This window comes from Streptomyces altiplanensis (assembly GCF_053591575.1).
In genome coordinates, this window is sequence record NZ_JBSFUB010000037.1 from 1 (window position 1) to 56,857 (window position 56,857).

Sequence of the window (56,857 nt, forward strand, 5' to 3'; positions counted from 1 at the left end):
CCGGCGAAGTACAGGGCGTCGCGCCCGTGCCCCGCCCCCAGCTCCAGCACGTCCTGCGCGCCGGCCACACGGAACACCGCGGCGGCATGGACCGCGGCTGCGGAGGGGGCGTCCCCGTACATCCGCGGGTGGTCGGCGTACGTCCGCTGCCACTGCCCGCGCTGCGCGTCGGCCGGCTCGCGGCCCTGCTCCGGCATCGTTTCTCCCGTGGGTCCACCGGCGCCCCGCACCGGGGCCGGGCCCAGCGTAGGACCGGACACCGGTCCCGCCCCGCCCCAGCGCGCCCGCGACCCTCCGGCGCCACTCCGAACGGCCCACGACCAGCCGCTTCGCCCCCGGGTCACGGACCCGGGGGCGAAGCGTGGAGCGGTGACGCGGCAGGCCGTGCGGGCCCGCGGTCCGAGGCCCGCGCGAAGGTCAGTCCGCGTGGCCGAGCTGCAGGTCGCGTTCGGTCCGTCCGCCGCCGGCGACCTGGAGCACGGTGGCGACCGGCGGGTAGCCCGCGGCGATCACCGTGTACTCGCCGGACGACAGGTCGATGAAGCGGAACGTGCCGTCGGGCCCCGTGGTGAGCGTGTCCACCACGTTGCCCCCGGCGTCGAGCAGCGTCACCCGGGCGTCCTCGACGGGCCGGCCACCGGTCGCGCGTACGGTGCCGCGCAGCATCGCGCCGCCCGCCAGTTCGATGTCCTGCCTGGTCTCCCGCGAGGCCTGCACGCTCACCGGCAGCGCGGCGGGCCGGAACGCCGGGGCGCTCCCCGCCAGGGTGTACTCCCCCGCCACCAGCTCCGTGATCACATAACCGCCTTCGCGGCCGCTGCGCGTCGACGCGACGACCTCTCCGCGTACGTCGGTGAGCGTCACGGCGGCGCCGGGCACCGGTGTCCCGTCCGCGGTGCGCACGGTCCCGGCGAGGCGGCCCGCACCGCCGAGCACCACGTCGAGTTCGACGGGTCGTTCGCCGACGGTGACGGTGACGGCCTGCGGCTGGTGCCCGCCGGCCGCCGCGATCATCACGTACGACCCCGATCCGGCCACGCTCAGCGCGTACCGCCCGTCGTCACCGCTCGCGCCGCGCCCGACCTGGCGCCCCGACCCGTCGATGAGGGTGAGGGCGGCGCGCGGCACGACGCTGCCGTCGTGGTGCTGGACGGTGCCGCAGACGGGCACGCCCGCCGGGCAGGGGGCGGCAGGGTACGGGGCGGCGGCCCGGGCCGTGGGGATCGTGGAGGGCTCGGCTGCGGGGGCGTTGTGGGACACCAGCGGTTTCTCCTTGAGGAAGCAGGCGATGAGCAGGCCGAGGACGAGCACCGGCACGAGGTAGAGGAAGATCCGCGGCATCGCCTCGGCGTACGCCCCGATGTAGGCGTCGCGCAGCGCGGGCTCCATGGCGTGCACGAGCTGGGGCGTGATGCCCGCCGGATCGGGGAGGCCGGTGCCCGCGGGCAGCCGCTCGGCGAGGGCGTCGCCGAGCCGGTTCGCGAAGAGGGTGCCGAAGACCGCGGCGCCGACGCTGCCGCCGATCTGCCGGAAGTAGTTGTTGGCGCTGGTGGCGGTGCCCAGGTCGGCCGGGGGCACGGAGTTCTGCACGGCGAGGATGAGCACCGGCATGACCAGGCCGATGCCCGTGCCCAGTACGGCCATCCAGACGCTGTAGTGCAGCCGCGAGGTGTCGGCCTCCAGCCGGGACAGCAGCCACATGCCGAGCACCGAGCAGGCGCTGCCGGCGACCGGGTAGACGCGGTAGCGGCCGGTGCGGCTGATGAGGAGTCCCGAGACGATCGAGGCGACGACCACACCGCCCATCATCGGCAGCATCAGCAGTCCGGACTCCGTCGCGCTGGCGCCGTCGACCATCTGGAGGAACGTCGGCAGGTAGCTGGCGGCGCCGAAGAGCGCGATGCCGACGACCGCGCCGACGAGTCCGGTGACCGTGAAGACCGAGTCGCGGAACAGCCGCAGCGGCATGAGGGGTTCGGGCGCGTAGTGCTCGGCGACGACGAACAGCAGGGTCGTTCCGGCGGCCCCCGCGGCGAGGCCGAGGATGACCCGCGAGTCCCAGGCGTACTCCGTACCGCCCCAGCTGGTGAGCAGGACCAGACAGGTGGACGCGGCGGCGAGCAGCAGCGCGCCGAGTACGTCGAGGCGCGGCCGTACGCCCGGCTTCGGGAGCTTCAGTACGACGGCGATGACGGCCATGGTCACCAGCCCGAACGGGACGTTGATGTAGAAGCACCAGCGCCAGGACGCGTGGTCGGTGAAGAACCCGCCGAGCAGCGGCCCCGCCACCGACGCGAGGCCGAAGGCGGCGCCGATGAGCCCCATGAAGCGGCCGCGGTCCCGGGGCGGCACGATGTCGGCGATGATCGCCTGGACACCGATCATGAGACCGCCGGCGCCGATGCCCTGGATGGCGCGGAAGGCGATGAGCTGGTCCATGGTGCGCGACCAGCCGGCCAGCGCCGAACCGACGACGAAGATGACGATGGCGAACTGGAAGACGCCTTTGCGGCCGAACAGATCGCCCAGTTTTCCGTAGACCGGGAGACCGATCGTGGCGGTGAGCAGGTAGGCGGTGATCGCCCACGACATCCGGTCCAGGCCCTGGAGTTCGCCGACGATCTTCGGCAGGGCGGTGGCCACGATCATCTGCTCCAGCGCCGCGAGGAGCAGCGCGAGCATCAGCCCGAAGAAGACCAGCCGGACGCGGCGCGGGCTGAGGGGCCGGTCCTCGGCCCTTTCCGCGGGGGCGAGTTGGACCGGGGGTGGCGGCGGCTCAACGGCCCCGGCCGCCGCCGTCTTCGCCAGAGTGATCCCGCCCACGTACTGCTCCCCTCGTCGCACTGCGCCGCCCTTTTCTCGCATTACGCGACAACTGGGAGCAAGCGGGGCGATTGAGGAGGGAGGCGTACGCGGGCGGCTTCACCCCCGGTGGGAGCCCCTGCGGCGCACAACCGGCGCGCGGGGAAGACCACTCGAACCGGTGACGGGCTACTTCTCGACCTCGGCGGCGAGGTTGGCGAGCAGGACGTCGTAGATCCGGCCGAGGCCCTTGGGCGCGAAAGTCCTCTCGAAGAAGCCGCCGATGCCGCCGGCGCCGTCCCAGACGGTGGTGACGACGGCCTTCGACCTGCCCTCGCCGGCCGGGGTGACGGTCCAGGTGGTGACCATGGACGAGTTGCGGTCCTTCTCGACGAGCTGCCCGTCGGTCGGCTCGGTCACTTCGAGCAGGCAGTCGCGGACGCGCTTGCTGGTGGCCTGGAGCTTCCAGTGCACGAGGGTGCCCTCGCCGTCGCCGCCCTCGCGCACCTCGTACTCGGAGAAGTGCTCGGGCAGGAGCTTTCCGCGCGAGCCGCTGTAGTCGGCCAGCGTGTCGAACACCGTCTCCGCATCCGCCGCGATGATCCGCTCCGTGGTGGCCTCGACCTGCGCCATGCCTGTTCCTCCAGCACTTGGGTTTTCAAGGGTGCGGCTTACCCAACCACCTCCGGTGGGGCCGCCCAAAATCGGGGCCGCGGCAGAGACCCGTCAGCGGCCCCCCGGCCGGCCTTTCCGCGCCCGCGGGCCGGGGGTACGGCGGCAAAATGAGTCGACACACCACCTGCTGAACGGTGGTATGAACACCGGCCGCCGCGTGAAGCAGCCGTCGCGCGGTGGCCCCGCCCCGAGTCCGGAAGGTGCTCATGTCCGCTGTCCGGATGCATGCCGACGAGGCAGACATCGACGTATCTCTCGTACGGCGCCTGGTCGACGGGCAGTTCCCGCAGTGGGCGGACCTTCCCGTGGAGCCCGTCGTCTCCTCCGGCACGGAGAACGCCATGTACCGGCTCGGCGAGGACATGGCCGTCCGGCTCCCCCGCAGGGAAGGGGCCGCCGGCGACGTGGAGGGGGAACAGCGGTGGCTGCCGCGGCTCGCTCCGCACCTTCCGGTCGCCGTTCCGGCCCCGCTCGGGAAGGGCGGGCCCGCCGAGGGCTATCCCTGGAGCTGGTCCGTCTACCGCTGGCTGGAGGGCGGGAACCCCGTCGCCGGCCGCGTCGCGGAACCCGGCCTGCTCGCCGGGGACCTGGGGAAGTTCGTCACCGCGCTGCGGGAGATCGACCCCGTGGGCGGGCCACCGTCGAGCCGGGGGGTTCCGCTGGCGGCGCGGGACGCCCCGACGCGCGCGGCGATCGGGGAGCTGCACGGAATCATCGACACCGAAGCGGCGACCGCCGCGTGGGAGGAGGCCCTGCGGATCCCCGAGTGGTCCGGGCCGGCCGCCTGGTCCCACGGTGACCTGTCGCCCGGGAACGTACTGGTCGACCGTGGACGGCTCAGCGCCGTCATCGACTTCGGGGCCGCGGGCGTCGGCGACCCCTCCGTCGACCTGATCGTGGCGTGGAACCTGCTGCCCGCCGAAGCGCGCGGCGTCTTCCGCGAGGCCCTGCGGGCCGATGACGCGACCTGGGCGCGCGGCCGCGGATGGGCCCTGTCGATCGCGCTCATCCAGCTTCCGTACTACCGGAACACGAACCCGGTGCTCGCGGCCGGCGCGCGGCACGTGATCCGTGAAGTCTTCGCCGATCACGGCTGCGCGGCACGGGCCGGCCGGGGAACCGGCGGCTGACGCGGACTGCCGCCGGCGGGCGAGGGACGCCGCCGCCGCACGTCGGCAGCGCCCTGGGCACGCCAGTACCCGGGGAACGCTCCCAACGGCCTTTCCCACGGCGGCGGTTGCCGCCGCGCCGTCCGGGGCTCCGGCCGGTTCGTGGCGATAACCGGCTGCTTTGCCCGTCCGGCCCTGGATACAGTGCGGCCCCATGAGCAGCGGCGGCACACACCTGCGGGACATGACCATCGGCGACTGCGAGGCCGTCGCCCGCGTGCGGGTGCGGGGATGGCAGTCGGCGTACGCCGGGATGATCCCCCAGGCCCACCTCGACGCGATGAGCGTCGAGGAGGACGCCGCGCGGCGCCGCGCGCATCTCGCCGAAGCCGAGGCCGCGGGCACGGGTGCGGGCGCGGGCGCGGGCCGCAATGTGGTCGCCGAGCGCGACGGTCAGGTGATCGGCTGGGGCTGCTACGGGCCGTACCGCGACGAGGGGAAGCCGGCCACCGGCGCCGAGCTGTACGCCCTCTACGTCCTGCCGGAGCACCGCTCGACCGGCGCCGGCCGCGCCCTGACGGCCGAGCTGCTCGCCCGCGCCGCCACCGACGGCCACCCGCGCATGCTGCTGTGGGTCCTCACGGAGAACGCCCTCGCCCGCCGCTTCTACGAGAAGGCGGGCTTCGTGCCCGACGGCGCCGAGGCGTCCTTCGACGTGCGGGGCGTCGCCGTCCCCGAGACGCGTTACGCGAGGCGGCTGAGCGCGGCGGACGCGGCGGCCGTCAGACGCGGGTGACCCAGCGCCGCTTCGAGCACCGGCCGCGCCCGCGCGTCCCGCAGTTTCCCCAGGCCCTCGACGCAGGCGAGCGCCACCCGCCAGTGCGGGTTGCCCGGCGCGAGCAGCCCGCGCAGGGTGGTGATCAGCGCGGGTACGGTCTCGGGCGCCCGGAGCTCGGTGAGCAGCCGCACCGGGTGCAGCGCGTACGCGGTGCGCAGCGGGTTGGTGGCGAGCGCGGCGGCGGCGCGGGCGGTGCGCGGGTCGCCGAGGCGCGCCAGCGCGTACGCGGCGGTGACGCACCGCTCGGGATCGCGGTGGTTGAGGAGCAGTACCAGCGTCTCGAAGGCCCGCCGGTCACCGGCGCAGCCGAGGCGGAAGGCGGCGGTCTCGCGGGCCCACAGGGGCCGTTCGGCCTCGGTGAGCACCAGGGCGAGCTCGTCCAGGTCCTCGGTGGCGAACAGCCGCTCGTACGCCGCGAAACCGTCCGCCCCGGCCTCCGTCCCCGCGTCCGCCCCGCCCCGTGCCTCGCCCCGCACCCGGTCCATGAGCGACCGCAGCTCCTCGTCCATGGCGTCAGCGTATAAGCGCACCGGGCGTCCCAGATCACATCCCGCCAGGTCTCTCCAGGGCTGGCGCGCTCGTTACTGGCCGGTTACCCTCAAGTGAGCGGGCCACCCCCCGCTGATTGACCACCTCGTGGCGGCCTGGTGACGCAGCCGCCCGAGTGCTTTGTCGGTTCGGTGTTTTTCTCCGCGACGTGACTCCGGGACAGGGTCCGTCGGCCCTCGCACTACGACCTGCGCTTTCCGCACGCGATTCGCGACTCTTCCGCACCGTGCGCCCCTCAGTCGTCACTCATTCTCTGGAGTCCCCTGATGGACATCCCTCTCCGTACTGTCGCCGTGGTCGGTCTCGGCACCATGGGCACCGGCATCGCCGAGGTCCTCGCCCGCGCCGGCCGTGAAGTCATCGGCATCGACATCAGCGAAGCAGCCGCCCGGCAGGCCGTCTCCTCGCTCGAAGCCTCCACCGCCCGCGCGGTGGAGCGCGGGCGCATGACCGACGAGGAGCGGCGGGACGCCCTCGCCCGTTTCCGTACCTTCTCCGACCTCCAGGCCGTCGCGGACGCCGATCTCGTGATCGAGGTCGTGCCCGAGTCGTACGAGGCCAAGCAGCAGGTCTTCCGCGCCCTCGACTCCATCGTGCGCCCCACGACGGTCCTGGCCACCGGCACGAACGCGCTGTCCGTGACCCGTCTCGCCGCCGATTCGGCGCGTCCCGAGCGCGTGCTGGGCCTGCACTTCTTCAACCCGGCGCCCGCGATGAAGCTGGTCGAGATCGTCTCCTCGGTGCTCACCGCGCCGCAGGCGGTCGAGGCCGTCACCGCGCTCGCCCGGGATCTGGGCAAGGAACCGGTCGCGATCGGCGACCGGCCCGGTTTCGTCGCCGACGGCCTGCTCTTCGGCTACCTCAACCAGGCCGCCGCGATGTACGAGGCCAAGTACGCGTCCCGCGAGGACATCGACGCCGCGATGCGGCTGGGCTGCGGCCTGCCGATGGGCCCCCTCGCCCTGCTCGACCTGATCGGCGTCGACACGGCCCGCACGGTCCTGGAAGCGATGTACTCCGAGTCCCACGACCGGCTGCACGCGCCCGCCCCCGTCCTGAAGCAGCTCAGCGAGGCGGGGCTGCACGGGCGCAAGTCGGGCCGCGGCTTCTACACGTACGCGGCGGCCGGCAGCCAGGAAGTGGTGCCCGACGCGCTCACCCCCCGGGAGTCCGCGGACGCCGCCGTCGGCCGGCCGGTGCGGTCGGTGGGGGTCGCCGGCTCCGGGACCATGGCGTCCGGCATCGCGGAGGTGTTCGCGAAGGCCGGGTACGAGGTGGTGCTCGCGGCCCGGAGCCAGGAGAAGGCGGACAAGGCGAAGGCCCGTATCGCCAAGTCCCTTGCCCGCTCTGTCGACAAGGGCCGGATGACGGCCGAGGCGCGCGAGGAGGCCCTGGGCAGGGTCGCTCCCGCCGACTCGCTCGACGCGTTCGCCGACGTCGACCTGGCGGTGGAGGCGGTCGCGGAGGACCTGGAGGTCAAGCAGCAGCTCTTCGCGACGCTCGACAAGGTCTGCAAGCCGGGCGCGGTGCTCGCCACGACCACGTCCTCGCTGCCCGTCGTCGCCTGCGCCCGCGCGACCTCGCGCCCGCAGGACGTCGTCGGGATGCACTTCTTCAACCCGGCGCCCGCGATGAAGCTGGTCGAGGTGGTCCGTACGGTCCTCACCTCGGACGAGGTCCACGCGACCGTCCGCGAGGTGTGCGGGAAGGTCCGCAAGCACCCCGTGGACTGCGGCGACCGGGCCGGGTTCATCGTGAACGCGCTGCTCTTCCCGTACCTGAACAACGCGGTCAAGATGGTGGAGCAGCACTACGCGTCGCTGGACGACATCGACGCCGCGATGAAGCTGGGCGGCGGCTACCCGATGGGCCCCTTCGAGCTCCTCGACGTGGTCGGCCTCGACGTCTCCCTCGCCATCGAGCAGGTCCTGCACCGCGAGTTCCGCGACCCGGGCCTGGCGCCGGCGCCGCTGCTCGAACACCTGGTGGCGGCGGGGTGCCTCGGCCGCAAGACGGGGCGCGGCTTCCGGGAGTATGCCGGGCGCTGAGCGGGAGGGTGTGACCGGATGGGGCGGGCTGCTGGAGCCGGCCGGCAGTCCGCACCCACAGGCGCGCTCTCCTGCGCAGATGCAGTACGTTCGGAGCATGTCCCAGCCCGCTGACTCCCCCCGACGGCCGTCCCGTACGAGCTCCGCGTCCGACGCGCCCGAAAGCGCCGCGGGCAGCCGCGCGGCGGCGCAGCGGCTCAAGATGCGCCGCGAGCTGTCGGCGGCGGCGATGGAGCTGTTCGCGACGAAGGGGTACGAGGCGACGACCGTCGACGAGATCGCCGCCGCCGGCGGGGTCGCCCGCCGGACCTTCTTCCGGCACTTCCGCTCCAAGGAAGAGGCGATCTTCCCGGACCACGACGACACGCTGGTGCGCGCCGAGGCGGTCCTCAACGCGGCGTCCCCGCACGAGCACCCGCTCGACACCGTCTGCCGGGGCATCAAGGAAGTCATGCGGATGTACGCGGCGTCCCCCGCGGTCTCCGTCGCCCGCTACAAGCTCACCCGTGAGGTCCCCACGCTCCGCGAGGCGGAGATCGCCTCGGTGGCCCGCTACGAGCGGCTGTTCACGCGTTACCTGCTGGGCCACTTCGACGAACACGACCACCACGACGACAACGACGACCCGCTGCTGGCGGAGGTGGCCGCCTCCGCCGTGGTGACGGCCCACAACCACGTGCTGCGGCGGTGGCTGCGGGCGGGCGGCCAGGGCGACGTGGAGGCGCAGCTGGACCACGCGTTCTCGATCGTCCGCGACACCTTCGGCACCGGCATCGGCGCGGGCCGCTCGGCGGCCCGTCCGAAGCAGGCTCAGCCGGCGTCGGCCTCGGTGAGCGGCGACGTGCTGGTGACGGTGGCCCGCACGGACGCGCCCCTGGACGAGGTCATGCGCACGATCGAGCGAGCGCTCAAACAGAACTGACCGGACAGGTCCACCACCGGACGAAGACGCCGTCCGCCCCCGGAAGCCGGGAGGCGGGCGGCGTCTTCACGTGCTCTGATGAATCCAAATCGATCGATCATCGCTCACATGTGACGGCGAGGTGACAAGTGAGAGAAATTGTTGGCACTCAGTGTCTTGTCACGTGGCACGGGGTGTCATACGTTGATGTTGTCCGGGCGGCCGGCGTGCAGTGATCTCCCGTACGCCGGCTGTCCCCGCAAGCCATGTGCCTGCGCGCCCGGACGCCTGCGTCACAGGCAACCTCCCGCGCTACCCGCGCTGCCGAAAACCCGCACCACCGCCGAACCGACGGCACACCTCCACAGCAGCACCCCGACGTTCCCCCTCATAGCGTTCCCCCGAGGACGCGCTTCGCCGGAGGCACCCCGTGAAGGAAATCCTGGACGCGATCCAGTCGCAGGACAGTTCCGCCGCAGACTTCGCGGCCCTGTCCGTCCCCGAGTCGTACCGCGCGGTGACCGTGCACAAGGACGAGGCCGAGATGTTCGCCGGCGTCGCCAGCCGCGACAAGGACCCCCGCAAGTCCCTCCACGTGGAGGACGTGCCGGTGCCCGAGCTCGGTCCGGGCGAGGCCCTGGTGGCGGTCATGGCCAGCTCGGTCAACTACAACTCCGTCTGGACCTCGATCTTCGAGCCGGTCTCGACCTTCGGCTTCCTGGAGCGGTACGGCAAGCTCAGCGACCTGAGCAAGCGCCACGACCTCCCGTACCACGTCATCGGCTCCGACCTCGCGGGCGTCGTCCTGCGCACCGGCCCCGGCGTGAACGCCTGGAAGCCCGGCGACGAGGTCGTCGCGCACTGCCTGTCCGTCGAGCTGGAGTCGTCCGACGGCCACAACGACACGATGCTCGACCCCGAGCAGCGCATCTGGGGCTTCGAGACCAACTTCGGCGGCCTGGCGGAGATCGCACTCGTCAAGTCCAACCAGCTGATGCCCAAGCCGGGCCACCTCAGCTGGGAGGAGGCGGCGGCCCCCGGCCTGGTCAACTCGACGGCGTACCGCCAGCTCGTCTCGCGCAACGGCGCCGGCATGAAGCAGGGCGACAACGTGCTGATCTGGGGCGCGAGCGGCGGACTCGGTTCGTACGCCACCCAGTTCGCGCTGGCCGGCGGCGCCAACCCGATCTGTGTCGTCTCCAGCGACCAGAAAGCGGACATCTGCCGCGCGATGGGCGCCGAGGCGATCATCGACCGCAACGCCGAGGGCTACAAGTTCTGGAAGGACGAGCGCACCCAGGACCCCAAGGAGTGGAAGCGCTTCGGCAAGCGCATCCGCGAGCTCACCGGCGGCGAGGACATCGACATCGTCTTCGAGCACCCCGGCCGCGAGACCTTCGGCGCGTCCGTGTACGTCACCCGCAAGGGCGGCACGATCACCACCTGCGCCTCGACCTCGGGCTACATGCACGAGTACGACAACCGCTACCTGTGGATGTCGCTGAAGCGCATCATCGGCTCGCACTTCGCGAACTACCGCGAGGCGTGGGAGGCCAACCGCCTGATCGCCAAGGGCAAGATCCACCCCACCCTGTCGAAGGTGTACTCCCTGGAGGACACCGGCCAGGCGGCGTACGACGTCCACCGCAACCTGCACCAGGGCAAGGTCGGTGTGCTGGCCCTGGCGCCCCGCGAGGGTCTCGGCGTCCGCGACCACGAGCTGCGCGAGCAGCACATCGACGCGATCAACCGCTTCCGGGACGTCTGATGAGTGAGCGTCGGAAGGACCGGCCCTGGCTCATGCGGACGTACGCAGGCCACTCGACCGCCGAGGCGTCCAACGAGCTGTACCGCAACAACCTCGCCAAGGGCCAGACCGGCCTGTCGGTCGCGTTCGACCTTCCGACGCAGACCGGCTACGACCCCGACCACATCCTCGCCCGCGGCGAGGTCGGCCGGGTCGGGGTCCCGGTGTCCCACCTCGGTGACATGCGCCGGCTGTTCCAGGACATCCCCCTGGAGCAGATGAACACCTCCATGACCATCAACGCCACCGCCATGTGGCTGCTGGCGATGTACCAGGTGGTCGCGGAGGAGCAGGGCGCCGACATCACCAGGCTCCAGGGGACGACGCAGAACGACATCGTCAAGGAGTACCTGTCGCGCGGGACGCACGTCTTCCCGCCGGTGCCGAGCCTGCGCCTGACGACGGACATGATCACCTACACGGTGAACCACATCCCCAAGTGGAACCCGATCAACATCTGCAGCTACCACCTCCAGGAGGCCGGCGCCACGCCGGTCCAGGAGATCGCGTACGCGATGAGCACGGCCATCGCCGTCCTCGACGCCGTACGGGACAGCGGTCAGGTGGAGCCGGAGAAGTTCGGGGACGTCGTCGCCCGCATCTCCTTCTTCGTCAACGCGGGCGTCCGCTTCGTCGAGGAGATGTGCAAGATGCGCGCCTTCGGCCGCATCTGGGACAAGGTCACGCGCGAGCGGTACGGCATCGAGGACGCCAAGCAGCGCCGCTTCCGCTACGGCGTGCAGGTCAACTCCCTCGGTCTGACCGAGGCACAGCCGGAGAACAACGTCCAGCGCATCGTCCTGGAGATGCTGGCCGTCACCCTCTCCAAGGACGCCCGGGCCCGCGCCGTGCAGCTCCCCGCCTGGAACGAGGCGCTCGGGCTCCCCCGCCCCTGGGACCAGCAGTGGTCGCTGCGCATCCAGCAGGTGCTCGCCCTGGAGAGCGACCTGCTGGAGTACGAGGACATCTTCGCCGGGTCGCACGTCGTCGAGGCCAAGGTGGAGGCGCTCGTCGCCGAGTCCTTCGCCGAGATGGACCGCATCGCGGAGATGGGCGGCGCGATGGCGGCCGTCGAGTCCGGCTACCTCAAGTCGCAGCTGGTCTCCTCGCACGCGGAGCGCCGCGCCCGCATCGAGTCGGGCGAGGAGAAGATCGTCGGCGTCAACTGCTACGAGTCGACCGCGCCCAGCCCGCTCACCGCGGACCTGGACGGCGCGATCATGACGGTCGACCCGGCCAACGAGGCCCGCGTCGTCGCCAAGCTCCACGAGTGGCGCGACAACCGCGACGAGGCGCGCGCGTCCGAGGCCCTGGCGGCCCTCAAGAAGGCCGCGGCCGGTACCGAGAACCTGATGGGCCCCACAGTCGAGTGCGCCCGCGCGGGCGTCACCACCGGCGAGTGGTCGTGGGCACTGCGGGACGTCTTCGGCGAGTTCCGCGCGCCGACCGGTGTGAGCAGCGCCCCGGTCGCGGTCACCGCCGAGGCGGGCACCCCGCTCGCGTATGTACGGGAGAAGGTGGCCCGTACGGCCGACGAGCTCGGCTCGGGAAGGCTGCGCCTGCTGGTCGGCAAGCCCGGCCTGGACGGCCACTCCAACGGCGCCGAGCAGATCGCCGTACGGGCCCGCGACGCGGGCTTCGAGGTGGTCTACCAGGGCATCCGGCTCACCCCCGAGCAGATCGTGAGCGCCGCCCTCGCCGAGGACGTGCACTGCGTCGGTCTGTCCATCCTGTCCGGCTCGCACGCCGAGCTGGTGCCCGACGTGCTGGTACGGCTCCGGGAGGCCGGCGCCACCGACATTCCGGTGATCGCCGGCGGGATCATCCCGCCGGCGGACGCCGAGGCACTGCGCGCTGCCGGAGTGGCCGCGGTTTTCACCCCGAAGGACTTCGGGATCACGGAGATCATCGGCCGTATCGTCGACGAGATCCGCACAGCGAACAAGCTCGACCCCCTGGAGGTCTCCGCATGACCACGCCCACGCCCGCCGTCGACCGCCTGCGCCCGCGCCGCTCCTGTCTCGCCGTGCCCGGCTCGAACCCGCGCTTCCTGGAGAAGGCCCAGGGCCTGCCGGCCGACCAGGTCTTCCTCGACCTGGAGGACGCGTGCGCGCCGCTCGCCAAGGAGGGCGCCCGGCACACCATCGTCGACGCGCTGAACAACGGCGACTGGACGGGCAAGACCCGGGTCGTGCGGGTCAACGACTGGACGACCCACTGGACGTACCGCGATGTCATCACGGTCGTCGAGGGCGCGGGCCCGAACCTCGACTGCATCATGCTGCCGAAGGTCCAGGACGCCCAGCAGGTCGTCGCGCTCGACCTCCTCCTCACCCAGATCGAGAAGACGATGGGCTTCGAGGTCGGCAGGATCGGCATCGAGGCGCAGATCGAGAACGCCAAGGGCCTGGTGAACGTCGACGAGATCGCCGCCGCCTCGCCGCGCCTGGAGACGATCATCTTCGGCCCGGCCGACTTCATGGCGTCGATCAACATGAAGACGCTGGTCGTCGGCATGCAGCCGCCCGGCTACGGCGCCGACGCCTACCACTACATCCTGATGCGCATCCTGATGGCGGCCCGTACGCACGACCTCCAGGCGATCGACGGCCCGTTCCTCCAGATCCGCGACGTGGACGCGTACCGCGAGGTCGCGGGCCGTGCGGCGGCGCTGGGCTTCGACGGCAAGTGGGTGCTGCACCCCGGTCAGGTCGACGCGGCCAACGAGGTGTTCTCGCCCTCGCAGGAGGACTACGACCACGCCGAGATGATTCTCGACGCGTACGAGTGGTGCACGTCCGAGGCGGGCGGCAAGAAGGGCTCCGCGATGCTCGGCGACGAGATGATCGACGAGGCCAGCCGCAAGATGGCGCTGGTCATCTCCGGCAAGGGACGCGCGGCCGGCATGCGGCGCACCTCCAAGTTCGAAGCCCCGGAGGCCTGATCATGCAGTTCGGACGCACGTACGAGGAGTTCGAGGTCGGTGCCGTCTACAAGCACTGGCCCGGGAAGACGGTCACGGAGTACGACGACCACCTCTTCTGCCTCCTCACCATGAACCACCACCCGCTGCACATGGACAGCAATTACGCCGGGAAGACGACCGACTTCGGCAAGAACGTCGTCGTCGGCAACTACGTCTACTCGCTGCTGCTCGGCATGTCGGTGCCGGACGTCTCCGGGAAGGCCATCGCCAACCTGGAGGTCGAGTCGCTCAGGCACATCGCGCCGACCTTCCACGGCGACACGATCTACGGCGAGACGACCGTCCTCGACAAGACGCCGTCGAAGTCCAAGAGCGACCGCGGGATCGTCTACGTCGAGACGAAGGGCTACAAGCAGGACGGCACCGTCGTCTGCGTGTTCCGGCGCAAGGTGATGGTCCCGACCGAGACGTACATCAAGGAGCGCGGCGGCGAGCAGCCCGGCCGCCCGACGGCATCCAACTGACCACGTGAAGACGCAGGAGAAGTAGCCATGGCCCGTCTCGCCCAGACCGCCGGTCTGACCGACATCCAGCAGGAGATCCTGGCCACCGTCAGGAACTTCGTCGACAAGGAGATCATCCCTGTCGCGACCGAACTGGAGCACCGCGACGAGTACCCGACGGAGATCGTCGAGGGTCTCAAGGAGCTCGGCCTGTTCGGGCTGATGATCCCCGAGGAGTACGGGGGTCTGGGCGAGTCCCTTCTCACCTACGCGCTGTGCGTGGAGGAGATAGCCCGTGGCTGGATGAGCGTCTCCGGGATCATCAACACGCACTTCATCGTGGCGTACATGCTCAAGCAGCACGGCACCCAGGAGCAGAAGGACACGTTCCTGCCGCGCATGGCGCTGGGCGAGGTGCGCGGCGCGTTCTCGATGTCGGAGCCGGCGCTCGGCTCCGACGTGTCGGCCATCACGTCGAAGGGCGTGAAGGACGGTGACGAGTACGTCCTGAACGGCCAGAAGATGTGGCTGACGAACGGCGGCTCGTCCACGCTCGTCGCGGTGCTGTGCCGCAGTGACGAGGGTCTCCCCGAGGGCACGGCCCCGCACAAGCAGATGACGACCTTCCTGGTGGAGAAGGAACCGGGCTTCGGTGAGGTCCGTCCGGGCCTGACCATCCCCGGGAAGATCGACAAGATGGGCTACAAGGGCGTCGACACCACCGAACTGATCATGGACGGACTGCGCATTCCGGCCAATCGTGTACTCGGTGGGACAACCGGCCGAGGGTTTTACCAAATGATGGACGGCGTCGAGGTCGGCCGCGTCAATGTGGCGGCGCGTGGTTGCGGCGTCGCGCACCGTGCGTTCGAGCTGGGTGTCTCGTATGCCCAGCAACGTCAGACTTTCGGCAAGCCGATCGCCCAGCACCAGGCGATTCAGTTCAAGCTGGCCGAGATGGCTACCAAGGTCGAGGCCGCCCATGCCATGATGGTGAATGCAGCACGCAAAAAGGACTCCGGGGAACGAAACGACCTAGAGGCAGGGATGGCGAAGTACCTCGCCTCCGAGTACTGCAAGGAAGTCGTCGAGGACGCCTTCCGTATCCACGGTGGCTACGGGTTCTCGAAGGAGTACGAGATCGAGCGCCTCTACCGCGAGGCGCCGATGCTGCTCATCGGTGAAGGTACCGCCGAGATCCAGAAAATGATCATCGGTCGGCGACTCCTCGAAGAGTACCGATTCCAGGGCTGATTGCCCCTTTCGGGGGGAAATTGCCGCGAAAAAGATCACACCCTGTCATCGTCTTCAGGCCTCCGACTCGTCTTCTGGCTTGCCCAGTTGCGCCCCGCAACCGCTACCATCGCCGGTAAGCCGCCGTCCCCCTGTTGCCAGCGCGGCATCATCCGCTACGAAGGTCATCCATGCCCCACAGCCAAACCTCTGCATCACGCGACGGCCTCCTCCAGGGACGCCTTGCTCGCGGAGCATCGCCGTGGCTTCTGCCGACCGTCGCCACCGCGGCGCTCAGCCTCGCCCGGGCCCGCAAGTCCGGCCGCTGGGCCGCCGTCGCCGTGCCCACCACCGCGCTCGCGGCGGGCATGCTGTGGTTCTTCCGCGATCCCGAGCGCGAGATCACTCAGGGCCGGGTCATCTCCCCGGCCGACGGAGTGGTGCAGAGCATCATGCCGTGGAAGGACGGACGTACCCGCGTCGCGATCTTCATGAGCCCGCTCAACGTCCACGTGAACCGCGCGCCCCTCGCGGGCACGGTGACGTCGGTCGAGCACATCCCCGGCGGGTTCGTGCCGGCGTTCAACAAGGAGAGCGAGAACAACGAGCGCGTTGTCTGGCACTTCGACACCGAGCTCGGTGACATCGAGATGGTGCAGATCGCCGGCGCGGTCGCGCGTCGCATCGTCCCGTACGTGCCGCAGGGCACGAAGGTCGAGCAGGGCCAGCGCATCGGCCTGATCCGCTTCGGTTCGCGCGTCGACATCTACCTTCCCGAAGGTGTCGAGGCCGATGTCGAGGTCGGTCAGGTCACCACCGCGGGGGTGACTCGCATTGACCGTGACTGATTCCGAGACACAGGCCGGCTGGGTGCCCGAGGCCGAGGAGGAGACCGACGCCGAGGACATGCCGCTCTCCCTGCGGCTGTCGATAGCGGACACGCTCACCCTCGGCAACGCGACCTGCGGATTCATGGCGGTGTACTTCACCACCACCGGAATCCTCATCCCGCACCTCCAGGGCAGCCAGGAGACCGGCATGGCGCGGCACAGCGCCGCGACCGCCGTGATCCTGATGCTCCTCGCGGCGATCTTCGACCTCTGCGACGGGCTCGTGGCGCGCAAGCTGCGCAGCTCGCCGATGGGCGCGGAGCTGGACAACCTCTCCGACCTGATCAGCTTCGGACTCGCCCCGGCCTATTTCGTGCTGGTGTACGGAATGGTCGCGGACGACGCCCACCAGCGGGTTTCGGCGCTGGCGGCGATCGTGGTGCTGCTGGCGGTGGTCCTGCGGCTCGCCAGATTCTCCTGCGTGACGATGAAGGACGGCATGTTCCAGGGCATGCCGAGCCCCTTCGGCGCGCTGACGGTCGTCTCGATCGTGCTGCTGGAGCTCCCCTTCATCCCCACGCTGCTCGCCATCGTCGGCGTCGCGTGGCTGATGGTGAGCCGGGTCGAGTACCCGAAGCCGCGGGGCGTCCTCGCGGTGGCGATGCTCGCCTGGATCGTGGGCGCGATGGGTCTGCTGGCGGCCTGGGCGTTCGACGCCCCGGGCGGCCAGGTCCTGCTGGCGACCGGCTGCGCGCTCCAGGTGGTCCTGGGCGCGGTGATCCCGCTCTTCGCGACGGCGCGGCGTGTGAACACGTTCCGCGACAACCGCCGCGTGGCGCGTGCGGCGCAGCTGCCGTAGGCGTGACCGTACGTACGGCCGAGGGCCCCGGAGCACATGCTCCGGGGCCCTCGGCCGTTTCCCGCCGGCGGGACCGTCAGCCGCCCGTGGTGTAGCTCCGGGCGGCCTGGGACGCCTCGGCCTCGCGGACCACCTTCGTGCCGCCGGTCACGTTCTTGTCCGGCTGGAGGATGACCGTCTCGCGCGAGGAGGGCGCCTTCGGGTCGGTGAAGTCGTGGGTGGTGCCGAAGCCGGAGTCGTAGGCGTCGATCGTCAGCAGGGCCTTGCCGACGCCCTCCCGGGTCAGGTCCTTGGACGCGCACGCTTTCTTCAGCGCCTCGCCGAAGGCCGAGACCGCCGTCCAGCCGGCCACCACGCCGTTGTCCAGGGCGTCGGACGGGTACGCCGCCTTGTAGTCCGCCACGAGCTCCTCGGCGTCCGGCGTGTCCGTGCCGATCGGCTCGCTGGGCGAGGCCACGTAGTAGCTCTTCTCCAGCGCGGGGCCGGCCTGGGTGGCGAGCAGCTGCGGGGAGAACGCCGAGTTGTTGCCGATGATCGGCGCCCGGAGCCCGACCGCCGCCGCGACCCCGACGAACGAGGCGGCCTGGCGCGGTCCCGCACTGATGACGACGCCCTTGACCCCGGCCTTCTTGAGCGCCGCGACCTGGGCCGTCATGTCGTTGTCGGTCGGCTTGATCTTCTGCTCGACGATCGTGAGCCCGGCCTGTTCCGCCGCGTACTGCGACCCGGCGAGCGCGTTCTCGCCGTAGTCGCCCTCGAAGTAGACGTGGCCGATCCGGTCGCCCTTCCTGACGCCCTTGTCCCGCATCAGGAAGTCGATCGCGTTGATCGTCTCGACGTCGTACGTGTTGCCGATGACGCGGACGTACGGACTGCCGAGCAGCGAGGCGGACCAGGCCTGCGGGATGACGAGGCCCTTGTCCTGGCCGTCGATGCGCTGTTTGACCGCGGCGACGAAGGGCGAGCCGATGAACTGGGCGAAGCCGAGGACCTGCGGCGACAGCTCGGTGTAGCCGGAGACGGCCTTCTGCGGGTCGTAACCGTGGTCGCGGACCGTGAGCTCGATCTTCCGGCCGCAGATGCCGCCGTCGGCGTTGGTCTTCTTCACGTACAGCTGCTGGGCCTGGGTGACGCTCTTGCCGAGCGAGGCGTAGACGCCGGTCATGTCGGTCAGCGCACCGAGCTTGATCGTCTTGTCCGTGACGCCCTGGCCGGTCCTGACCCCGCCGGCGTCCGCCTTGTCGCCGCCCTTGCCGCCTTCCTTCGCCTTCGAGCTGCACCCGGCCGCCGTCAGCGCGAGCAGCGCGGCGAGCGTGGCGGCAGTGGTCCTGGTGACCTGCTTGCGCGTGGTCATCGTTACTCCCCTGGGGTTGTTGTCTTGCGCCGGAGGGCCGGCCGCACCAGGCCGCCCGGCAGGAAGAGCACCACCGCGACAACGGCGGCGCCGTAGAGGTACCGGGACGCCTCGCCCGGAGCGACCCCGCCCGTACCGGGGGCGGAGACCAGGGGCAGGGCGTCGCTGTACCGGGTGAGGAGCTGGGGCAGCAGGGAGACGAAGACGGCTCCCACCACCGCTCCCGCGACCGAGCCGAGACCGCCGATGACGATCATGGCCAGATATTCGAGGGACAGGATCATGCCGAAGTACTCCGGCACGGTCCGCTGGAAGACCAGCGCGAGCAGGACGCCCGCCAGGCCCGCGTACATGGAGGAGAGGACGAAGACCCCGGCCCGGTAGCGGGCGACGGGCACCCCCATGACCCCCGCGGCGATGCGGTGGTCGCGGATGGCGTTCATGGCCCGTCCGGGGCGCCCGCGCAGCACGCCGCGGGCGAAGAGGGCGCAGCCCGCCAGGGCGAGCAGCGCGACGTACCAGAGCTTCTCGGCGCTGCCGAAGGGCACGGCGGCCACCATCAGCTCGCTCTCGTCGAAGGTGATCCCGAAGAGGCTGAGCGGGGGGACGTCGCGGCCGTTGAAGCCGCCGGTCAGGTCGTGGGCGTTGAAGAGGACGTGCTGGCCGATGAAGATGAGCGCGAGCGTGGCGATGCCGAGGTACGCGCCCTGGAGTCGTCCGGAGATGGGGCTGAAGAGGCCGCCCGCGACCCCGGCCAGCGCCACCGCGAGGACGGCGGCGAGCCAGCTGGGGAGGTTCAGGCCGGTGAGACCGCCGGCGGAGTCCCCGGCGAGGACGCAGTAGCCGTACGCGCCCACCGCGAGGAAGAAGGCGTGGCCCATGGAGAGCTGGCCGGTGGCGCCGGTGAGGAGGTTGAGGCCGATGGCGCCGATGGCGGCGGCCATCGCGAAGAGCCCCGCCTGGAGCCAGAACCGGTCGAGGTAGAAGGGCAGCGCGAGGAGCAGGACCGCTCCGGCGGTCCACAGCGCCGGGCGGCGGATCCGCTTGGTCGGGTCAGACACGGGCCAGCTCCTTCGTACCGAAGAGACCGGCCGGGCGGACCAGCAGGACCGCGACCATGACGAGGTACGGAGCCAGGTCGCCGATGCCGCGCCCGAGGAAGGTGAGGTCGCTCTGGTAGCCGGTGGCGAGCGACTCGGTGACGCCGACGAGGAAGCCGCCGACGAGGGCGCCGGTGGTGGAGTCGAGGCCGCCGAGGATCGCGGCGGGGAACGCCTTCATCGCGGCGAGCGAGGTGGAGCGTTCGAGGCCCGGCGTCGGGAAGACGGTCAGGAAGAGCGCCGCGACGGCGGCGAGTCCGCCCGCCACGGCCCAGGCGCCGAGGGAGACCCGGCCGAGGCGTACGCCCATCAGCGCGGCGGTCTCGGAGTTCTCGGCGGCGGCGCGCATCGCCACGCCCCAGGAGGTGAGGCGGAAGGCCAGCAGGAAGGCCGTGATGAGCAGGGCGGCGGCGACGAACGCGGCGATCCGGGTGTGCGCCACGGTCACCCCGCCGAAGGTGAGCACCGCGTCGCCCCAGGGGTCGCCCAGGGCGAGCACGTCGGTGCCGATGCGCCGGGTGAGTTCGGTGGTGAGGAGGATGTCGACGCCGATGGTGACGATGGCCAGCACGCTGTGGTTGGAGCCCCGGTAGCGGCGCATCACCAGGAACTCGACCCCGGCCCCGACGGCGGCGGCACCGCCGATCCCGGCGAGCAGGGCGAGCCAGAAGCCGATGTCGTCGTGCAGGACGGCGGTGACGTAGCCGCCGGCGAGCAGCAGCGAGGCGTGGGCGAAGTTGACGACCTCGGTGGCGCGGAAGATCACGACGAAGCCGAGGGCGATCAGGGCGTAGACGGAACCGATCGAGATCCCGTTGAGGAGGAGCTCGGCGAAGGTGGTCATGAAGCGGCCTCCTCTCCCAGGTAGGCGCGGACGACGGCGGGGTCGGACTGGACGGAGGCGGGCGTCCCGTCGGCGATCAGCCGCCCGAAGTCGAGGACGGTCACGGTGTCGGCGAGCCGCATCACCACCCCCATGTCGTGCTCGACCAGCACGATGGAGATGCCGAGGCTGTCCCGTACGCCCGCGACGACGGCGGCGGTGGCCCGGCGTTCGTCGGCGGTCATTCCGGCGACCGGTTCGTCGAGGAGCAGGATCCTGGGCTCCATGCACAGGGCGCGGGCGAGCTCGGCGAGTTTCTGCTGCCCGTACGGGAGGGTCCCGGCGGGGCGGGCGAGCTGGTCCTCCAGTCCCACGAACGCGGCGATCTCCCGGACGCGTTCGCGGTGCCGGGCCTCCTCCCGTACGGCGGAGGGGAGCCGCAGCCCGGCGGCGACGAACCCGGTGCGGGTGAGCCGGTGGCGGCCGAGCATCAGGCTGTCCTCGACGGTGGCACCGGGCGGCAGGGCGAGGTTCTGGAAGGTGCGGGCGACGCCGAGGTCCGCGATGCGGTGGGGCGGCAGGCCGGTCAGCTCCTGACCGCCGAAGCGGACGCTGCCGGAGGTGGCCCGGTACACGCCGGAGAGGACGTTGAAGCAGGTGGACTTGCCGGCGCCGTTGGGTCCGATGACGGCGTGCACGGTTCCCGGCCGTACGGTGAAGCCGATCGCGTCCAGTGCGGTCAGGCCGGCGAACCGCACGGTCAGGTCCCGTACTTCCAGCGCCGGGGCCGCGGTGCTCATCTCCCCTCCCAGACGCCGAGGGTGCGGTGGGCCGCCACGGCCCGGGAGGCGTCGGCCGCGGCTTCCTCGTCGACGACGCCGAGGTAGCGGCGGCGTACCTCGTCGGAGGCGGCGAGTTCACCGGCGGGCCCCGACAGCACGACCTCGCCCACGTCGAGGACGTACGCGTGCGAGGCGAGGCGCAGCGCGATGGCGGCGTTCTGTTCGACGAGCAGTACGGCCGTGCCCTGCGCGTTGATCTCGGTGATCGTCTCGGCGATCCGCTGTGCCATCAGCGGGGCGAGGCCGAGCGAGGGCTCGTCGAGCAGCAGCAGTTTCGGTCCGGCCATCAGCGCCCTGGCGACCGCGAGCATCTGCTGCTCGCCGCCGGAGAGCAGTCCGGCGCGCTGCCCGGCGCGTTCGGCCAGGACCGGGAAGAGCTCGTGGACGCGCCGCAGCGCGGCGGCCTGGGCGGCGCGGTTGCCGGTGGAACCGAGTGCGCCCGCGCGCAGGTTGTCGGCGACCGTCATCCGCGCGAAGACCTGGCGCCCTTCCGGCACTTGGCAGAGCCCCGCGGCCACCACCCGGTCGGGGGGCAGACCGGTCAGCGGCCGGCCGCCGAAGGCGACCGTGCCCTCGGTGACCGCTCCGCCGTGGAACGACAGCGTGCGCGAGATGGCGCGCAGGAGCGTGGACTTGCCCGCTCCGTTGCTGCCCAGTACGGCGACCACGGCCCCTTCGGGCAGCGTGAGCGACACGTGTCGCAGCGCCCTCACGGGTCCGTATCCCGCCGACAGATCCCGTATTTCCAATGTGGCGCCGGCCATGGCACCCCTTCCTCGGGCCGTTCGGTGGCGCTCACCTCAGCACCGGCCGCGTCCGCCGTCCACGGGTGGCGACCGAACCGCTGCCGGTGACCAGTCACACGTACGAACGGTTGTGCACGCGCACAACACCGCGTGTCAGGGGCTGTCGGAGGAAGCCCGGCTCATGGCACGCTCTCGCCCCATGGGAGGCCGCAGAGCACGGACGGGACACGACTGGGCGGTGCTGACCGAGGCATGTACGGCGCTGCTCGACCGGCTGCCGGAACTGGTGGATCAGCACATGCGCGAGCTGCACGCGCACTCGCCGCTGTACGCGCAGGTCCTGTCGCAGGACCAGCACTGGCAGGAGACCGAGCAGGCCATGCGGATCGGCATCGAGGCGATCTCCGCGCCGAAGTCGCAGCCGCGCCGCGATCTGGAGTACGCGGAGTGGACGGGCCGGCGCCGGGCCCAGCAGGGCTTTCCGCTGGAGCTGCTGGTGCACTCCTACCGGCAGGCGGGCTATCTGATCTGGGACGCGCTGCTGGAGAGCGCGGAAGGGAGCGGTCCGGAGAAGCTCACGGTGCTGATGCGGGCCGCGTCGACGGTGTTCACGGCGGTGGACGCGGAGACCGCGACCGCGTCGGAGGCCTACCGGGCGACCGAGGCCGAGCTGCGCCACCGTACGGACGAACGGCTGCAGGCGCTCCTCGACGCGCTGCTGGAGGGCAAGGAGTCACCGGGGCTGGCGGCCCGCGCGGCGGCCGGTCTCGACCTGCCGGAGCAGGGGCGGTACGCGGTGGTGGTGCTGCGGCTGGAGCGGCGGGACGGGCGCGAGCCGTTCCACCGGCGCATCCAGGGGACCGGGATGCGGTTCATCTGGCGGATGCGTACGGACTGCGAGGTGGGCGTGGTCTCGCTGGGCAAGGACACCACGCTGGCCGCCCTGTCGGAGCTGCTCGCCGCGCGCTGCCCCGGGCCGGGCGGCATCAGTCCGGTGGTGGAAGGTCTCGCCGGGCTGGGCGAGGCCCGGCGGCTGGCGGATCTGGCGCTGCGGACGTGCGCGCCGGACGCGACCGGGATCGTACGGCTGGACGAGCGGATGCCGACGGCCCTGGTGGTCAGTCAGCCGGAGCTGGCGGGGCGGCTGGTGGCGGACGTGTTCGGCACGCTGCTGGAACTGGACGCGGCGGACCGGGTGGTGCTGCTGGAGACGCTGGACGCGTGGCTGTCGTGCGAGGGGTCGGCGGGGCGGACGGCGGGGCGGCTGTACTGCCACCGCAACACGGTGTTCAACCGGCTGCGCAGACTTGAGCAGCTGACGTCCCGCTCGCTGTCCCGGCCGCGGGACCTGATCGAGATGACACTGGCACTGGACGCGTTCCGGCTGTCCGGGGCGTGACGCGGACGGCGCGGGCGGGCCGTCCGCGGACCGCCGGCCCGCGGCGCGCGCCTCCTGCTACGACAGCGTGTCCGCGACCACGGATGCCGCTTCCGCGATCAGTTCGTTGTCGTAGTCGGCGTCTTCCTCGCCGCGGTTCGACATGATCGCCACGACGATGGGGGCGGTGCCGGGGGGCCACACCACGGCGATGTCGTTGCGGGTGCCGTAGGTGCCGCCGGCTCCGGTCTTGTCGCCGACCACCCAGCCCTCGGGCACCCCGGCCCTGATGAGCTCGGATCCGGTGGTGTTGGTCCGCAGCCACTTCGTGAGCTGCGCGCGTTCGCCCTTGCCGAGGACGTCTCCGAGAACGAACGCGCGCAGGTCGCCGGCCAGCGCCCGCGGCGTGCTCGTGTCACGCGTGGCGCCCGGAGCCCACTGGTTCAGCTCCGGCTCGCGGCGCTCCATCCGGGTGACGTCGTCGCCGATCTCCTCGAGTACGGCGTCCAGGCCGTGGGGGCCGCCCAGTTGGTCCAGGAGCAGGTTGGCCGCGGTGTTGTCGCTGAAGCGGACGGCGGCGTCGCACAGCGCGCGCAGGGTCATCCCGGTCCCGACGTGCTTCCCGGTCACGGGAGAGTGGGCGGCCAGATCGTCCCTGGAATACGTGATCACCCGGTCCAGGCCGCTCAGGGAGTACTTGCGCAGTACGGCACCGGCGGCCAGCGCCTTGAACGTGGAGACGTAGGCGAACCGCTCGCCGTCGTTGTAGGCCATCTCGCGCCCGGTGCCGGTGTCGACGGCGTAGACGCCCAGTCGCGCGTCGAACTTGCGCTCGAGTTCCTTGAAGTCGCGGGTGAACGGCTTCGCGTCCGCGCCCGGCCCCCGGCTCGCGTCCGCACCCGGCCCCGTCGTCTTCGCGGGCGGGGACGACGGGGCCGGCGGGTCGCCCTGGCCGCAGGCCACGAGCGGGACGAGGGCGAGCGCGGCGAGGGCACCGAGAACGGCGCGCCGGGCACGGGTGTGCTGCATGGTCCAGAACCTCCGGGTCGCCCCGCACACGGGGCGCGTAGGGGACGGAGCGGCACGGCTCCGTCCCGGTGCGTGGTCATGAGTGCCGGGACCACCCTCACCCTCGGGCGGCCATGCGGTCCAATGCCCCCACGCACTGTTCCATGCCGATCCGGCATAGAGTTGCGGGCTGTGGATCTGGTGGGAGCGTGTCGCGCGTTTGTCAGTGTCAGCGAGCACGGCGGTTTCACCGTCGGAGCGGCCGCGGCCCGGATGTCCCAGTCGGTGGCCAGCCGCCGTGTCGCCGCCCTGGAAGAGCGCTTCGACGAGCAGTTGTTCGAGCGCACGTCGCGGCGGGCCGTCCTCACCCCCTTCGGCCGGGACATGCTGCCGGCGGCCAGGCAGCTCGTGCAGGCGGCCGATGTGCTGCTGCACGAGGCGGGAGCCGCCAAGCGCAAGCCGTGGCGGCTCGCCGTGCCCGGCATCTGCCCCACCGCCGGTCTGGCCCGCCTCGTCGCCGATGCGCGAGGGCACGGTGTCACGCTCGACCTCCGTGTGGCGGCGCCCGCGCAGCGCATGGAGCTCGTCCACGCGCAGCAGGTGCGTGCCGCCCTGCTCGCGGTGCCCGCGGACGAGGCGACGTGGTCCGTGCCGCTCGGGCTCGCCGGCGTCCAGGACCCCGGCGTGAAGCGCGTCTACCTGGAGACGCTGCGGATCGGGCGGGCCTCCCCCGGCCCGGCCCGCCGTGTCTGGATCCAGCCGGAGGACGACGTGCCGCACATCCGTGACCCGCTGACGCGGCTGCGCGACGCGGTGGGCCTGCGGCCCGCACAGCTCGTCGCGGCGGCCGACCTGACGAGCGCCGCGGCGGAAGTCCTCTGCACACACGACCTGTTGCTGTGTTCCCCCGCGCAGGCCGGGGAACTCGCCCTGAACTGGCGGCCCATCGGGGAGATCACGCTCGGCCGGGGGTTCGCCCTGGCCGTCGCCGCGGGCGGCAACCCCCAGCACGTCGAGGCGCGCCTGGGCGACGCCATCGCCCGCTGCCTCGGCGCGGGCACCGCGGGAGGGGCGGCGGCGTGAGCACCGAGGCACTGCTCCACGACATGCGCCGGCAGCTGCGCGACGGCGGGCTGCACGGCTGCCTGCTCGTACGGGACCTGCACACGGGGGAAGAGCTGGGGATCGAGCCGGACACCCAGCTGCCCTCCGCTTCGCTGGTCAAGGTCCCGCTCGCGCTGGCGACGGCGGAGCGCATCCGGCGGGGCGAGCTCGACGGGGCGACGATGCTCGACGTACGGCCCGGGCGGATCACCACGCCCGGCCCCACCGGGCTGAGCCGGTTCCGCCACCCCACCCGGATCGCGGTCGACGACCTGCTCTACCTGAGCACCTGCGTGAGCGACGGAACGGCCGCCGACGCGCTGTTCGGCCTCACCCCGCCCGACCGGGTCGCCGGCGTCCTCCACGAGCTCGGCCTGCGCGGCATCACCGTCCGGCACAGCATGCGTGAGCTGTCCGACACCCCGGTGGAACGCTTCGACGCCGACCAGGCCCATCTCGCCCACGCCCTCGCCATCGACGCCGGCACCAGCGGCCGCGGCCACCGGGTGCCGCAGCTCGACACCACCCGCGCCAACACCGGCAGCGCACGCGCCTGGGTCGACCTGCTCCAGGCCCTGTGGACACCGTCGGCGGTCCCCCCGGAAACGGCCGGGCGCGTGCGCGGTCTCATGGCCCACAACCTGCTCCGGCACCGGCTCGCCCCGGACTTCAGCTCCGACGCCACCACGTGGTCCTCCAAGACCGGCACCCTCCTCAACCTCCGCCACGAAGTCGGTGTCGTCGAGCATTCCGACGGTCAGGCCTTCGCCGTCGCCGTCCTTACCGAGTCGCTCGTTCCGGCGAGCACCCAGCCGGGCGCCGACGCCCTCATGGCGCAGGTCGCCCGCGGGCTGCGCGACCACCTCCGGCAGCTCTAGCCGGCATTCCGGGCCGGGGCTTCTTCGCCGGCGAGCCGTACGCCGCCCGCCGGGGCCTCCCGTGCGGCACGGCAGGCGCCGCACCTCACCCGGACCGCCGATGCCCGGAGCCGGGGGGCGGAGCCCGGTCCGGGACGGAGCGGTTCGAGGTGGGGCGGGGCGGGGAACAGCCCCACAGGGCCAAGACCCGAGCGCCCGGGATCCTGGCCCCGGGGCCGAGCGGTCCCGGGACCGGAGCCCCGGGACCAGGGGCCGTCAGGTCAGGAAGTCGCGGGCGATGTTCTCCGCCACGCGTTCCAGCAGCGGGCCCGCCTGCGCCATGGAGCGGGCCGGGTCCGGCTCCAGGTCGGTCAGGGCGTACGCGCGGCGGATGCCCGCCGCGCCGAGGGCCTCCGGGGGGAGGGCCAGACGGCCGCAGACCGCGATGACCTCGACGTTCTTGGCGCGTGCCGCCGCTGCCACACCCGCCGGCGCCTTGCCGTGCAGGGTCTGCGCGTCGAGGGAGCCCTCGCCGGTGATGACCAGGGTCGCCCGTTCCAGGGCGGGAGCGAAGCCCAGGACGTCGAGCATGACCTCGATGCCGGGCCGGAAGCTCGCGCCGAGGGCGATCAGCGCGCCGTAGCCGATGCCGCCGGCCGCGCCCGCGCCGGGCGAGTCCTCGTGCTCCGGGCCGAGTACGGACGCGTAGTGCGCGAGGGCCGCGTCGAGGGTGGCCACGTCCTCCTCGGTGGCCCCCTTCTGCGGTCCGTACACCGCCGCCGCGCCCTTCGGGCCGGTCAGCGGGTTGTCGACGTCGCTGGCGAGGACGAGGTCCACGTCGGCGAGACGCGGGTCCAGGCCGGACAGGTCGGCTGTCGCGAGGTCGCGCAGGCCACCTCCGCCGGGGCCGACGGGCTCGCCCGCCGCGTCCAGGAAGCGCGCGCCGAGCGCGGCCAGCATGCCCGCGCCGCCGTCGGTGGTGGCGCTGCCGCCGACGCCGAAGACGATCGTGCGGGCGCCCGCGTCGAGTGCGGCGCGCAGCAGTTCGCCGGAGCCGTACGTCGTCGCGGTGAGCGGTGCGAACACGCCCTCGGGGAGGTGCTGGAGGCCCGAGGCCTCCGCCATTTCGACCACGGCGGTGCCGTCGCGCAGCGCGAACGCCGCCGTGAGCTGTTCGCCGAGCGGCCCGGTGACCCGTACCTCCCGGCGCTCGAATCCGGCCGCCACCGCAGCGGCCACCGTGCCGTCGCCGCCGTCGGCGACGGGCAGGGCCTCGACGACGACGTCGGGGACAACCCGCCGCAGCCCGGCCGTCACCCGCTCCGCGACCTGCACGGCCGTGAGCGAGCCCTTGAACTTGTCCGCCGCGACGAGCACGCGGGCGGTCTCAGTTACTGCTCCGTCCGTCACCTTGCTATCCCTTGCTTTCGAACAGGCAGTCGCGCCGCCCCGACCCTATCCGCAGGAAGGGCCTCGTGCCCATGGGCACCCGTCACGGCCCGGCCTCCCGTACGGCGCGTCAACCCGATTTGCCATCTTTTGGCGCTCATAGTGGTGCGTCATGCGCAGCGAAACGATCGAACGGTCTTCACCCGGACGGCGGCGGCTCCGGCCGCCAGGGGCGCCGCCAGAGGGCCGCCCGTGTACGCGCACGGCGCCTCGCTCCGTGTTCCGCTCTTCTCGCATACCGGTGAAATACCCATAAATACCCCATGTTCGACCACGGGAAGTGGGTAGAGCCGACGCATGACGCCACACCGCACGCACACCACCGACCGGATTCTCGGCGGCTGGCTGGGCCGAATCGCCGGCAACATGCTCGGCAAGCCCGTGGAGCGCGGCGACTACTGGACGCGAGCACGCATCGACCGCTACCTGCGGCTCACCGGCGCGCTCCCCCTCACCGACTACCTGCCCGAACCCCCGCCGGCCGCGGACGGTTTCGAACTGCGCCCGGAATGGCCGCACTGCGTACGCGGCAGGATCAGCGGCAGCTGCCGGGACGACGACGTCGACTACGCGATCCTCGGGCTGCACCTCCTGGAGACCCACGGCTTCGCGTTCACCACCGAGGAGGTCGGTGAGCTGTGGCTGCTGCGGCTGCCGTATCTGCAGACCTTCACCGCCGAGCGGGCGGCGTACCGCAATCTCGCGAACGGCCTCAGGCCGCCGCTGACGGCCACCTACGAGAATCCGTACCAGGAGTGGATCGGCGCCCTCATCCGCGCCGACATCTTCGGCTGGACCAACCCCGGCGACCCGAACCGGGCGGCCACGCTCGCCCGCCGCGACGCCGTGCTCTCGCACACCGGCAACGGCGTGTACGGCGCGATGTGGGCGGCGGCGCTGATCGCCGCCGCGTTCACCGCGCCGGGGCCGCGCGCCGCGCTGGAGGCGGCGCTGGAGCGCGTGCCCGCGAGCAGCCGTCTCGCCCGTACGGTCCGCCACACCGCCGCCCTGCACGCGGCCGGGGTCGCCTGGGAGGACACGCTCGCCGAGATGGAGGAGGAGACCGGCAGCCTCGGCTGGATCCACGCCGTCCCGAACGCCGCCGTCATCACGGCCGGACTGCTGTACGGCGACGGCGACTTCACCCGGACCGTCACGCTCACCGTGCGCGGCGGCCTGGACACCGACTCCAACGGCGCGACGGCGGGCTCGGTGGCCGGGGTGCTGTGCGGGGCGGCCGGGATCGGGCCGCAGTGGACCCGGCCGCTGGAGGACACGGTGCGCAGCGCGGTGTTCGGCTTCGACGGGGTGCGGATCAGCGAACTGGCGGACCGTACGGCCCGGCTGGCGCTCGGCTGAATCGGGCCTGTCCGCCAACGCCGGTGCCCTCTACGGTCTGTTGCCTCGGCTCCTTCACCCGGTGTTGCACCGGAGTGCACCGAGTGGTCCACAACGCGGCCTAGCATGCCCGGCGTCGCCCGCTCCTCCACTGCCTCTTCCGCACCAGCCCGTACCAGCCCGCTCCAGCCCGCTTCAGTCCTCGACGAGACCCGGAGAGCCTCATGCGTCCATTCGTTGGCGGAGTCCTGACTGCCCTCGCCGCCGGGGCCCTTGTGGCCCAGGGCACCCTCGCGGCCGGAGCGGCGGAGCCCTCCGCGTCCGCGGCGGCGGACCGGCCGGCCAAGGCGAGGCACCTGCCCACCGAGATAAGGGGCGGTGCCTGGAAGGCCGGACACGTGCAGGGCGTGGCGGTGGACCGCCGCAAGGGGTTCATGTACTTCTCCTTCACCAACCTCCTCGTCAAGACCGATCTGCGCGGCGATCCGGTGGGCTCCGTGTCCGGGTTCACCGGGCATCTCGGCGACCTGGACTTCAACGAGAGGGACGGCCGGGTCTACGGCTCGCTGGAGTACAAGGCGGCGAAGGCCTTCTACATCGCGGTCCTCGACGTGGACCGGATCAACCGCATGGGCATGGACGCGCACACCAGTGACGTCGTGTCGACGGTCCATCTCCAGGAGGTCGTGGACGACTACACGGCCGACATGGACGGCGACGGGAAGTTCGACGGCGACACCGCGAACACCCCCGACCACCGGTACGGGTGCAGCGGGATCGACGGAGTGGCCTTCGGGCCCGAGCTGGACCGGGGCGGCCGGGCCAAGTCCGGCAAGCACGTCCTGACCGTCGCGTACGGCATCTACTCGAACGTCAAGCGGCAGGACAACGACCACCAGGTGCTGCTCCAGTACGACGTGAGCAAGTGGCGCACGTACGAGCGTCCGCTGCCCGAGAGCGCCCCGCACACCAGTGGCCCCCCGCGCGTCGACGGCAAGTACTTCGTGCGCACCGGCAACACCCGGTACGGCGTGCAGAACCTGGAGTACGACGCGTACACGGGCAACTGGCTGATGGCCGTCTACAAGGGCGCGAAGCCGCAGTTCCCGAACTACTCGCTCTTCGTCGCCGACGGTTCGAAGCGGCCGTCCTACGGGAGGGTCACCGGCCAGCCGGAGCCCACGAACGGCTGGCACCTGCCGCTGCTCCGCCAGGGGCTGCACCACGAGTCCTCCGGCGTCTACGGCTGGGAGTCCAGTGGCCAGTACGGTCTGGTCTCGCTCGGCGACGGCCGCTTCTACCTCACCGAGGCGGGCACGGTGGTGGAGGACGGCGTGACGAAGCAGACGGCCCGGGCGGTCCTGCACCGGTGGACGGGCCGGCCCCCGACCCCCTTCACGCCGATCGCCGGCCAGACCGCGGGCAGGACCGGACCGTAGGGCAGGACCGGACCGCGGGGCAGGACCGAGTCGCGGGGCAGGACCGGACCGGGGACAGGACCGAGTCGCGGGGCGAGTCCTAGAACAGCTGGTCCTCGGCTCCCGCCCCGCCCGCCTCGAACGCCAGCAGCCTGCGCTTGCGGTCCAGGCCGCCGCCGTAGCCGGTGAGGCTGCCCGAGGCGCCGACGACGCGGTGGCACGGGACGACGATGCCGACCGGGTTCTTGCCGTTGGCGAGGCCGACCGCGCGGGAGGCGGCCGGATTGCCGAGGCGCTCGGCCAGTTCGCCGTACGTCCACGTCTCGCCGTACGGGATCTGCTGGAGCTGGGCCCAGACGCCGCGCTGGAACGGCGTGCCGTCCAGGGCCAGCTCCAGATCGAACTCCTTCAGCTCGCCCGCGAAGTAGGCGTCGAGCTGACGGACGGCCTCCCCGAGGATCTCCTGGCTCCGGCCGCCGAAGGACTCCTCCGGCGGCCGGTGGCGCTGCCCGGTCATGTAGAGCCCCGACAGCCTGCCGCCGGTGGCGACCAGCGTCAGTGGGCCGTACGGACTGTCGACAACGCGGTGCTGCTTCATGGCCGTGCTCCTCATACCGGGAGGTTGTTGATGGGATGGCTGTCGGTGGCCCACAGGTACTGGACGGCGTACGCCCGCCACGGCCGCCAGGCGGCCGCCCGCGCCGTGAACGCCGCCGGTGTGGACGGCAGGCCCAGCTCCTGCGCGGCCCGCCGGATCCCGAGGTCGGTGGGCAGGAACGCGTCGGGGTCTCCGAGCGCGCGCATCGCGATCACCTCGACCGTCCAGGGCCCGAAGCCGGGCAGCGCCATGAGCTGGGCGCGGGCCTGCTCCCAGTCGCTGTCGATGCCAAGCTTCAGCGTGCCGTCGGCGAGTGAGGAGACCAGCGTCGTCAGGGTGGTGCGGCGGCTGCGCGGCAGGGCCAGCGACTCGGGGTCGAGGCCGGCGAGCGCGGCCGGGTCCGGGAAGAGACGGGTGAGTCCGCCGGCCGGATCGTCGACCGGGGTGCCGTGCGCGGTGACCAGGCGGGCCGCGTGGGTGCGGGCGGCGGCCGTCGAGACCTGCTGGCCGAGCACCGCGCGTACCGCGAACTCCGCCGCGTCGGTCGTACGCGGCACCCGGCGCCCCGGGGCCTTGTCGACGAGCGGGGCGAGCAGGGGGTCGGTGCGCAGCTGGTCGTCGACGGCGACCGGGTCGGCGTCGAGGTCGAGCAGGCGGCGGCAGCGGCTGATGGCGATGGTCAGGTCACGCAGGTCGGTGAGCGAGAGCAGGCAGCCGATGTGGTCGGGGCGCGGGGTGAGGGTCACGATGCCGTGCCCGTACGGGAGGGCGAGCGTGCGCCGGTAGGCGCCGTCGCGCCATTCCTCGACGCCGGGCACGGCGGTCGCGGCGAGGTGGCCGAAGAGGTTGGTGGGGTTGAGCGGGGCGCGGAACGGCAGGCGCAGGGAGATCACGCCGGGGGTCTGCGGCTGCTTGTGGCCGCGGTTGCGCAGCTCGCTGGGCGAGAGCGCGAAGACCTCGCGGACGGTGTCGTTGAACGTACGTACCGACGAGAACCCGGCGGCGAAGGCGACGTCCGCCATGGGCAGCGGGGTCGTCTCGATGAGCAGGCGGGCGGTCTGGGCGCGCTGGGCCCGGGCGAGGGCGAGCGGCCCGGCGCCCAGCTCGGCCAGCAGCTGCCGCTCGATCTGACGGGTGCTGTAGCCGAGCCGGGCGGCGAGCCCCGGCACGCCCTCGCGGTCGACGACGCCGTCGCCGATCAGACGCATCGCGCGGGCGACGGCATCGGCGCGGGCGTTCCACTGCGGGGAGCCGGGGGTGGTGTCCGGCCGGCAGCGCTTGCAGGCCCGGAACCCGGCCTGCTGGCAGGCGGCCGCGCTCGGGTAGAAGGTCATGTTCTCGGCCTTGGGCGGCACGACCGGACAGCTGGGGCGGCAGTAGATCCGTGTGGTCAGGACCGCGGTGAAGAACCAGCCGTCGAAGCGTGAGTCCTTGGACCGCACGGCGCGTACGCAACGCTCGGTGTCGGTGTGCATGGCTCAAGCATCGGGCACACCGCACGTCGGCGGCTGGCAGGAATCCGACATCAGGGTGCGGCTGCCAGGGCCGTCCCGGACGCCGCGTACGTCCTCTCGCCGAAGAGGACGGACCGCACCGCGCGGCCGCCTGCGCGACCGGCCCGCCGTCCGCCTCCCGGGCTTCGGGGTGCCGTCTCCTGAACGTACGGCGCCGGACCGGGCACCGGCGCCCCGCCGGGTGAAATCGCCGTGTCGCAGTCAGGTGCGGGAACTCCGCGTCCCCTCGCAGGGTTTCGAGTGGGTACCCGTCATGGAGCGGACGGACGACGGCGCCCGGCGGAAGGGGCCGGTCCGGCGGCGTCCGTTCAGAGGGAGGACGGTGAGCCCGCTCCGCACGCCGGGGCCATGAGCGAGAAGTGGACAGCGTCGTCCCTGCCCGCGGGGTTCACGGCGGGCAGGGTGTGTTCGGCGGCCATCCTCGGCAGCATGAACTGCCAGAACGTGGTGACCGAGGAACGGGACAGCCACACCTTGTTGGTTCTGCCGAGGACTTCGAAGCCCGTACTGGCCGCCACCACGATCGAGGCGAGACAGCTCAGCGGCATCTCCGGCCGGAAGGTTCCCTCGTCCACTGCCCGCGTCAGCAGACGCTGCACGCAGTGCTGCCATTCCTTGTGCAGATCCATGCCGGAGACCCTGTCCGTCTCGCGGTTGAGCCGGACCCCGGCGCGGACGACCACGTCCTCGCGGAGCAGCACGGCGAAGACGTGCGAGATGTCCGTGAGCACCTGGAGCGCGTCACCCTCCTCGTGGTGCACCCGCCGCGCGGCTCGGTGCAGGCACCGGGAGGCGCTCCACTCCACCGCGTCGGCCAGTGCCGCCTTGTTCCTGAAGTGGAAGTGCAGAGCGCCGGAGCTCACCCCCGCTCCCGCGCTGATCTCACTCAGGCAGGCCTGGACGTAACCGTGCCGGTCGAAGAGGCCGGCCGCAGAGTGAATCAGGGCGTTCCGGGTGCGCTCGGACCTTTCCTGTCTGGTCACCCGCGGCTCCCGTCTCTCGACTCGGCCGCGGCAACGGGACGTTCCGCTGCGGTGCGGGGCGAGGGGCGCAGGACCACTGGAAGGGTTCGGGAAGACTCCATACACGTATCAAACCAGCACGCTGGTTTTCTTTCCAGCCGGAGAGTCAAGTCCTTTATCACCGGTGAATCACCGGCGCCCCCTGCGGCCGAAACGACCCTGCTCCCGGGGAATTTGCGACAGCTTTATCCTGCTATGCGGTAAAAAGAAACACACAGTGATCAGAAAGCTGACGTGCATCGAAAGTTTTTGACAAACCAGCTCTCCGGTTTATAAATTGGGGAAGACCGGTCCACTCGTGAGTTCCCATCCTTCAAGCGTGCAGGGGAGCACCAGATGAAGCGGCAGACCACGGACCTTCTGGAACCGCACATACCGCGAGACCACCACGCCGACCGGCACCCGGTCCAGCGGCAGCACGACATGCGGCCCCCGCCGCCGGGAACCGCACGGACCGACGCACTGAAAGTCCTGGTCGTCGAGAGCGACGTCTCCTCCGCCGACTCCCTCATCCAGGGGCTGCGCCGCCACGGGCACTCGGCCGGCAGCGTCGGCACCGGAGCCGAGGCCCTGCGAGCCTACCGAAGTGCCGACCTGCTGCTCCTCGACCTCGATCTGCCGGACCTGGACGGCCTGGAGGTCTGCCGCAGCATCCGCAGTGCCGGGGCGACGCCACTCATCGCCGTAACGGCCCGCGACAGCGAGCTCGACAGGGTGCTGGGGCTCCAGGCGGGAGCGGACGACTACCTGGTCAAGCCCTACGGCTTCCGCGAACTCATGGCCCGTATCGAAGCGGTGATGCGCCGGGTCCGGCCGCGGCAGCCGCTTCAACGCGTGATCACCCACGGCCAGCTCCGTATCGACGCGGACACCCGGGAGGTCGCCGTACAAGGCCGGCAGATGGAATTGACCCGCAAGGAATTCGGTCTGCTCCACCTCCTGGCCTCGCATCCGGGCACCGTGGTATCGCGCAGACAGTTGATGACCCTGGTGTGGGAAGATTCCTGGTCGCGCCCGGGACGGACCATCGACACACATGTCAGCAGCCTCCGCAACAAACTCGGCTGCAACGACTGGATCATTACGGTCCGGGGAGTCGGATTTCGGCTGGGGCAGCCGTAGACACTCCCCTTCCGGCTTTCCGGCCGTTTCCGCCGCGCAGCCCGGCGCCGGCGCATGACGTCCTTTCCAGGCCGACTGCGGTGGGTCATGGCCGGCAGTGGGCTGCATGAAGCGCGCGAAACTCCTGGGGGACGGATTCCCGACCGAGATCACCGCGTCTCCCAGGAGCTTCGCGCGCTTCCCCACCCCTCCTCGACCGATCTGCTCAGCCAACTCGTCGTAAGACAGCGTGAGTTCGGGACGCTCCGGCGGCGTCTCCCGGCCGGACGGCACGGACGGCAGGCTCTGTTCACGCCGGCCCGCCCGCGCTGCGGCCACACCCGCGCCCCGCTCGCCGCCGGCTGCGGATCGCACGCACCTGGTCCTGGGCCGACGTGTTCGCCCAGCACGCCGGCGTCACCGTGGGCGTGGCGGCGTTCAGCCCCGCCGGCGGCCGCATCACTCGTATCTGGGCCCTCCGAGCCCTCCGAGCCCTCCGAGCTGATTTGACGTTCCTCTGACCTTTCTCTCGCCCGGCCGTTCAACAGATGCGCGTACATGACCAAACGTCACGGTCATCTGCATCGGGCTCCCTTGAAGACCGCCTTCCCGCGGAAGAGGCTGATCACCGGTCTTCGCCGCTCTTCCAGAGCCGGGGACATCCGCAGGCACGACCACAGGTACGCCGACGATCCGCCCCTTGCGAAGGAAACCGTGCGATGGCCGAGGAGAGGTATATGGACGCTGCAGTGGTGGTCGCGGGTGCGGGGCCGGCCGGCATGGCGCCGGCCGGTGAACCGCGACTCGCGGGAGGGGTGCCGGCGCCGGGCGGTACGGGCGTCAAGAACTCCTGGCGTCTGCTGAGCGAAGGACGGACAGCGGCCCGGGGCGCGGCACCGCGCCCAGCACCATGATCGGCAGACTCTGCTCCGGGGCCGCTCCGGTGGATGTGGCCAGTGCCCTCCTGACCATGCGCGAGGGCCTGATCCCGTCCACCGCCCCCGTGGAGCCGTCGTCCGGGTGCACCTTCGAACCGGTATCCCGACGAGGGCCTCGTCGCCTCCCGGAACACCGCCTGTCCATGGCGAAGAAGGACATGCCGGAGCAGGACAAGCGGGTCGCCCTGCGCTGCGCGAAGCACCTGGGCCCCCGGGGGGACCACGGTCAACAGCGTCGCGCCGGGCATCACGCGCAGCGGCAGCCCGGCCTGCGGCACCCCTGAAGCCGTGGAGCGGACGGCCGGGTTGCCTGCCTTCGAACCTGCCGGTGAGCCGCGGGCCGTGCGGCTCGTCCAAAACCGTGTCCGGGACGCGGTGCGACGCACGGAGCTCGGCACCCGTACGGCTGGGCGGTACTGGACGTTCCGTGCCCCGTCGCCCACGCCGCCGCCGCTGGACGCGGTTCGGCTCCGCAGTCGTCCGCGTGCGCCGGTCGCCGGCCGGGGAGCGGCTACGGGCCCGGGACGGTGAGGGCGACCGGACGCAAGACCGTTCCCACCCCCGACCGACACAAAGGACGTGACCGTCATGAACCGCACCGCCGTCTTCGTCTTCCCCGGCCAGGGAGCACAGCGCCCCGGAATGAGCGCGGAACTGCTCGCCCTGCACCCCGAACTGGCCGGCCGCTACCAGTCCGTCGCCGACGCCGTGCTGGGGCTCCCCCTGTCGCAGCTGTGCCTGCGCGGTCCGGCCCGGGACCTCGACGATCCGCCGATCGCCCAGCCGGCGGTCTTCCTGACCAGCCTGATGACCCTGGAGGTGCTGCGCTCGTACGGCGTGGAGCCCCGCGCGGTGGCGGGTCACAGCCTGGGCCACTTCACGGCGCTCACCGCGGCGGGTGTCCTGGAGTGGACCGAGGCGCTGCGGCTCGTGCGGCTGCGCGGTGAGCTGGTGGCGTCCGTCGACGACCGCGTACCCGGTTCCACCGCCGCCGTCCTGGGCCTCGACCGGTTCCGGGTCCAGCGGCTGTGCGCCGCGGCCGCGGCGGCCACCGCCCGCGTCGTGGAGGTCACGGGCCACTACGGTCCGGGCGGGAACGTCGTGTCCGGCGAGGACGCGGCCGTGGAGCACGTGACGCGTGCCGCCCGGCGGGCGGGGGCCGCGCGGGTCCTCCGGCTGACGCCGGGCGGTGCCTTCCACTCCAGCCTGCTGCGGGACATCGAGGAGGAGTACGCCGACGCACTGGCGACGGCCGAGTTCCACGACCCGGACCGTCCGCTGATGTCCGGCGCGACGGGACAGTGGCTGACGTCCGGCGCCGAGGCGGCCGCGGCTCTGCGCGGCGAGCTCACCCGCTCGGTGCGCTGGAGCGACGCCGTCGAGGCGCTGGCCGCCACGGGTGCGGACCGCTTCGTGGAGGTCGGCCCGGGCTGCCTGCTCGGCGGCCTCATCCGCCGCGCGCTGCCCGCCGCCCGTGTGCATTCGACCGGAAGCGCCCGTCAACTGGCTTCCACCATCAGTTCGTTCGCCCCCGCGTACGCCGGCGCCTGACACCTCGGCCCATCGACCCGACGGAGGACGGAAGCCCATGTCCGCAGCACAGGGAACGATCCGGTCCCGGACCGAGGAGCTCCACCGGATCAAGGACTCCGCGCGCAGCGGCCCGGTCCCCGCTGCCGCGGAAGGGGCGGCGAACGTCGTCCTCCGCCGCAGTGACACCACGCCCGGCACCGGGGGCGGAGTACCTCCGCTCCTCCGACGAACAGGATGGCGATGAGTAGCGACGAACATTCCATGGAGCAGATCCGCCAAGTGGTGCAAGTGGTGAAGGACGGACCGGACCGCGTGGGACCGGCCGCGGCGCCGGCCGTACTCCTCGCCCGCTCACCGGCGGTGCCCGGCGTGCCCGGGGGTCCGCGTACGGCGCCGGCCCGGTGGGACCGCCCCGAGCGCGTGCGCGGAGCGCGCGCCGTGAGCGGCCGGCGGAGCGTCGCGCCGTGACGCCGTACGCGGACTCCCCCGTCAGCGGCCGTCCGCCGCGCCGGCGGCGGACGTACACCACCTGGAGGACGGCGATGGGACCGAGTGGCACGAAGACCGGCGGGACGGAGTCCCGGCAGGGGCTCGACGAGTTCTTCGACCGGGCGGCGATATCGGAACTGATCGACCGCTACACCCTTCTCCTCGACACCCAGGACGAGCCCGGAACCGCTTCCGACTGGCCCCGGTCGGTCTTCACGGACGACTGCCGGCTCGCGTTCCCGATCGGGGAGCGCCACGGTCTGGCCGGCCTCGCCGCGTTTCACGACGCGGCCAAACAGAAGTTCAGCGCGACGCACCACCTCAGCTCCAACCATGCGATCGCCCTGGACGGCGACCGGGCCGACGTGCGTTTCCAGATGATCGCCACGCACGTGCACCGGGCGGAGACGCGGGAGAGGGCGGCGCGGGATCCGGGCCCGCTGTTCCAGGTGGGCGGCTACTACGCGGGCCGGGCGGTGCGGACGGCGGACGGCTGGCGCTTCGCGAGCTGGTCGTTCCACGTCGTATGGACGGCGGGAACAGGACCGGCCGGCCTCGATTGACCTGCCCGCGCCGCCCCGCCCCGCCCCGCCCCGCCCCGCCGGAGCCGCCGTCCCCACACGGTCCGTCCGTCACCCACCCGCCGGCCCACCCATCCCGCACCCTTTGAGGAGCCACCGATGTCACCGTCCCCCGGACACGCCGCACGGCACTGCCAGAGCGCGCTCAACACCTTCCACTCCCTTCTGTACTTCAGCCCCGACCTCGACAAGGAACTGGCCGGCCGCGGAGTGGGGGACCCGATGGCCTGCTACATCGCCGGCCGTGCCGCGGCGCTCGGCCGGGTCGGCCCCGGGGTGGTCACCGCCGCCTTCTACGGCTTCCGTTACGAGCTGGTGGCCCGTCATGTCCCGGCGGTCTGGGACCTGGTGTCACCGTGGGAGGTGTGGGACGCGCGTCTGGCCGCCGCCGACTCCACCCTGCGCCGGGCGCTGGGCCCGGACGTACTTCGCTCCCGGCCGGTGGAGGAGGCGGCCCGGCTGGTGCTCCGCGCCGTCGGGGGTGCGCAGCGTCCCGGGCGCCCGATGTACGCGGCCCATGCCGATCTGCCCGTCCCCCCGGCGCCTCATCTCGCCCTGTGGTACGGGGCGACTCTGCTGCGCGAGCACCGCGGGGACAGCCATGTCGCGGTGCTGCGGGCGAGGGGCCTGGACGGCCTGGAGTCCCTGGTGTCGCACTGCGCGAGCGAGGAGGGGATGCCCCGCGAGATCGTGATGACCAAGCGGGGCTGGACCGAGGAGGACTGGAGTGCCGCCGAGGAACGGCTGCGTGAACGTGGCGTGATGGCCGCCGACGGTTCGCTGACCCGGCAGGGACGGGAGCTGCGGGCCGACTTGGAGGAGGAGACGGACCGCGCCGACGCGGCGCCGTACCTGCACCTCGGCCAGGACGGCGTCGCGGAACTCACCTCGCTCGTCGAGGAGCTGGTCAGGGCGGCCATCGGGGCCGGGGCCATCCCCGAGCCGCTCGCGGCGTTCTTCACGCCGGCCGAGCGCTGACAGCGGCGGGCCGGCGGGGGGCACGTGCCGCCGCCGGCTCCCCGCCCCGCGCCGGGCGGACCGGGTCGGCGCGTCGGCCGGACCGGGTCAGTACGCCGGCCGGACCGGGTCAGTGCGTCAGCCGACCGGCCCGGTGTGCCGTTCGTGCAGGAGGTACCGCTTGCCGGCGAGGCCCCGTACCCCCGCGAGGGAGTGCAGGGCCTCGAAGGCGTCACGGGACATCTCGCTGCGCAGGAACTCCTCGTGGGCCGTCTGGCTGGTCCACTCCGCGTAGTTCAGCACCCGGCTGCCGTCGCCGCTGAGCAGGAAGTGCATGGCCCTGAGCCCGGGAAAACGTGCGTTCAGCGGGCCGTCGAGCAGTGTGTCGACGGCCCGCCGCTGCCTTTCGGGGCCGTCCACGTCGAAGGTGGGGACCACGACACAGACCGCCTCGCCCTCCTCCTCGGCCACCTGGCCGCGGTAGCGGCGGTACAGCTCAGGCCTGAGCCGGCGGGCGTCGTCCGCCGTCTCGACGCCGGGGAGCATGAACGGCCGGCGGGAGCGGAAGAACCGGTCCCAGGAATCCTCCCCGCGCCACTGCACGACCGTCATGACATTTTCTCCGTCCACGCTTTCGAAGCAATTCATGGAACGAAAATCGGACGGCAGGGGAAGATCTCTCCAGTAGGCGGAGACGGCATTTACCGCCGCTTTCTGACGTTCTTTTCCGCCGACGAAGCGGCGACTGATGAGCACCACCTCTTCACCACCCCGGTCCATCCTGGGCAGGGGCACCGTACTGACATCCATGGTCTCCTCCTGGTCTTGTGATGTTCGCTGCGGTGATTATCTTTATGCCCCGAACTCGCCGCCCGACGGATTGCACTTCGGCTCCCTTTTCGAAGATTTTGGACTGCTTGACATTCATCTGTAGTGGAATCCGTTGAGTCCGCGACGGAATTCGAGAAACATGATGTCAACAGCACGGTTGCTCTCGAAGGAGAACTATGGACGTCTCGGTCGTCGTGGCTGGTGCGGGTCCGGCGGGCCTCATGCTCGCCGGAGAACTGCGGCTCGCCGGAGTCGAGGTTCTCGTGCTGGACAGGCTCGCCGAGCCGACCGCGGAATCCCGGGGCATGGGGTTCACCGCACGGACCATGGAAGTACTCCGCCAGCGCGGCCTGATGCACCGGTTCGGCGGCGTGACCACTTCCATCGCCGGCCACTTCGGCAGCCTGCCGCTGGACTTCACCCCGGACGACGGGATCCACGCCAGTGTGTCGGGCGTGCCGCAGAACTACACCGAGTCGGTGCTGGGCGCGTGGGCCGCCGACCTCGGCGTGACCGTACGGCGGGGCCACGAACTCATCGGTCTCACCGACGACGGCGACGGCGTCGAGGTGGAGATCCGCGGCCCCGGCGGGACCGAGCGACTGCGCACGTCCTACCTCGTGGGCTGCGACGGCGGGCGCAGCACCGTACGCAGACTGGCCGGTTTCGACTTCCCCGGAACCGACGCCACGGTCGAACTCCTGCTGGCCGATGTGAGCGGCTGCGACCTCCGCCCCCGTTTCACCGGTGACCGCACCGAGGCCGGGATCGTTCTCTCCGCCCCCCTGGGACCGGACGTGAGCCGGGTCGTGGTCTGCGAGTACGGCGTGCCGGGCCGGCGTACGGAACCGGTCTCCTTCGACGAGGTCGCGGCCGCCTGGCTGCGCCTGACGGGCGAGGACATCAGCCACGGCACCCCTCGCTGGACCAGTTCCTTCACCGACGCCGCCCGGCTGGTGACCGCCTACCGGCGCGGACGTGTGCTGCTCGCCGGGGACGCCGCCCATGTCCACCTGCCCGCGGGCGGGCAGGGAATGAACGTCAGCATCCAGGACTCGGTGAACCTCGGCTGGAAGCTGGGAGCGGTGGTCAACGGCTGGGCGCCGGAAGGGCTGCTGGACAGCTACCACAGCGAACGGTTCCCCGTGGGGCAGCAGTTGCTGACCCAGACCCGCGCCCAGGGACTGCTGTTCTTCGGCGGCCGGGAAATGCAGCCGCTGCGTGACGTGATGACGGATCTCATACGGTTCGACGAGGTCAACCGCCACCTCATCGGCAAGGCCAGCGGTCTGGACATCCGGTACGACGTCGGCCCGGGCGACCATCCGGCGCTCGGCCTGCGCATGCCCGACATCGAGCTGATCACCACGCGGGACACGACCGGTGCCGGCCGGCCCGGCAAGACGACCGTCGCCCAGCTGCTCCACGGGGCCCGGGGCGTACTCATCGACCTCGCGGACGACGCCGCGCTGCGCCGGACCGCCGCGGGCTGGAGCGACCGCGTCGACGTCGTCACCGCCACTCCCCACGACCTGCCGCCCTACGACCCCTTCGCCGGCACCGCGGCCGTACTGCTGCGCCCCGACGGCCACGTGGTGTGGACGGGGCCGGGCGCGGGCGAGCTCACCACCGCGCTGAACGGCTGGTTCGGCACCCCCAGGAACGGCTCATAAGAGCCCTGCTCACCAGCCCAAGAACTTGACCTCAACAGGAGTTGAGGTTCTAGCGTGCCTGGCGGCGACCTTCACCGGGCCGCCATCCGCGTGTGAGAGAGGAAGACTTCGCCATGGAAGTGCAAGCCCCGCCCAAGGCGGGCAAGCGGGAGTGGATCGGGCTGGCCATGCTCGCCCTGCCGACCCTGCTCGTCTCGATGGACCTGACGGTGCTGCACCTCGCTGTGCCGGACCTGAGCGAGGACCTCAGTCCGACCAGCACACAGCTGCTCTGGATCGTCGACATCTACGGATTCATGATCGCCGGCTGGCTCGTCACGGCCGGAACGCTGGGAGACCGCATCGGCCGTCGCCGTCTGCTGCTGGCCGGTGCCGCGGCCTTCGGCGTGGCGTCGGTACTGGCGGCCTTCTCCACCAGTGCCGAGATGCTGATCGTGACGCGCGGAATCCTGGGTGTCGCCGGTGCGACGCTGATGCCGTCGACCATGGCGCTCATCCGCAACATGTTCCACGACGACGTCGAGCGTTCCCGCGCCATCGGCGTGTGGATGACCAGCTTCATGGTCGGCGGAACCCTGGGCCCGCTGGTCGGCGGTGTGCTGCTGGACGCCTTCTGGTGGGGTGCGGTCTTCCTCATGGGCGTGCCGGTGATGCTCCTTCTGCTGGTCCTCGGCCCCAAGCTGCTCCCCGAGTACCGCAGTACGGAGGCGACGGGACCGCTGGACATCACCAGCGCGGTGCTGTCGCTGGTGGCGGTGCTCTCGGTGGTCTACGGCGTCAAGCAGGCCGCCGAGCACGGTGTCGGGCCGGCCGCCGTGGGTCTGGTGGTCGTCGGCGCCCTGGTCGGCTGGGCCTTCGTACGCAGGCAGCGTTCGTCCCGTGACCCCCTGCTCGACCTGCGCCTGTTCGACAACGCCCGGTTCAGCGTCGCGCTGGTGGCGCTGACCGTGAACACCGGCGTCATGATGGGCCTCAGCTTCTACGCCGCGCAGTACCTCCAGCTGGTCGTGGGGCTCTCCCCGCTGGAAGCCGGCCTGTGGACGCTGCCGATGACCATCGCGGGCATCCCCGCGGCGCTGCTGACCCCCAGCCTCGTGCGGCACGTCCGTCCCGCCTACGTGATGGCCGCCGGACTCCTCGTGGCGGCGGTCGGTTTCGCCCTCGTCACCCAGGTCGACGGCTCCGGTCTGGCCGTACTGGTGACCGGCACGGTGGTGATGTTCGTGGGCCTGGCCGTCATGGGCGTACTCGGCACCGACATGGCGGTCGGAGCCGCGCCGCCCGAGCAGGCCGGAGCGGCGTCCGCCGTGACGGAGACGGGCAACGAACTCGGCGGTGCGCTGGGTCTCGCCCTGCTCGGCAGCATCGGCAGCGCCGTCTACAGCTCCCGTATCGGCGACAGCAGCCTCAGCGGGGTCCCCGACGCGGCGGCCGAGGCCGCCCAGGGCTCGCTGGGCGGCGCCGTGGCGGTGGTGGGAGACCTGCCCGCGCGTATCGGCGACGGTCTTCTGGAAGCCTCCCGCGGAGCCTTCGTGAGCAGCCTGCACGTCGTCGCCCTCGTCTGCTGCGCCCTCGTCGTCGCCCTCGCCGTCGCGGTGGCGGTCCTGCTCCGGGGCGTCGGCCGGCAGACCGCGGAAGGCCCCGAGGCCGCGTCGGCTCCGGAGCCCGCCACCGACGGTCCGGCGCCCGCCACCGATGTTCCGGTGCCCGCCGCCGACAGTCCGGTGGACCGGTGACCGGGCAACGGCCTGCCGCCCGGCGACCGGCCGCGCAGGACCGCACCTCCCCGACACCCCAGGAAACCGAAGGAGCACCCTTATGCGCGTCATGTTCACCGTCCTACCGGTCACCTCACACCTGCTGATCATGGCGCCGATGGCGTCCGCCCTGCAGAGCGCGGGGCACGACGTCCGTGTGGTCACGCACAACCACCCCGAGACCGTCGCGTCGATCACCGCGGCCGGCCTGTCGGCCGTTCCCCTCGGTGAGGGGATCGACCTGGTCGCCGCCGTCCAGGACACCTTCGGCCACCAGGCCCTGGAGGACATCGCCCGTACGACGGGCGTGGACCCGGAGGACAGCAACCTCTGGCCCATGATCCGCAATTACCTGGTGGCCACGTACGCCATGTACTACCCGGCCGATCCGGATGCGCCCGGCGCCGTCGGCATCACCGACGAGATGGTCCGCTTCGCCCAGGACTGGGAGCCGGACCTGGTCATCTGGGACCCGCTGTTCTTCCCGTCCCCGATCGCGGCCCGGGCCTGCGGCGCCGCCCACGCGCGCCTGCTGTGGGGGCTCGACCGTTTCGGCTGGCTCCGTTCCCTGTACTCCGAGGGCCGCGCCTCCGCCGACGACGGCCGGCCGGACCTGATGGCGGCGATGATGCGTCCGCTCCTCGACCGCTTCGGCGTCGAGTTCGGCGAGGACCTGATCACCGGTCAGTGGAGCATCGATCCCTGGCCGAGCCGCATGCGGCTGCCGCTCGACCTGGACTACGTCGCGGTGCGCCCCGTGCCCTTCAACGGCGCCACCGTGGTGCCCGACTGGCTGCACGGCACCCCCGAGAACCCGAGGGTGTGCCTCACCCTGGGCACCAGCGGGCGCGAGCTGTTCGCCGAGAACGGCATCTCCATCACGGACGTGTTCGACATGGTCGCCGATCTGCCGATCGAGCTCGTGGCCACGCTCAACGAGGCCCAGCTCGCCGGCGTCGAGTCCATTCCCGACAACGTCCGCACCACGGACTACGTACCGCTGAACCTGCTGCTGCCGAGCTGCTCGGCAATCATCCACCTCGGCGGTTCCGGCACGTGGGCGGCCGCCGTCGTCCACGGGGCGCCGCAGCTGATGGTGCCCAAGAGCGGCTCCGAGTACGTCGACTTCGCCCGTTACACGGCCTCCCGCGGCGCCGGGCTGGTCATCGAGGACGAGAAGCCCACGATCGAGGCCATGCGCGAGGGTCTGCTGCGGATCCTCCGGGAGCCCTCGTTCCAGGAGGCGACCACCGCTCTTCGGCAGGAGATGTGGGAGATCCCCAGCCCGGTGGACATCATCCCGGAGCTGGAGCAGCGCACCCGGCGCCACCAGGGCCGCTGACCCGGTCCCGCAGTCACGCACCTGTCACACGCACGAAGGAGAAAACCATGGGCACCGCCACTCTTCCCGGCGTCGACCGCCAGGACGCCGGGCTGGCGCTGGTCGGCCCCCTCTATGTGGGCTCACCGGAACTGCAGCAGAAGGTGGCGGACGCCATCGTGGCCGAATGGGCCGCGGCACCGCGGCCCGAGGGCCTGCTCTCGCAGAACTGCTACGTCAGCACCGACGGCGAGAACGTGTGGACCTACGAGCAGTGGACCGGACTGTCCGCCTACCGGGCGTCCGGAGCCCAGGAACCGCCCGCGCCACTGCGGGGACTGGGCCAGGACGGCGCGGACATCGAGCGCTGCTCCCCCACGCCGTTCCAGCGCTACCGCAGCAGGGTCTACGAGCCGGGCAGCGTCCCCACCCGCTTCGTGGCGCCGGCGTTCGACACCGACGGCCGGGCCCCGCAGCGGGGCATCATCGACGCGCTGCTCGACGGTCCGCTGACGACGGCCACCCCCGGTCTGATCGCCACGCACTTCCACTACAGCCTCGACGGCGGCCGGGTGCTGAACTTCGCGGAGTTCACCGAGGACTCGGCGCACGAGGTCTTCCTCGACAGCCCGTCGGCCCAGGTGACGACCCGGATCACCCAGGACATGCCGGGAGTCCGCGGTATCGGCGGAAGGCGCTACGTACTGCACGGCAGCGTCGTCACCGTGCCGCCGGCCGCGGGCTGACACTCCCCCCGACCTCCCGGGGCGGGTCCGGTATTCCCCCGTACGGACCCGCCCCGGGAGCACACCCCCCGCACGCGCGCACGACCGTCCGCCCGCAGCCGCACAGAACCGTTTCCGCACCGCTCGGGCCGACGGGCACCGCATGCTGCCCGGAACCGGCCGTCCGTACCCGGACACGCGTCCGGAAGCTGTCCGTCCCGCCCTGCCAGTCGCCCCGACCTCCAGGAGACAGACATGATCGATCTCTTCCAGCCGCAGGTGGGCCAAGAGGAACTCGCGGCCGTGGCCGAGGTGTTCGAGAGCAAATGGCTCGGCCACGGCCCGCGCACCAAGGCGTTCGAGGCCGCTTTCGCGGAACACATCGGCTGCTCCCCCGAGCAGGTCGTGTTCATCAACTCGGGCACGGCCGGTCTCTTCCTCGCGCTGGAGACGCTCGATCTGACCGAGGGCGACGAGGTGATCCTGCCGTCGCTCAGCTTCGTGGCGGCGGCCAACGCCATCGTCGCGACGGGCGCCCGCCCGGTCTTCTGCGACGTCGACGCCCGTACGCTCAACCCCACCGCGGCCGACATCGAACGGGTGATCTCGCCGCGCACCAAGGCCGTGATCGTCCTCCACTACGGCGGCTGCCCCGGCGACGTCGTACGCATCGCCGGCCTCTGCGCCGAGCGCGGCATCCCGCTCGTCGAGGACGCCGCGTGCTCACCCGCGTCCCGCGTCGACGGGCAGGCCGTCGGCACCTTCGGCGACCTCGCCATGTGGAGCTTCGACGCCATGAAGGTCATGGTGACCGGTGACGGCGGCATGCTCTACGCCAAGGACCCGGTGCGAGCGGCCCGCGCACGCCGGCTCGCCTACCACGGGCTCTCCCAGCCCAGTGGTTTCGGGTACGCCAAGGTCTCGCACCGCTGGTGGGAGCTCGACGTCCCGGAGGTCGGACGGCGTGTGGTCGGCAACGACCTGACGGCCGCGATCGGGTCGGTGCAGCTTCGCCGGCTGCCCGGACTCGTCGCCCGGCGCAGGGAGATCGTCGAGCTCTACGACCAGGAGCTGGCGTCGCTGGAAGGCGTGCGGACCCCGCCGCCCCTGCCCCGGGGACACGAGTCGAGCTACTACTTCTACTGGGTCCAGATGAGTCCGGACATCCGGGACCAGGTCGCCTCCGACCTGTACGCCGCCGACATCTACACGACGTTCCGCTACGCGCCGCTGCACAAGGTGGCCGCCTACGGGGCGACGGATCTGGAACTGCCACGATCCGACCGGGCCTCCGGCGAGACCCTCTGCCTGCCGCTGCACCCCGGCCTGTCCGACTCGGACGTCGTCGCCGTGGCCACGGCCCTGCGGAAGGCGGTCGAGGCGCGGTGCTAGGCCGTGTCTCCCGGGCCGGCCCCGCCCGGCCCCCGAGGTCCCGCGGCCCCACCCCGCAGGGTGGGTACCGCACGTTCCGCAGCACCGCCCGTGCGCACGGCACATCCCGAACCCACCTCACGAGGAGAACCCCATGAAGGCTCTGGTGCTGTCGGGAGGATCAGGAACCCGCCTCCGCCCATTCAGCTACTCCATGGCCAAGCAGCTCATTCCCATCGTCAACAAGCCGGTCCTCGAATACGTCCTGGAGAACATCCGCGCTCTGGGCATCACCGAGGTCGGCATCATCGTCGGCGACTGGGCGCAGGAGATATCCGACGTGGTGGGGGACGGCAGCCGGCTCGGTCTGCGGATCACCTACATCCCGCAGGAGGAGCCGCTGGGCCTCGCCCACTGTGTCACGCTGGCCCGCGGCTTCCTGGGTGACGACGACTTCCTGATGTACCTGGGGGACAACATGCTCCCCGAAGGCATCGGCGAGATCGAGCGGGAGTTCCGCGCACGGCGTCCGGCGGCGCAGGTCCTCGTCCGCAAGGTGGCCGACCCGCGGGCGTTCGGCGTCGCGGAGACCGCACCGGACGGCTCGGTGATCCGGCTCGTCGAGAAGCCCCAGCAGCCCCAAAGCAACCTGGCGCTGATCGGCGTCTACTTCTTCACTCCGGCGATCCACCGCGCCGTGGCGTCGATCGAGCCCAGCGAACGCGGCGAACTGGAGATCACCGACGCGATCCAGTGGCTGGTGGAAACCGGTGCCGACGTCAGGGCGAGCGAGTACCACGGCTACTGGAAGGACACCGGACGGACCGAGGACGTCCTGGACTGCAACCAGAAGCTGCTGGGCGGCCTGAGGCCGGAGGTCCTCGGCAGTGTCGACGACTTCAGCGAACTGAACGGACAGGTGCGGGTGGAGCCCGGCGCCCGGGTGGTGCGCAGCCGTGTCGACGGCCCCGCCGTCATCGGCGCGGGCTCGGTCCTGGAGGACTGCCACATCGGCTCCCACACGTCCATCGGCCGGGACTGCGTGCTGAGCAGCACCAGGATCCGCGACTCCATCGTGATGGACGGCGCGCGGATCCAGGACGTGCCCGGTCTGCAGAACTCCCTGATCGGCCGGAACGCCGCCGTGGGCACCGGGCGTTCGGGTGCCTCCTGCCACAGCCTGGTCGTGGGCGACCACACCCGTATCGAGGTGGCGGCGTGAGACTCCTGATCACCGGGGGTGCGGGCTTCATCGGTTCGCACTTCGTCCGTACGGTGCTCGACGGCGGTTACGCCGGCTACGAGCAGGCCCGGGTGACCGTCCTCGACAAGCTCACCTACGCGGGCAACCGCGACAACCTCCCCGCCTCCCACCCCCGGCTGGACTTCGTACGGGGCGACATCCGCGACTCGGCTCTGCTGCGCCGGCTGCTGCCCGGCCATGACGCGGTGGTCCATTTCGCTGCCGAGTCGCACGTCGACCGGTCCCTCACCTCCGCGGGCGAGTTCGTCCGGACGAACGTCGAGGGCACGCAGATCCTCCTGGACGCCTGCCTCGCCACGGGGGTCGAACGCGTCGTGCACGTGTCGACCGACGAGGTGTACGGCTCGATCACCGAGGGCTCCTGGACCGAGGACCGGCCGCTGCTGCCCAACTCCCCGTACGCGGCGTCCAAGGCCGCCTCGGATCTGATCGCCAGGTCCTACTGGCGCACCCACGGGCTCAATGTGTCGATCACCCGCTGCTCCAACAACTACGGGCCCTACCAGCACCCGGAGAAGCTGATACCGCTTTTCGTCACCCAGCTGCTGGAGGGCCTTCCCGTCCCGCTCTACGGCGACGGCGGCAACATCCGCGAGTGGCTGCACGTCGAGGACCACTGCCGGGCCATCGCGCTGGTGCTCTCCAAGGGCGGAGCGGGCGAGGTGTACAACATCGGCGGCGGCAACGAGCAGAGCAACCTGCACATCACCGACCGCCTGCTGGAACTGTGCGGAGCCGACCGCTCCATGATCGTCCACGTGCCCGACCGCAAGGGCCACGACCTGCGCTACGCGCTCGACGAGACGAAGATCCGCGAGACCCTCGGCTACGCCCCGGAGGTGCCTTTCGAACAGGGGCTCGCGGACACGGTCGCCTGGTACCGCGACAACCCCGGCTGGTGGAAGCCAGTGAAGCAGCGCGGCGCCGCCGCGGCGAGCCAGGAAGGGACCGTGCAGTGAGCGTCCACAAGGGACTCGTCCTCGACGAGACCAAACTGTTCCACGCCGACCTCCAGAACCACGAGCCCTTCGTCCCCGGCACGACCGAGATCTGGCCGGCGGGCGCGGTGCTCGACGAGGCGGACCGGCTGGCGCTGGTCGAGGCGGCCCTGGAGATGCGGATCGCGGCCGGGCCCAGCTCACGGAAGTTCGAATCGCGGTTCGCCCGTACGCTCAAGCGCCGCAAAGCGCACCTGACCAACTCCGGCTCGTCGGCGAACCTGCTCGCCATGACCGCTTTCACCTCCCACCTCCTGGAGGACCGGCGGCTCCGGCCGGGCGACGAGGTGATCACCGTCGCGGCCGGTTTCCCGACCACCGTCAACCCCATCCTGCAGAACGGGCTCATCCCCGTCTTCGTCGACGTGGAGCTGGGCACCTACAACACCACGGCGGACCGGGTCGCCCGGGCCATCGGCCCGCGTACCCGCGCCATCATGATCGCCCACGCGCTGGGCAACCCGTTCGAGGTCGCCGAGATCGCCCAGCTCGCGGAGGAGCACGACCTCTTCCTCGTCGAGGACAACTGCGACGCCGTGGGCTCCATGTACGACGGCCGGCTCACCGGCACCTTCGGCGACCTCACGACCGTGAGTTTCTACCCGGCCCACCACCTGACCATGGGCGAGGGCGGCTGCGTCCTGACGTCCAACCTGGCGCTGGCACGGATCGTGGAGTCGCTGCGGGACTGGGGCCGGGACTGCTGGTGCGAACCGGGTGAGAGCAACAAGTGCCTCAAGCGGTTCGACTACCAGATGGGGACGCTCCCGGCCGGCTACGACCACAAGTACATCTTCTCCCACGTCGGCTACAACATGAAGGCGACGGACATCCAGGCCGCCCTGGGGCTGACCCAGCTCGACAAGCTCGACGACTTCTGCGCCGCCCGCCGTCGCAACTGGCGTAGGCTGCGGGACGGGCTGGCCGACGTCCCCCACCTCCTGCTGCCCGTGGCCACCCCGCGCAGCGATCCGAGCTGGTTCGGCTTCGCCCTGACGGTCGACCCCGAGGCGCCGTTCTCCCGGGCGGAACTGGTGGCCTTCCTCGAAGGCCGGAAGATCGGCACGCGCCGCCTCTTCGCCGGGAACCTGACCCGGCACCCCGCCTACATCAACCAGCCGCACCGGGTGGCCGGGGACCTGACCAACAGCGACATCATCACCGAGCAGACCTTCTGGGTCGGGGTGTACCCCGGCCTCGGCGACGAGCAGCTCGACTACGTCATCTCCTCCGTCAAGGAGTTCGTGGGGGCCCGCACATGACCGGGCGGGTGACGGCCGGCGTCATGGACGCGGCAACGCGGCTGCGGCCCCGGCGCGACCGTGCGCTCGGGGACCGCATGGCCCGGTCCGCCGCCGCCACCGCGGGTGCGGGGCTGCGGACCGAGGAGATCGGTCCCTGGCTCGCCGAACGCCGCAGGGCCCACCGCTTCCAGGTCGACCGCATTCCGTTCGACCGGCTGGACGGCTGGTCGTTCGAGAGGACGACGGGCAACCTCAGGCATCGCACCGGCCGGTTCTTCACCGTCGAGGGCCTGCACGTGAAGGTCTCCGAGGGGCCGGTCCGGGAGTGGCACCAGCCGATCATCAGGCAGCCCGAAGTCGGCATACTGGGCATCCTGGTCAAGGAGTTCGACGGTGTCCTGCACTGCCTGATGCAGGCCAAGATGGAGCCGGGCAACCCCAACCTCCTCCAGCTGTCGCCCACCGTGCAGGCCACCCGGAGCAACTACACGAAGGCGCACAAGGGCGCCGATGTGAAGTACGTCGAGTACTTCACCGAGCCCGGCCGGGGCCGTGTGCTGTCGGACGCGCTCCAGTCCGAACACGGCTCGTGGTTCTTCCGCAAGAGCAACCGGAACATGCTCGTCGAAGCCCTCGGCGACGTGCCGCCCGACGACGACTTCTGCTGGCTGACCCTCGGACAGATCGGCGAGCTGCTGCGCCGGGACAACGTCGTCAACATGGACGCCCGTACCGTCCTGGCCTGTGCCTCGTCTCCCGCCACGGACACCTACGCGCTGCACTCCGACACGGAGCTGCTCTCCTGGTTCACCGTGGAACGCGCGCGCCACGACGTGTCGGCGGAGCGGGTCCCCCTCGCAGACCTGACCGGCTGGGTCCGCGACGAGCACTCCGTCCGCCACGAGGCCGGGCGGTACTTCGACGTCGTCGCGGTCGCCGTCCAGGCCGGCAGCCGCGAGGTCACCGGCTGGACCCAGCCGCTGATCGAGCCGTGCGGAACGGGTGTCACGGCGTTCCTGTTCCGCCGCTTCGGCGGCGTACCGCACCTGCTGGTGCACGCCCGTGTCGAGGGCGGGTTCCTCGACACCGTCGAACTCGGCCCCACGGTCCAGTACACACCGGAGAACTACGCCCATGTGACGGGCTCCGCCCGTCCGCCCTTCCTCGACACCGTGCTCGGCGCGGACCGGTCCAGGGTGCGCTACGAGGCACTGCACTCGGAGGAGGGCGGCCGCTTCCTCAACGCCCAGAGCCGCTATCTCTTCGTCGAGGCCGACGAGCACGAGGCTCCGCTCGACCCTCCTGCGGGCTACCGCTGGGCGACACCGGGCCAGCTGACCGGGCTGCTCCGCCACAACCACTACCTCAACGTCCAGGCGAGGACTCTGCTGTCCTGCCTGACCACGGGAGCGGTGCGGCTCTGATGGAACCCGTACGCATCGGCGTCCTGGGCTGCGCCGACATCGCCCGCCGCCGCATGCTGCCCGCGATGACGGCCTGTCCGGACGTCGACGTCGTCGCGGTCGCCAGCCGGCGGGAAGCGGCGGCGGCCGAAACCGCGAGCCGTTTCGGATGCCGGCCCGTGCACGGTTACGCGGCGCTTCTCGAACGTCCGGACATCGACGCCGTCTACGTCCCGCTGCCGACCGCCCTGCACGCCCGGTGGGCGCGGGCGGCCCTCGACGCCGGCAAGCACGTCCTCGCCGAGAAGCCGCTCACCACCGACCCCGGGCTCACCGAGGAGCTGGTCGTACTGGCCCGGAGCACCGGACTGGTGCTGATGGAGAACGTCATGTTCGTCCACCACTCCCAGCACGCGGCGGTACGCCGGCTCGTGGCGGACGGCGCGATCGGCGAACTGCGGGCCGTGCACGCCGCGTTCGCCGTGCCCCGGCTGCCGGTGCACGACATCCGCCACCGTCCGGAGCTCGGTGGCGGCGCGCTCCTCGACACCGGCGTCTATCCGCTGCGCGCCGCCCTCCACCACCTCGGTGAGGATCTGCGGGTCGTGGGCGCCACCCTCACCAGCACAGCGGGGCACGCGGTCGACACCGCGGGCACGGCGCTGCTGACCACCCCGGAGGGCGTCGCCGCCCAGTTGTCGTTCGGCATCGACCACGCCTACCGCTGCGTCTACGAGATCTGGGGCAGCGAGGGCCGGATCACGGTCGACCGGGCGTTCACTCCCCCCGCCGGCCATGTGCCCGGGGTACGGCTGGAGCGCCGGGCCGGCACCGAGCAGGTGCGGCTGGCGCCGGACGACCAGGTCCTGCGCACGGTCGAAGCGTTCGCCGGCGCGATACGTACCGGAGCGGACGCCGCCGGAGTGTCCGTACGCCAAGCGGTGCTGCTGGACGAAGTGCGTCGGCGCGCGATGCGGTACTGACCGGGCCCGCCGCCCCGTCACGGCGCAGCGCCGCGGGCGGCCGTCCCAGCGAACGCCGGTCCGCGTCTTCGGCCTCGGCCTCGACCGAGGTCGAGGTCGAGGTCGAGGTCCCGGGGTGCTGCAACGGGCAGTCCTCAGCAAGGCAACAGGAGATGAACCGACCATGATCCTCGTGACCGGCGCGACCGGAAACATCGGAAGCGCTCTCCTGGAGGGGCTGCGCAGGGACGGCGTGCGGCCCCTGCGGGGACTGACCCGGGACGCCGCGCGGGCCGGGTTCCCCGACGGCGTGGAGGCGGTGGAGGCGGACCTGGCCCGGCCCGCGGCGCTCGGGAACGTGTTCAGCGGCGTGGAGGCCCTCTTCCTGGTGACGGGGATCTGCACCGAGGCAGCGGTGGTGCACGCCGCCCGGCGGGCAGGGGTACGGCACGTGGTCCTCGTGTCGTCGATCACGGCCCAGACCCACCCCCACCTGCCTGCCGCACAGGAGAACCTGGCCGTCGAGGGCGCCCTGCGCACCAGCGGTATGGAGTGGACGATCCTGCGGCCGACGCAGTTCGCCTCCAACACGTTGCTGTGGTCACAGTCCATCCGCGACCAGGCGACGGTGCACGCCCCCTACGCCGACATCGGCCTTCCCACCATCCATCCCGCGGACATCGCCGACGTGGCGCGGGCGGCGCTGACCGAGCCGGGCCACACGGGCCGGGTCCACGCGCTGACGGGCCCCGAGCGCATCTCGGCCCGGCAGCAGACGGCCGCCATCGCGGAGGCCATCGGCCGGGAACTGTCCTTCAACGAGATCGGCCACGAGGAGGCCCACCGGCGGATGACCCCGTTCCTCGGGGCTCAGACCGCGGCCGCCGTGCTCGACCTGCTCGGCGGCGACGTCAACGGCGAACTGCTGAAGGTGCGCGGCACGGTCGAGGAGATCACGGGGTCCCCCGGCCGTACCTTCCGGCAGTGGGCGACGGAGAACGCGGCAGCGTTCGGCGCCGTATGAGGGCCGGCCGAGCCGCGCGGCAAACGTCCCGCAGGCCCGGTCGTCGAAGAGGGCACACCCGGCTTGCTCGCTCCGGGCCCGTCGGCGACGCGCGAGGACTCGCGGCAGCAGGACTCCGGCGGGGAGGAGCCGGCGGCGTCGGCGTGCTGTCCGGTGGTGTCACCGCGCCCCGGCGTGACGGCTGACTGTCATGGGCCGGTCCTCCCGGAACGCAGCCGCCGCCAGACCGCCTTCGCCGCGTTGTGCCCCGACATCCCGTGCACGCCCGGTCCCGGCGGTGTCGCGGACGAGCAGATGAAGACCGCCGGATGCGGCGTCGCGTACGGGAAGAGGGACACCTTCGGCCGCAGCATCAGCTGAAGTCCCGTCGCCGCGCCGCACGCGATGTCCCCGCCCACGTAATTGGCGTTGCGCCGCGCGAGCTGCGGCGGCCCGGCGACGGCGCGCGCGAGCACCCGGTCGCGGAAGCCGGGCGCGAAGCGCTCGATCTGGCGCTCGACGGCCCCCGTCAGGTCGCCGTCCCAGGCGTGCGGGACATGCCCGTACGCCCAGAAGACGTGCTTGCCCTCCGGGGCGCGGGAAGGGTCGACCAGGCTCGGCTGAGCGGTGATCAGAAACGGTGTCTCGGGAGGTGTGCCGCTCGCGGCCTGCTTCAGCGCGGTGCCGATCTCCCGGCTGCTCGGCCCGACCTGGACGGTGCCGGCCCGCCGGGCCTCCTCGGCCGTCCAGGGCACCGGCCCGTCCAGTGCGTAGTCGATCTTGAACACACTCGCGCCGTACCGGTACTTCTCGTACGTCCGCCCCAGACCGGCGATGCGCGCCAGCGCGGTGGGCGAAGTGTCGAAGACGTACGCGCGCGCGGGCGGCAGGTCGTCCAGCCGCTTCACTTCGTATCCGGTGTGCACCACGCCGCCGAGATCGCGCAGGTACGCCGCGAGCGCGTCCGAGATCGACTGCGACCCGCCGCGCGGCATCGGCCAGCCGCCGGCATGCGCGGCCAGCGCGAAGACCAGTCCCACCGCGCTCGTCGCGAGGCCGCCGAGCGGCGCGATGACATGCGCGACGAGCCCGGCGAAGAGCGCCCGCGCCCTGTCGTCCCGGAACCGGCGCATCAGCCAGGTGCTGGGCGGCAGTCCGTCGACGCCGAACCGGGCCAGGGTGACCGGATCGCGCGGCAGCGCGCTCAGCGGCAGCGACATGAAGTCCCGGGCCAGCGTGTCCCACTTCCCCGCGTAGGGCGCGACCAGCCGCCGGTACCTCCCGGCGTCGTGCGCGCCGAAGGAAGCGGCGGTCTCGGCCACCGACCGCGACAGCACCGCGGCGGTGCCGTCGTCCCACGGGTGGGCCATGGGCAGTTCGGGATGCAGCCACTCCAGCCCGTACCGGTCCAGCGGCATGGCCTTGAAGGCCGGCGATCCCGCGCCGAGCGGGTGTACGGCGGAGCAGGGGTCGTGCCGGAACCCGGGCAGCGTGAGCTCCTCGGTCCTGGCGCCTCCCCCCACGGTGTCCAGCGCCTCGAACAGCTGCACCGAGAAGCCCCGGCGGGCGAGTTCGACAGCGGCGGTCAGTCCGTTGGGCCCCGCCCCTACGACGACGGCATCGAGCATCGACGGCACCTTCGGACTCCTTCGTCAGCCGATGGCCAGAAGCCTCGGGATGTTCGGCCTCAGGATATTCCCGGCTCCGGGGGCGGGGACGGCGGGAGGGGGACAGTCCCCGGCACCGCTCCCGCCGGTCCCGGCGCCCGGCACCGCCCCACCGCTACGCCCCGCCCCTCAGAAGTCCGGCCACCCGCGCGACCGTGGCCGCGTCCCGCGCGGCCGTGAACGGCAGTGCGTTGCCCCCCGACAGCCGGAACCGCTCCCCCGCCACCGTCGTGTGCGATCCGCCGGCCTCCTCGACCAGCAGCAGCCCCGCCGCGTGGTCCCAGGCCAGCTCCCAGGAGAACGCCACCGCGTCCAGGTCCCCCCGCGCCACCGCGAGGTACTCCAGCCCGGCCGACCCGCAGGGCCGCGCGTCGACGCCCTTGACGTTCAGCCCGAGCAGCGCCGTCTTCTGCTGCTCCGTCGTGAAGTCGGGGTGCGAGGTGGCGACCCGCAGTGTCGCGCCCGTTCCCGGCACCCCCGCCCGCAGCACCTCGTCGTTCAGCCGTGCCCCGCCGCCCCGCACCGCCACGGCCATCTCGTCGAGCACGGGCGCGTACGTCCACGAGGCGAGCACCTCGCCCCGGTGGGCGAGGGCGACCAGCGTGCAGAAGCCCGCCTCCCCGCGCACGAACTGCCGGGTCCCGTCCACCGGGTCCACGATCCACACCGGCGCGTCGCCCCGCAGCGCGTCGTACACCGCCGGGTCCTCGTGGACCGCCTCCTCCCCCACGACCACGGAGCCGGGCAGGAGCCGGGTCAGGGACGCGGTGAGGTGCTCCTCGGCCTGCCGGTCGGCAATGGTGACCAGGTCGTGCGGCCCGGTCTTCTCGACGATCTCGTGCGCGGCGAGCTGCCGGTACCGCGGCAGGATCTCGGCGGCAGCCGCCTTGCGCAGGGCCTCTTCGACGTCGGGCAACTTGTCATCGATCATCATGCTTCCAGCAAAGCACGACCCGCTGACAACACCGACAACCCGTGGTGCCGTCACCGCCCGACCGCGTAACCCTGCATTCCCCTGGGGTTCGCCGCGGCGGAGAGCACGCCCGTCCCCGGGTCCCGCGCGACCGCGCACAGCCGCCCCTCCGACCACGGCCCGCCGACCGTCACGTCATGGCCGCGACGCCGCAGCTCCTCGACGACGTCCGCGTCCATGCGCGACTCGACGGTCACGCTGCCCGGCCGCATTCCGCGCGGGTAGAAGGAGCCGGGAAAGGAGTCGTTGTGCCAGTTGGGCGCGTCGATGGCTCCCTGCAGGTCGAGACCGCCCCGCACCGGGGGCGCCCCGAGCGCGACCGCGAGGAAGAAGTGGAGCTGCCACTGGTCCTGCTGGTCGCCGCCGGGCGTACCGAAGGCCATCACCGGCACCCCGTCCCGCAGGGCGAAGGAGGGCGTCAGAGTCGTACGCGGG

General features: G+C 71.7%; 50 protein-coding genes and 1 pseudogene (1 of these 51 cut by a window edge). 33 read left to right on the forward strand and 18 right to left on the reverse strand.

Annotated features, from left to right (window positions below; genetic code table 11):
* The 3 genes and pseudogenes from ACWD0Y_RS18010 to ACWD0Y_RS18020 all read right to left on the reverse strand — a co-directional run.
* Positions 1-197 (reverse strand): annotated as a pseudogene (locus ACWD0Y_RS18010) (SAM-dependent methyltransferase); the annotation flags it as partial.
* 220 nt (positions 198-417) lie between these two features.
* Positions 418-2,823, reverse strand: coding sequence for an MFS transporter (locus ACWD0Y_RS18015; RefSeq protein WP_450261316.1), 2,406 nt, complete (start codon positions 2,821-2,823; stop codon positions 418-420).
* Between the two features lie 168 nt (positions 2,824-2,991).
* Complete coding sequence (locus tag ACWD0Y_RS18020) at positions 2,992-3,435, reverse strand: SRPBCC family protein (protein ID WP_450261317.1); 444 nt, start codon at positions 3,433-3,435, stop codon at positions 2,992-2,994.
* A 248-nt stretch (positions 3,436-3,683) separates the two neighbouring features.
* Between ACWD0Y_RS18020 and ACWD0Y_RS18025 the strand changes: the two genes are divergently transcribed.
* Both ACWD0Y_RS18025 and ACWD0Y_RS18030 read left to right on the forward strand, forming a co-directional pair.
* Positions 3,684-4,607 (forward strand): aminoglycoside phosphotransferase family protein, encoded by a 924-nt coding sequence (locus tag ACWD0Y_RS18025; RefSeq protein WP_450261318.1) that lies wholly within the window; start codon positions 3,684-3,686, stop codon positions 4,605-4,607.
* A 193-nt stretch (positions 4,608-4,800) separates the two neighbouring features.
* Positions 4,801-5,382, forward strand: coding sequence for an N-acetyltransferase family protein (locus ACWD0Y_RS18030; RefSeq protein WP_450261319.1), 582 nt, complete (start codon positions 4,801-4,803; stop codon positions 5,380-5,382).
* On the opposite strand, the gene ACWD0Y_RS18035 is transcribed toward ACWD0Y_RS18030, so the two are convergent.
* The gene (locus ACWD0Y_RS18035; protein WP_450261320.1) at positions 5,331-5,933 is read right to left on the reverse strand and encodes a HEAT repeat domain-containing protein; all 603 of its coding nucleotides are present in this window, start codon (positions 5,931-5,933) and stop codon (positions 5,331-5,333) included. The genes ACWD0Y_RS18030 and ACWD0Y_RS18035 overlap by 52 nt on opposite strands.
* Positions 5,934-6,239: 306 nt before the next feature.
* Between ACWD0Y_RS18035 and ACWD0Y_RS18040 the strand changes: the two genes are divergently transcribed.
* From ACWD0Y_RS18040 to pssA, 9 genes are all read left to right on the forward strand, one after another.
* Positions 6,240-8,021: a 3-hydroxyacyl-CoA dehydrogenase family protein gene (locus ACWD0Y_RS18040; protein WP_450261321.1), complete on the forward strand. Its 1,782-nt coding sequence runs from the start codon at positions 6,240-6,242 to the stop codon at positions 8,019-8,021.
* Between the two features lie 79 nt (positions 8,022-8,100).
* Positions 8,101-8,943, forward strand: a complete 843-nt coding sequence (locus tag ACWD0Y_RS18045) for a TetR family transcriptional regulator (RefSeq protein ID WP_450261322.1) — start codon at positions 8,101-8,103, stop codon at positions 8,941-8,943.
* A gap of 409 nt (positions 8,944-9,352) precedes the next feature.
* Positions 9,353-10,690: a crotonyl-CoA carboxylase/reductase gene (ccrA, locus tag ACWD0Y_RS18050; protein ID WP_450261323.1), complete on the forward strand. Its 1,338-nt coding sequence runs from the start codon at positions 9,353-9,355 to the stop codon at positions 10,688-10,690.
* Positions 10,690-12,702, forward strand: coding sequence for a protein meaA (locus ACWD0Y_RS18055; RefSeq protein WP_450261324.1), 2,013 nt, complete (start codon positions 10,690-10,692; stop codon positions 12,700-12,702). The genes ccrA and ACWD0Y_RS18055 overlap by 1 nt, the downstream gene beginning before the upstream one ends.
* Positions 12,699-13,673, forward strand: coding sequence for an HpcH/HpaI aldolase/citrate lyase family protein (locus tag ACWD0Y_RS18060; protein WP_450261325.1), 975 nt, complete (start codon positions 12,699-12,701; stop codon positions 13,671-13,673). The genes ACWD0Y_RS18055 and ACWD0Y_RS18060 overlap by 4 nt, the downstream gene beginning before the upstream one ends.
* 2 nt (positions 13,674-13,675) lie before the next feature.
* Positions 13,676-14,179: a MaoC family dehydratase gene (locus ACWD0Y_RS18065; RefSeq protein ID WP_450261326.1), complete on the forward strand. Its 504-nt coding sequence runs from the start codon at positions 13,676-13,678 to the stop codon at positions 14,177-14,179.
* 27 nt (positions 14,180-14,206) lie between these two features.
* Entirely contained in the window at positions 14,207-15,412 is a 1,206-nt protein-coding gene (locus ACWD0Y_RS18070; RefSeq protein WP_450261327.1) for an acyl-CoA dehydrogenase family protein, read from the forward strand.
* A gap of 170 nt (positions 15,413-15,582) precedes the next feature.
* A complete protein-coding gene (locus ACWD0Y_RS18075; protein WP_450261328.1) occupies positions 15,583-16,239 on the forward strand; it encodes a phosphatidylserine decarboxylase in 657 nt (218 codons plus the stop codon).
* Positions 16,240-16,261: 22 nt separating this feature from the next.
* Positions 16,262-17,080, forward strand: a complete 819-nt coding sequence (gene pssA, locus ACWD0Y_RS18080; protein ID WP_450261366.1) for a CDP-diacylglycerol--serine O-phosphatidyltransferase — start codon at positions 16,262-16,264, stop codon at positions 17,078-17,080.
* Between the two features lie 76 nt (positions 17,081-17,156).
* On the opposite strand, the gene ACWD0Y_RS18085 is transcribed toward pssA, so the two are convergent.
* From ACWD0Y_RS18085 to ACWD0Y_RS18105, 5 genes are read right to left on the reverse strand one after another with little or no spacing between them, the layout of a single operon-like run.
* Positions 17,157-18,434, reverse strand: coding sequence for an ABC transporter substrate-binding protein (locus tag ACWD0Y_RS18085; protein ID WP_450261329.1), 1,278 nt, complete (start codon positions 18,432-18,434; stop codon positions 17,157-17,159).
* Positions 18,435-18,436: 2 nt separating this feature from the next.
* On the reverse strand, positions 18,437-19,495 hold the full coding sequence (locus tag ACWD0Y_RS18090) for a branched-chain amino acid ABC transporter permease (RefSeq protein WP_450261330.1): 1,059 nt from the start codon (positions 19,493-19,495) through the stop codon (positions 18,437-18,439).
* Positions 19,488-20,378, reverse strand: coding sequence for a branched-chain amino acid ABC transporter permease (locus tag ACWD0Y_RS18095; protein WP_093798240.1), 891 nt, complete (start codon positions 20,376-20,378; stop codon positions 19,488-19,490). Before ACWD0Y_RS18095 ends, ACWD0Y_RS18090 begins: the two co-directional genes overlap by 8 nt.
* Positions 20,375-21,157: an ABC transporter ATP-binding protein gene (locus ACWD0Y_RS18100; protein WP_450261331.1), complete on the reverse strand. Its 783-nt coding sequence runs from the start codon at positions 21,155-21,157 to the stop codon at positions 20,375-20,377. Before ACWD0Y_RS18100 ends, ACWD0Y_RS18095 begins: the two co-directional genes overlap by 4 nt.
* The gene (locus ACWD0Y_RS18105) at positions 21,154-21,963 is read right to left on the reverse strand and encodes an ABC transporter ATP-binding protein (RefSeq protein WP_450261332.1); all 810 of its coding nucleotides are present in this window, start codon (positions 21,961-21,963) and stop codon (positions 21,154-21,156) included. Before ACWD0Y_RS18105 ends, ACWD0Y_RS18100 begins: the two co-directional genes overlap by 4 nt.
* Before the next feature lie 181 nt (positions 21,964-22,144).
* On the opposite strand from ACWD0Y_RS18105, the gene ACWD0Y_RS18110 reads away from it, so the two are divergent.
* Positions 22,145-23,344 carry a PucR family transcriptional regulator gene (locus tag ACWD0Y_RS18110; RefSeq protein WP_450261367.1) on the forward strand — a complete coding sequence of 400 codons (1,200 nt, stop codon included), beginning with the start codon at positions 22,145-22,147 and terminating at the stop codon, positions 23,342-23,344.
* A 57-nt stretch (positions 23,345-23,401) separates the two neighbouring features.
* On the opposite strand, the gene bla is transcribed toward ACWD0Y_RS18110, so the two are convergent.
* Positions 23,402-24,352 (reverse strand): class A beta-lactamase, encoded by a 951-nt coding sequence (gene bla / locus ACWD0Y_RS18115; RefSeq protein WP_450261333.1) that lies wholly within the window; start codon positions 24,350-24,352, stop codon positions 23,402-23,404.
* Positions 24,353-24,523: 171 nt separating this feature from the next.
* Here bla and ACWD0Y_RS18120 point away from each other — a divergent pair, with 171 nt between their 5' ends.
* Both ACWD0Y_RS18120 and ACWD0Y_RS18125 read left to right on the forward strand, forming a co-directional pair.
* Positions 24,524-25,414, forward strand: a complete 891-nt coding sequence (locus ACWD0Y_RS18120; RefSeq protein WP_450261334.1) for a LysR family transcriptional regulator — start codon at positions 24,524-24,526, stop codon at positions 25,412-25,414.
* Complete coding sequence (locus ACWD0Y_RS18125) at positions 25,411-26,313, forward strand: serine hydrolase (RefSeq protein WP_450261335.1); 903 nt, start codon at positions 25,411-25,413, stop codon at positions 26,311-26,313. Before ACWD0Y_RS18120 ends, ACWD0Y_RS18125 begins: the two co-directional genes overlap by 4 nt.
* A gap of 255 nt (positions 26,314-26,568) precedes the next feature.
* Here the strand turns inward: ACWD0Y_RS18125 and ACWD0Y_RS18130 are convergent, their stop codons facing one another.
* Positions 26,569-27,702: a glycerate kinase gene (locus tag ACWD0Y_RS18130; protein WP_450261336.1), complete on the reverse strand. Its 1,134-nt coding sequence runs from the start codon at positions 27,700-27,702 to the stop codon at positions 26,569-26,571.
* A 336-nt stretch (positions 27,703-28,038) separates the two neighbouring features.
* Here ACWD0Y_RS18130 and ACWD0Y_RS18135 point away from each other — a divergent pair, with 336 nt between their 5' ends.
* Together ACWD0Y_RS18135 and ACWD0Y_RS18140 are read left to right on the forward strand one after the other, a co-directional pair.
* A complete protein-coding gene (locus tag ACWD0Y_RS18135; RefSeq protein WP_450261337.1) occupies positions 28,039-29,100 on the forward strand; it encodes an ADP-ribosylglycohydrolase family protein in 1,062 nt (353 codons plus the stop codon).
* 203 nt (positions 29,101-29,303) lie between these two features.
* Positions 29,304-30,518, forward strand: a complete 1,215-nt coding sequence (locus ACWD0Y_RS18140) for a hypothetical protein (RefSeq protein WP_450261338.1) — start codon at positions 29,304-29,306, stop codon at positions 30,516-30,518.
* Between the two features lie 79 nt (positions 30,519-30,597).
* On the opposite strand, the gene ACWD0Y_RS18145 is transcribed toward ACWD0Y_RS18140, so the two are convergent.
* The 3 genes from ACWD0Y_RS18145 to ACWD0Y_RS18155 all read right to left on the reverse strand — a co-directional run bounded on the left by ACWD0Y_RS18145 (position 30,598) and on the right by ACWD0Y_RS18155 (position 33,592).
* On the reverse strand, positions 30,598-31,095 hold the full coding sequence (locus tag ACWD0Y_RS18145) for a methylated-DNA--[protein]-cysteine S-methyltransferase (protein WP_450261339.1): 498 nt from the start codon (positions 31,093-31,095) through the stop codon (positions 30,598-30,600).
* An 11-nt stretch (positions 31,096-31,106) separates the two neighbouring features.
* Positions 31,107-32,570: an AlkA N-terminal domain-containing protein gene (locus tag ACWD0Y_RS18150; RefSeq protein WP_450261340.1), complete on the reverse strand. Its 1,464-nt coding sequence runs from the start codon at positions 32,568-32,570 to the stop codon at positions 31,107-31,109.
* A 347-nt stretch (positions 32,571-32,917) separates the two neighbouring features.
* Positions 32,918-33,592, reverse strand: a complete 675-nt coding sequence (locus ACWD0Y_RS18155; RefSeq protein WP_450261341.1) for a ScbR family autoregulator-binding transcription factor — start codon at positions 33,590-33,592, stop codon at positions 32,918-32,920.
* A 375-nt stretch (positions 33,593-33,967) separates the two neighbouring features.
* Between ACWD0Y_RS18155 and ACWD0Y_RS18160 the strand changes: the two genes are divergently transcribed.
* The 6 genes from ACWD0Y_RS18160 (at position 33,968) to ACWD0Y_RS18185 (ending at position 39,251) form a co-directional block, all read left to right on the forward strand.
* A complete protein-coding gene (locus ACWD0Y_RS18160) occupies positions 33,968-34,753 on the forward strand; it encodes a response regulator transcription factor (protein WP_450261342.1) in 786 nt (261 codons plus the stop codon).
* Between the two features lie 1,060 nt (positions 34,754-35,813).
* Complete coding sequence (locus ACWD0Y_RS18165) at positions 35,814-35,954, forward strand: hypothetical protein (RefSeq protein ID WP_450261343.1); 141 nt, start codon at positions 35,814-35,816, stop codon at positions 35,952-35,954.
* A gap of 304 nt (positions 35,955-36,258) precedes the next feature.
* A complete protein-coding gene (locus ACWD0Y_RS18170) occupies positions 36,259-37,221 on the forward strand; it encodes an ACP S-malonyltransferase (RefSeq protein WP_450261344.1) in 963 nt (320 codons plus the stop codon).
* 222 nt (positions 37,222-37,443) lie between these two features.
* Positions 37,444-37,671 carry an acyl-CoA carboxylase subunit epsilon gene (locus tag ACWD0Y_RS18175; protein ID WP_450261345.1) on the forward strand — a complete coding sequence of 76 codons (228 nt, stop codon included), beginning with the start codon at positions 37,444-37,446 and terminating at the stop codon, positions 37,669-37,671.
* Positions 37,672-37,745: 74 nt separating this feature from the next.
* A complete protein-coding gene (locus ACWD0Y_RS18180) occupies positions 37,746-38,255 on the forward strand; it encodes a nuclear transport factor 2 family protein (protein ID WP_450261346.1) in 510 nt (169 codons plus the stop codon).
* Between the two features lie 117 nt (positions 38,256-38,372).
* Positions 38,373-39,251: an SCO6745 family protein gene (locus ACWD0Y_RS18185; protein ID WP_450261347.1), complete on the forward strand. Its 879-nt coding sequence runs from the start codon at positions 38,373-38,375 to the stop codon at positions 39,249-39,251.
* 117 nt (positions 39,252-39,368) lie between these two features.
* On the opposite strand, the gene ACWD0Y_RS18190 is transcribed toward ACWD0Y_RS18185, so the two are convergent.
* A complete protein-coding gene (locus ACWD0Y_RS18190) occupies positions 39,369-39,842 on the reverse strand; it encodes an antibiotic biosynthesis monooxygenase (RefSeq protein ID WP_450261348.1) in 474 nt (157 codons plus the stop codon).
* A 395-nt stretch (positions 39,843-40,237) separates the two neighbouring features.
* Between ACWD0Y_RS18190 and ACWD0Y_RS18195 the strand changes: the two genes are divergently transcribed.
* From ACWD0Y_RS18195 to ACWD0Y_RS18245, 11 genes are all read left to right on the forward strand, one after another.
* On the forward strand, positions 40,238-41,734 hold the full coding sequence (locus ACWD0Y_RS18195; protein ID WP_450261349.1) for an FAD-dependent monooxygenase: 1,497 nt from the start codon (positions 40,238-40,240) through the stop codon (positions 41,732-41,734).
* A 113-nt stretch (positions 41,735-41,847) separates the two neighbouring features.
* Positions 41,848-43,470 carry an MFS transporter gene (locus tag ACWD0Y_RS18200; RefSeq protein WP_450261350.1) on the forward strand — a complete coding sequence of 541 codons (1,623 nt, stop codon included), beginning with the start codon at positions 41,848-41,850 and terminating at the stop codon, positions 43,468-43,470.
* A gap of 82 nt (positions 43,471-43,552) precedes the next feature.
* Complete coding sequence (locus ACWD0Y_RS18205) at positions 43,553-44,833, forward strand: nucleotide disphospho-sugar-binding domain-containing protein (RefSeq protein WP_450261351.1); 1,281 nt, start codon at positions 43,553-43,555, stop codon at positions 44,831-44,833.
* A gap of 47 nt (positions 44,834-44,880) precedes the next feature.
* Positions 44,881-45,558 carry an antibiotic biosynthesis monooxygenase gene (locus tag ACWD0Y_RS18210; RefSeq protein ID WP_450261352.1) on the forward strand — a complete coding sequence of 226 codons (678 nt, stop codon included), beginning with the start codon at positions 44,881-44,883 and terminating at the stop codon, positions 45,556-45,558.
* Positions 45,559-45,792: 234 nt separating this feature from the next.
* Entirely contained in the window at positions 45,793-46,929 is a 1,137-nt protein-coding gene (locus tag ACWD0Y_RS18215) for a DegT/DnrJ/EryC1/StrS family aminotransferase (protein ID WP_450261353.1), read from the forward strand.
* Positions 46,930-47,062: 133 nt separating this feature from the next.
* A complete protein-coding gene (locus ACWD0Y_RS18220) occupies positions 47,063-48,130 on the forward strand; it encodes a glucose-1-phosphate thymidylyltransferase (RefSeq protein WP_450261354.1) in 1,068 nt (355 codons plus the stop codon).
* Entirely contained in the window at positions 48,127-49,131 is a 1,005-nt protein-coding gene (gene rfbB / locus ACWD0Y_RS18225) for a dTDP-glucose 4,6-dehydratase (protein WP_450261355.1), read from the forward strand. The genes ACWD0Y_RS18220 and rfbB overlap by 4 nt, the downstream gene beginning before the upstream one ends.
* On the forward strand, positions 49,128-50,432 hold the full coding sequence (rfbH, locus tag ACWD0Y_RS18230; protein ID WP_450261356.1) for a lipopolysaccharide biosynthesis protein RfbH: 1,305 nt from the start codon (positions 49,128-49,130) through the stop codon (positions 50,430-50,432). The genes rfbB and rfbH overlap by 4 nt, the downstream gene beginning before the upstream one ends.
* Positions 50,433-50,455: 23 nt before the next feature.
* Entirely contained in the window at positions 50,456-51,838 is a 1,383-nt protein-coding gene (locus ACWD0Y_RS18235) for an NDP-hexose 2,3-dehydratase family protein (protein ID WP_450261357.1), read from the forward strand.
* On the forward strand, positions 51,838-52,800 hold the full coding sequence (locus ACWD0Y_RS18240; RefSeq protein WP_450261358.1) for a Gfo/Idh/MocA family protein: 963 nt from the start codon (positions 51,838-51,840) through the stop codon (positions 52,798-52,800). The genes ACWD0Y_RS18235 and ACWD0Y_RS18240 overlap by 1 nt, the downstream gene beginning before the upstream one ends.
* Positions 52,801-52,963: 163 nt before the next feature.
* The gene (locus tag ACWD0Y_RS18245; protein ID WP_450261359.1) at positions 52,964-53,803 is read left to right on the forward strand and encodes an NAD(P)H-binding protein; all 840 of its coding nucleotides are present in this window, start codon (positions 52,964-52,966) and stop codon (positions 53,801-53,803) included.
* Between the two features lie 188 nt (positions 53,804-53,991).
* Here the strand turns inward: ACWD0Y_RS18245 and ACWD0Y_RS18250 are convergent, their stop codons facing one another.
* The 3 genes from ACWD0Y_RS18250 to ACWD0Y_RS18260 all read right to left on the reverse strand — a co-directional run.
* Entirely contained in the window at positions 53,992-55,419 is a 1,428-nt protein-coding gene (locus ACWD0Y_RS18250; RefSeq protein WP_450261360.1) for a phytoene desaturase family protein, read from the reverse strand.
* A gap of 145 nt (positions 55,420-55,564) precedes the next feature.
* Entirely contained in the window at positions 55,565-56,380 is an 816-nt protein-coding gene (locus tag ACWD0Y_RS18255; protein ID WP_450261368.1) for an inositol monophosphatase family protein, read from the reverse strand.
* 53 nt (positions 56,381-56,433) lie between these two features.
* On the reverse strand, positions 56,434-56,857 hold the 3' portion of the coding sequence (locus ACWD0Y_RS18260; protein WP_450261361.1) for a gamma-glutamyltransferase family protein. 1,397 nt of this gene lie beyond the right edge of the window; 424 of the gene's 1,821 nt are visible here — the last part of the coding sequence; the start codon falls outside the window, past its right edge; it ends in the stop codon at positions 56,434-56,436.

Coding starts and splice junctions, on each gene's coding strand:
- ACWD0Y_RS18020 (WP_450261317.1), bottom strand. CDS start 3,435: ATGGCGCAGGTCGAGGCCACCACGGAGCGGATCATCGCGGCGGATGCG.
- ACWD0Y_RS18025 (WP_450261318.1), top strand. CDS start 3,684: ATGTCCGCTGTCCGGATGCATGCCGACGAGGCAGACATCGACGTATCT.
- ACWD0Y_RS18030 (WP_450261319.1), top strand. CDS start 4,801: ATGAGCAGCGGCGGCACACACCTGCGGGACATGACCATCGGCGACTGC.
- ACWD0Y_RS18035 (WP_450261320.1), bottom strand. CDS start 5,933: ATGGACGAGGAGCTGCGGTCGCTCATGGACCGGGTGCGGGGCGAGGCA.
- ACWD0Y_RS18040 (WP_450261321.1), top strand. CDS start 6,240: ATGGACATCCCTCTCCGTACTGTCGCCGTGGTCGGTCTCGGCACCATG.
- ACWD0Y_RS18045 (WP_450261322.1), top strand. CDS start 8,101: ATGCAGTACGTTCGGAGCATGTCCCAGCCCGCTGACTCCCCCCGACGG.
- ACWD0Y_RS18055 (WP_450261324.1), top strand. CDS start 10,690: ATGAGTGAGCGTCGGAAGGACCGGCCCTGGCTCATGCGGACGTACGCA.
- ACWD0Y_RS18060 (WP_450261325.1), top strand. CDS start 12,699: ATGACCACGCCCACGCCCGCCGTCGACCGCCTGCGCCCGCGCCGCTCC.
- ACWD0Y_RS18065 (WP_450261326.1), top strand. CDS start 13,676: ATGCAGTTCGGACGCACGTACGAGGAGTTCGAGGTCGGTGCCGTCTAC.
- ACWD0Y_RS18070 (WP_450261327.1), top strand. CDS start 14,207: ATGGCCCGTCTCGCCCAGACCGCCGGTCTGACCGACATCCAGCAGGAG.
- ACWD0Y_RS18075 (WP_450261328.1), top strand. CDS start 15,583: ATGCCCCACAGCCAAACCTCTGCATCACGCGACGGCCTCCTCCAGGGA.
- ACWD0Y_RS18085 (WP_450261329.1), bottom strand. CDS start 18,434: ATGACCACGCGCAAGCAGGTCACCAGGACCACTGCCGCCACGCTCGCC.
- ACWD0Y_RS18095 (WP_093798240.1), bottom strand. CDS start 20,378: ATGACCACCTTCGCCGAGCTCCTCCTCAACGGGATCTCGATCGGTTCC.
- ACWD0Y_RS18100 (WP_450261331.1), bottom strand. CDS start 21,157: ATGAGCACCGCGGCCCCGGCGCTGGAAGTACGGGACCTGACCGTGCGG.
- ACWD0Y_RS18105 (WP_450261332.1), bottom strand. CDS start 21,963: ATGGCCGGCGCCACATTGGAAATACGGGATCTGTCGGCGGGATACGGA.
- ACWD0Y_RS18110 (WP_450261367.1), top strand. CDS start 22,145: ATGGGAGGCCGCAGAGCACGGACGGGACACGACTGGGCGGTGCTGACC.
- bla (WP_450261333.1), bottom strand. CDS start 24,352: ATGCAGCACACCCGTGCCCGGCGCGCCGTTCTCGGTGCCCTCGCCGCG.
- ACWD0Y_RS18135 (WP_450261337.1), top strand. CDS start 28,039: ATGACGCCACACCGCACGCACACCACCGACCGGATTCTCGGCGGCTGG.
- ACWD0Y_RS18140 (WP_450261338.1), top strand. CDS start 29,304: ATGCGTCCATTCGTTGGCGGAGTCCTGACTGCCCTCGCCGCCGGGGCC.
- ACWD0Y_RS18145 (WP_450261339.1), bottom strand. CDS start 31,095: ATGAAGCAGCACCGCGTTGTCGACAGTCCGTACGGCCCACTGACGCTG.
- ACWD0Y_RS18150 (WP_450261340.1), bottom strand. CDS start 32,570: ATGCACACCGACACCGAGCGTTGCGTACGCGCCGTGCGGTCCAAGGAC.
- ACWD0Y_RS18160 (WP_450261342.1), top strand. CDS start 33,968: ATGAAGCGGCAGACCACGGACCTTCTGGAACCGCACATACCGCGAGAC.
- ACWD0Y_RS18165 (WP_450261343.1), top strand. CDS start 35,814: ATGGCGAAGAAGGACATGCCGGAGCAGGACAAGCGGGTCGCCCTGCGC.
- ACWD0Y_RS18170 (WP_450261344.1), top strand. CDS start 36,259: ATGAACCGCACCGCCGTCTTCGTCTTCCCCGGCCAGGGAGCACAGCGC.
- ACWD0Y_RS18175 (WP_450261345.1), top strand. CDS start 37,444: ATGAGTAGCGACGAACATTCCATGGAGCAGATCCGCCAAGTGGTGCAA.
- ACWD0Y_RS18180 (WP_450261346.1), top strand. CDS start 37,746: ATGGGACCGAGTGGCACGAAGACCGGCGGGACGGAGTCCCGGCAGGGG.
- ACWD0Y_RS18185 (WP_450261347.1), top strand. CDS start 38,373: ATGTCACCGTCCCCCGGACACGCCGCACGGCACTGCCAGAGCGCGCTC.
- ACWD0Y_RS18190 (WP_450261348.1), bottom strand. CDS start 39,842: ATGACGGTCGTGCAGTGGCGCGGGGAGGATTCCTGGGACCGGTTCTTC.
- ACWD0Y_RS18195 (WP_450261349.1), top strand. CDS start 40,238: ATGGACGTCTCGGTCGTCGTGGCTGGTGCGGGTCCGGCGGGCCTCATG.
- ACWD0Y_RS18200 (WP_450261350.1), top strand. CDS start 41,848: ATGGAAGTGCAAGCCCCGCCCAAGGCGGGCAAGCGGGAGTGGATCGGG.
- ACWD0Y_RS18205 (WP_450261351.1), top strand. CDS start 43,553: ATGCGCGTCATGTTCACCGTCCTACCGGTCACCTCACACCTGCTGATC.
- ACWD0Y_RS18210 (WP_450261352.1), top strand. CDS start 44,881: ATGGGCACCGCCACTCTTCCCGGCGTCGACCGCCAGGACGCCGGGCTG.
- ACWD0Y_RS18215 (WP_450261353.1), top strand. CDS start 45,793: ATGATCGATCTCTTCCAGCCGCAGGTGGGCCAAGAGGAACTCGCGGCC.
- ACWD0Y_RS18220 (WP_450261354.1), top strand. CDS start 47,063: ATGAAGGCTCTGGTGCTGTCGGGAGGATCAGGAACCCGCCTCCGCCCA.
- ACWD0Y_RS18235 (WP_450261357.1), top strand. CDS start 50,456: ATGGACGCGGCAACGCGGCTGCGGCCCCGGCGCGACCGTGCGCTCGGG.
- ACWD0Y_RS18240 (WP_450261358.1), top strand. CDS start 51,838: ATGGAACCCGTACGCATCGGCGTCCTGGGCTGCGCCGACATCGCCCGC.
- ACWD0Y_RS18245 (WP_450261359.1), top strand. CDS start 52,964: ATGATCCTCGTGACCGGCGCGACCGGAAACATCGGAAGCGCTCTCCTG.
- ACWD0Y_RS18255 (WP_450261368.1), bottom strand. CDS start 56,380: ATGATCGATGACAAGTTGCCCGACGTCGAAGAGGCCCTGCGCAAGGCG.